Source organism: Pseudomonas putida, from assembly GCF_001976065.1.
In the GTDB taxonomy this organism is placed as follows: domain Bacteria; phylum Pseudomonadota; class Gammaproteobacteria; order Pseudomonadales; family Pseudomonadaceae; genus Aquipseudomonas; species Aquipseudomonas serbica.
This window is the reverse complement of the sequence record NZ_MNAH01000003.1, coordinates 285,350-340,986: the sequence shown is the minus strand read 5'-3', so window position 1 is coordinate 340,986 and position 55,637 is coordinate 285,350. Positions and strand designations below refer to the sequence as shown.

General features: G+C 60.0%; 58 protein-coding genes and 2 pseudogenes (2 of these 60 running past the window's edge). 42 read left to right on the top strand and 18 right to left on the bottom strand.

Annotation, left to right across the window (positions count from 1 at the left end):
* The 11 genes from BKX96_RS12710 to flhB form a co-directional block, all read left to right on the top strand.
* Positions 1 to 234: the end of an ATP-binding SpoIIE family protein phosphatase gene (locus BKX96_RS12710; protein ID WP_046816914.1), read on the top strand. The gene continues 1,473 nt to the left of window position 1, outside the view; only the last 234 of its 1,707 coding nucleotides appear in the window; the start codon falls outside the window, past its left edge; it ends in the stop codon at positions 232 to 234.
* Positions 235 to 264: 30 nt separating this feature from the next.
* Positions 265 to 615: an Hpt domain-containing protein gene (locus BKX96_RS12705; RefSeq protein ID WP_046816905.1), complete on the top strand. Its 351-nt coding sequence runs from the start codon at positions 265 to 267 to the stop codon at positions 613 to 615.
* A 100-nt stretch (positions 616 to 715) separates the two neighbouring features.
* Positions 716 to 2,020, top strand: coding sequence for a flagellar hook-length control protein FliK (locus BKX96_RS12700; protein WP_077184072.1), 1,305 nt, complete (start codon positions 716 to 718; stop codon positions 2,018 to 2,020).
* A gap of 130 nt (positions 2,021 to 2,150) precedes the next feature.
* Positions 2,151 to 2,651 (top strand): flagellar basal body-associated protein FliL, encoded by a 501-nt coding sequence (gene fliL, locus BKX96_RS12695; RefSeq protein WP_046816907.1) that lies wholly within the window; start codon positions 2,151 to 2,153, stop codon positions 2,649 to 2,651.
* 9 nt (positions 2,652 to 2,660) lie between these two features.
* Positions 2,661 to 3,629 carry a flagellar motor switch protein FliM gene (gene fliM / locus BKX96_RS12690; RefSeq protein ID WP_046816908.1) on the top strand — a complete coding sequence of 323 codons (969 nt, stop codon included), beginning with the start codon at positions 2,661 to 2,663 and terminating at the stop codon, positions 3,627 to 3,629.
* 64 nt (positions 3,630 to 3,693) lie between these two features.
* A complete protein-coding gene (gene fliN / locus BKX96_RS12685) occupies positions 3,694 to 4,152 on the top strand; it encodes a flagellar motor switch protein FliN (protein ID WP_046816915.1) in 459 nt (152 codons plus the stop codon).
* Positions 4,153 to 4,599: a flagellar biosynthetic protein FliO gene (gene fliO / locus BKX96_RS12680; protein WP_077184071.1), complete on the top strand. Its 447-nt coding sequence runs from the start codon at positions 4,153 to 4,155 to the stop codon at positions 4,597 to 4,599.
* On the top strand, positions 4,599 to 5,357 hold the full coding sequence (fliP, locus tag BKX96_RS12675; RefSeq protein WP_077184070.1) for a flagellar type III secretion system pore protein FliP: 759 nt from the start codon (positions 4,599 to 4,601) through the stop codon (positions 5,355 to 5,357). The genes fliO and fliP overlap by 1 nt, the downstream gene beginning before the upstream one ends.
* A complete protein-coding gene (fliQ, locus tag BKX96_RS12670; protein WP_046816911.1) occupies positions 5,354 to 5,623 on the top strand; it encodes a flagellar biosynthesis protein FliQ in 270 nt (89 codons plus the stop codon). Before fliP ends, fliQ begins: the two co-directional genes overlap by 4 nt.
* Before the next feature lie 3 nt (positions 5,624 to 5,626).
* Positions 5,627 to 6,412, top strand: a complete 786-nt coding sequence (gene fliR, locus BKX96_RS12665) for a flagellar biosynthetic protein FliR (RefSeq protein ID WP_046816912.1) — start codon at positions 5,627 to 5,629, stop codon at positions 6,410 to 6,412.
* A gap of 3 nt (positions 6,413 to 6,415) precedes the next feature.
* Positions 6,416 to 7,555 carry a flagellar biosynthesis protein FlhB gene (gene flhB, locus BKX96_RS12660; RefSeq protein WP_077184069.1) on the top strand — a complete coding sequence of 380 codons (1,140 nt, stop codon included), beginning with the start codon at positions 6,416 to 6,418 and terminating at the stop codon, positions 7,553 to 7,555.
* 51 nt (positions 7,556 to 7,606) lie between these two features.
* On the opposite strand, the gene BKX96_RS31875 is transcribed toward flhB, so the two are convergent.
* The gene (locus tag BKX96_RS31875; RefSeq protein ID WP_082240490.1) at positions 7,607 to 8,593 is read right to left on the bottom strand and encodes an RHS repeat-associated core domain-containing protein; all 987 of its coding nucleotides are present in this window, start codon (positions 8,591 to 8,593) and stop codon (positions 7,607 to 7,609) included.
* Between the two features lie 795 nt (positions 8,594 to 9,388).
* Positions 9,389 to 10,097 (bottom strand): annotated as a pseudogene (locus tag BKX96_RS12650) (transposase).
* A 183-nt stretch (positions 10,098 to 10,280) separates the two neighbouring features.
* Between BKX96_RS12650 and BKX96_RS12645 the strand changes: the two are divergent.
* Positions 10,281 to 11,405: a phosphatidylinositol-specific phospholipase C gene (locus BKX96_RS12645; protein WP_256721539.1), complete on the top strand. Its 1,125-nt coding sequence runs from the start codon at positions 10,281 to 10,283 to the stop codon at positions 11,403 to 11,405.
* 561 nt (positions 11,406 to 11,966) lie between these two features.
* On the opposite strand, the pseudogene BKX96_RS32275 reads toward BKX96_RS12645, so the two are convergent.
* From BKX96_RS32275 to BKX96_RS12630, 3 genes and pseudogenes are all read right to left on the bottom strand, one after another.
* A pseudogene (locus tag BKX96_RS32275) lies at positions 11,967 to 12,501 on the bottom strand (RHS repeat-associated core domain-containing protein); the annotation flags it as partial.
* A 277-nt stretch (positions 12,502 to 12,778) separates the two neighbouring features.
* The gene (locus BKX96_RS12635) at positions 12,779 to 13,483 is read right to left on the bottom strand and encodes a transposase (protein WP_077184068.1); all 705 of its coding nucleotides are present in this window, start codon (positions 13,481 to 13,483) and stop codon (positions 12,779 to 12,781) included.
* 262 nt (positions 13,484 to 13,745) lie between these two features.
* The gene (locus BKX96_RS12630) at positions 13,746 to 14,843 is read right to left on the bottom strand and encodes an RHS repeat-associated core domain-containing protein (RefSeq protein ID WP_046819333.1); all 1,098 of its coding nucleotides are present in this window, start codon (positions 14,841 to 14,843) and stop codon (positions 13,746 to 13,748) included.
* 339 nt (positions 14,844 to 15,182) lie between these two features.
* Between BKX96_RS12630 and flhA the strand changes: the two genes are divergently transcribed.
* From flhA to BKX96_RS32270, 15 genes are all read left to right on the top strand, one after another.
* On the top strand, positions 15,183 to 17,312 hold the full coding sequence (flhA, locus tag BKX96_RS12625) for a flagellar biosynthesis protein FlhA (protein WP_046819334.1): 2,130 nt from the start codon (positions 15,183 to 15,185) through the stop codon (positions 17,310 to 17,312).
* A gap of 11 nt (positions 17,313 to 17,323) precedes the next feature.
* Positions 17,324 to 18,649 carry a flagellar biosynthesis GTPase FlhF gene (gene flhF, locus BKX96_RS12620; protein ID WP_046819335.1) on the top strand — a complete coding sequence of 442 codons (1,326 nt, stop codon included), beginning with the start codon at positions 17,324 to 17,326 and terminating at the stop codon, positions 18,647 to 18,649.
* 115 nt (positions 18,650 to 18,764) lie between these two features.
* Entirely contained in the window at positions 18,765 to 19,595 is an 831-nt protein-coding gene (gene fleN, locus BKX96_RS12615; RefSeq protein WP_007975361.1) for a flagellar synthesis regulator FleN, read from the top strand.
* Positions 19,592 to 20,332 (top strand): RNA polymerase sigma factor FliA, encoded by a 741-nt coding sequence (fliA, locus tag BKX96_RS12610; protein WP_046819336.1) that lies wholly within the window; start codon positions 19,592 to 19,594, stop codon positions 20,330 to 20,332. Before fleN ends, fliA begins: the two co-directional genes overlap by 4 nt.
* 166 nt (positions 20,333 to 20,498) lie before the next feature.
* A complete protein-coding gene (locus BKX96_RS12605) occupies positions 20,499 to 20,870 on the top strand; it encodes a chemotaxis response regulator CheY (RefSeq protein ID WP_162488921.1) in 372 nt (123 codons plus the stop codon).
* A 19-nt stretch (positions 20,871 to 20,889) separates the two neighbouring features.
* Entirely contained in the window at positions 20,890 to 21,678 is a 789-nt protein-coding gene (locus BKX96_RS12600) for a protein phosphatase CheZ (RefSeq protein WP_046819338.1), read from the top strand.
* Positions 21,679 to 21,724: 46 nt separating this feature from the next.
* Positions 21,725 to 23,959 (top strand): chemotaxis protein CheA, encoded by a 2,235-nt coding sequence (locus tag BKX96_RS12595; protein ID WP_077184067.1) that lies wholly within the window; start codon positions 21,725 to 21,727, stop codon positions 23,957 to 23,959.
* 50 nt (positions 23,960 to 24,009) lie between these two features.
* Positions 24,010 to 25,140: a protein-glutamate methylesterase/protein-glutamine glutaminase gene (locus tag BKX96_RS12590; protein ID WP_077184066.1), complete on the top strand. Its 1,131-nt coding sequence runs from the start codon at positions 24,010 to 24,012 to the stop codon at positions 25,138 to 25,140.
* Positions 25,140 to 25,880: a flagellar motor protein gene (locus tag BKX96_RS12585; protein ID WP_046819341.1), complete on the top strand. Its 741-nt coding sequence runs from the start codon at positions 25,140 to 25,142 to the stop codon at positions 25,878 to 25,880. The genes BKX96_RS12590 and BKX96_RS12585 overlap by 1 nt, the downstream gene beginning before the upstream one ends.
* Before the next feature lie 12 nt (positions 25,881 to 25,892).
* The gene (motD, locus tag BKX96_RS12580) at positions 25,893 to 26,786 is read left to right on the top strand and encodes a flagellar motor protein MotD (RefSeq protein ID WP_410454533.1); all 894 of its coding nucleotides are present in this window, start codon (positions 25,893 to 25,895) and stop codon (positions 26,784 to 26,786) included.
* 42 nt (positions 26,787 to 26,828) lie between these two features.
* Positions 26,829 to 27,617 carry a ParA family protein gene (locus tag BKX96_RS12575; RefSeq protein ID WP_046819343.1) on the top strand — a complete coding sequence of 263 codons (789 nt, stop codon included), beginning with the start codon at positions 26,829 to 26,831 and terminating at the stop codon, positions 27,615 to 27,617.
* A 130-nt stretch (positions 27,618 to 27,747) separates the two neighbouring features.
* Positions 27,748 to 28,647: a CheW domain-containing protein gene (locus tag BKX96_RS12570; RefSeq protein WP_077184065.1), complete on the top strand. Its 900-nt coding sequence runs from the start codon at positions 27,748 to 27,750 to the stop codon at positions 28,645 to 28,647.
* Between the two features lie 42 nt (positions 28,648 to 28,689).
* Complete coding sequence (locus tag BKX96_RS12565) at positions 28,690 to 29,175, top strand: chemotaxis protein CheW (protein WP_007980742.1); 486 nt, start codon at positions 28,690 to 28,692, stop codon at positions 29,173 to 29,175.
* Entirely contained in the window at positions 29,176 to 29,568 is a 393-nt protein-coding gene (locus BKX96_RS12560) for a DUF2802 domain-containing protein (protein ID WP_046819345.1), read from the top strand.
* A gap of 395 nt (positions 29,569 to 29,963) precedes the next feature.
* The gene (locus tag BKX96_RS32270; protein ID WP_143512428.1) at positions 29,964 to 30,218 is read left to right on the top strand and encodes a hypothetical protein; all 255 of its coding nucleotides are present in this window, start codon (positions 29,964 to 29,966) and stop codon (positions 30,216 to 30,218) included.
* Positions 30,219 to 30,299: 81 nt separating this feature from the next.
* Here BKX96_RS32270 and BKX96_RS12550 read toward each other — a convergent pair whose 3' ends face one another.
* Together BKX96_RS12550 and fliK are read right to left on the bottom strand one after the other, a co-directional pair.
* Positions 30,300 to 30,629, bottom strand: coding sequence for an EscU/YscU/HrcU family type III secretion system export apparatus switch protein (locus tag BKX96_RS12550; RefSeq protein ID WP_077184064.1), 330 nt, complete (start codon positions 30,627 to 30,629; stop codon positions 30,300 to 30,302).
* Positions 30,626 to 32,194, bottom strand: coding sequence for a flagellar hook-length control protein FliK (gene fliK, locus BKX96_RS12545; RefSeq protein ID WP_077184062.1), 1,569 nt, complete (start codon positions 32,192 to 32,194; stop codon positions 30,626 to 30,628). Before fliK ends, BKX96_RS12550 begins: the two co-directional genes overlap by 4 nt.
* A gap of 198 nt (positions 32,195 to 32,392) precedes the next feature.
* Here fliK and ccmA point away from each other — a divergent pair, with 198 nt between their 5' ends.
* The 11 genes from ccmA to phnN all read left to right on the top strand — a co-directional run bounded on the left by ccmA (position 32,393) and on the right by phnN (position 40,581).
* Positions 32,393 to 33,028, top strand: a complete 636-nt coding sequence (ccmA, locus tag BKX96_RS12540; protein ID WP_046819348.1) for a cytochrome c biogenesis heme-transporting ATPase CcmA — start codon at positions 32,393 to 32,395, stop codon at positions 33,026 to 33,028.
* On the top strand, positions 33,025 to 33,693 hold the full coding sequence (gene ccmB, locus BKX96_RS12535; protein ID WP_007980754.1) for a heme exporter protein CcmB: 669 nt from the start codon (positions 33,025 to 33,027) through the stop codon (positions 33,691 to 33,693). Before ccmA ends, ccmB begins: the two co-directional genes overlap by 4 nt.
* A gap of 79 nt (positions 33,694 to 33,772) precedes the next feature.
* Positions 33,773 to 34,528, top strand: coding sequence for a heme ABC transporter permease (locus BKX96_RS12530; RefSeq protein ID WP_077184061.1), 756 nt, complete (start codon positions 33,773 to 33,775; stop codon positions 34,526 to 34,528).
* Positions 34,525 to 34,701: a heme exporter protein CcmD gene (gene ccmD / locus BKX96_RS12525; RefSeq protein ID WP_008055370.1), complete on the top strand. Its 177-nt coding sequence runs from the start codon at positions 34,525 to 34,527 to the stop codon at positions 34,699 to 34,701. Before BKX96_RS12530 ends, ccmD begins: the two co-directional genes overlap by 4 nt.
* On the top strand, positions 34,698 to 35,153 hold the full coding sequence (gene ccmE / locus BKX96_RS12520; protein ID WP_056852992.1) for a cytochrome c maturation protein CcmE: 456 nt from the start codon (positions 34,698 to 34,700) through the stop codon (positions 35,151 to 35,153). Before ccmD ends, ccmE begins: the two co-directional genes overlap by 4 nt.
* 3 nt (positions 35,154 to 35,156) lie before the next feature.
* On the top strand, positions 35,157 to 37,145 hold the full coding sequence (locus tag BKX96_RS12515; protein ID WP_077184060.1) for a heme lyase CcmF/NrfE family subunit: 1,989 nt from the start codon (positions 35,157 to 35,159) through the stop codon (positions 37,143 to 37,145).
* A complete protein-coding gene (locus tag BKX96_RS12510) occupies positions 37,142 to 37,678 on the top strand; it encodes a DsbE family thiol:disulfide interchange protein (RefSeq protein WP_046819351.1) in 537 nt (178 codons plus the stop codon). The genes BKX96_RS12515 and BKX96_RS12510 overlap by 4 nt, the downstream gene beginning before the upstream one ends.
* Positions 37,675 to 38,145, top strand: coding sequence for a cytochrome c-type biogenesis protein (locus BKX96_RS12505; RefSeq protein ID WP_046819352.1), 471 nt, complete (start codon positions 37,675 to 37,677; stop codon positions 38,143 to 38,145). The genes BKX96_RS12510 and BKX96_RS12505 overlap by 4 nt, the downstream gene beginning before the upstream one ends.
* Entirely contained in the window at positions 38,142 to 39,344 is a 1,203-nt protein-coding gene (gene ccmI / locus BKX96_RS12500; protein WP_077184058.1) for a c-type cytochrome biogenesis protein CcmI, read from the top strand. Before BKX96_RS12505 ends, ccmI begins: the two co-directional genes overlap by 4 nt.
* A 14-nt stretch (positions 39,345 to 39,358) precedes the next feature.
* Positions 39,359 to 39,766 (top strand): hypothetical protein, encoded by a 408-nt coding sequence (locus BKX96_RS12495; RefSeq protein ID WP_046819354.1) that lies wholly within the window; start codon positions 39,359 to 39,361, stop codon positions 39,764 to 39,766.
* A gap of 248 nt (positions 39,767 to 40,014) precedes the next feature.
* Positions 40,015 to 40,581 carry a phosphonate metabolism protein/1,5-bisphosphokinase (PRPP-forming) PhnN gene (gene phnN, locus BKX96_RS12490; RefSeq protein ID WP_046819355.1) on the top strand — a complete coding sequence of 189 codons (567 nt, stop codon included), beginning with the start codon at positions 40,015 to 40,017 and terminating at the stop codon, positions 40,579 to 40,581.
* A gap of 157 nt (positions 40,582 to 40,738) precedes the next feature.
* On the opposite strand, the gene BKX96_RS12485 is transcribed toward phnN, so the two are convergent.
* Positions 40,739 to 41,944: an MFS transporter gene (locus BKX96_RS12485; RefSeq protein WP_077184056.1), complete on the bottom strand. Its 1,206-nt coding sequence runs from the start codon at positions 41,942 to 41,944 to the stop codon at positions 40,739 to 40,741.
* A gap of 238 nt (positions 41,945 to 42,182) precedes the next feature.
* On the opposite strand from BKX96_RS12485, the gene BKX96_RS12480 reads away from it, so the two are divergent.
* Complete coding sequence (locus BKX96_RS12480) at positions 42,183 to 42,626, top strand: hypothetical protein (RefSeq protein WP_077184054.1); 444 nt, start codon at positions 42,183 to 42,185, stop codon at positions 42,624 to 42,626.
* A 68-nt stretch (positions 42,627 to 42,694) separates the two neighbouring features.
* On the opposite strand, the gene BKX96_RS12475 is transcribed toward BKX96_RS12480, so the two are convergent.
* The 8 genes from BKX96_RS12475 to gcl all read right to left on the bottom strand — a co-directional run bounded on the left by BKX96_RS12475 (position 42,695) and on the right by gcl (position 52,190).
* Entirely contained in the window at positions 42,695 to 43,690 is a 996-nt protein-coding gene (locus tag BKX96_RS12475) for a sulfate ABC transporter substrate-binding protein (protein WP_077184052.1), read from the bottom strand.
* Between the two features lie 103 nt (positions 43,691 to 43,793).
* Positions 43,794 to 44,618, bottom strand: coding sequence for an ion transporter (locus tag BKX96_RS12470; protein WP_046819359.1), 825 nt, complete (start codon positions 44,616 to 44,618; stop codon positions 43,794 to 43,796).
* 21 nt (positions 44,619 to 44,639) lie between these two features.
* The gene (locus BKX96_RS12465; protein WP_077184049.1) at positions 44,640 to 45,554 is read right to left on the bottom strand and encodes an urea transporter; all 915 of its coding nucleotides are present in this window, start codon (positions 45,552 to 45,554) and stop codon (positions 44,640 to 44,642) included.
* A gap of 137 nt (positions 45,555 to 45,691) precedes the next feature.
* On the bottom strand, positions 45,692 to 47,107 hold the full coding sequence (gene pyk, locus BKX96_RS12460; RefSeq protein ID WP_046819361.1) for a pyruvate kinase: 1,416 nt from the start codon (positions 47,105 to 47,107) through the stop codon (positions 45,692 to 45,694).
* Complete coding sequence (locus BKX96_RS12455) at positions 47,097 to 48,377, bottom strand: glycerate kinase type-2 family protein (RefSeq protein WP_077184047.1); 1,281 nt, start codon at positions 48,375 to 48,377, stop codon at positions 47,097 to 47,099. The genes pyk and BKX96_RS12455 overlap by 11 nt, the downstream gene beginning before the upstream one ends.
* 151 nt (positions 48,378 to 48,528) lie before the next feature.
* Positions 48,529 to 49,419 carry a 2-hydroxy-3-oxopropionate reductase gene (locus tag BKX96_RS12450; RefSeq protein WP_046819363.1) on the bottom strand — a complete coding sequence of 297 codons (891 nt, stop codon included), beginning with the start codon at positions 49,417 to 49,419 and terminating at the stop codon, positions 48,529 to 48,531.
* Between the two features lie 147 nt (positions 49,420 to 49,566).
* Positions 49,567 to 50,349 carry a hydroxypyruvate isomerase gene (gene hyi, locus BKX96_RS12445; protein WP_046819364.1) on the bottom strand — a complete coding sequence of 261 codons (783 nt, stop codon included), beginning with the start codon at positions 50,347 to 50,349 and terminating at the stop codon, positions 49,567 to 49,569.
* Positions 50,350 to 50,414: 65 nt separating this feature from the next.
* Positions 50,415 to 52,190, bottom strand: a complete 1,776-nt coding sequence (gene gcl / locus BKX96_RS12440; RefSeq protein ID WP_046819365.1) for a glyoxylate carboligase — start codon at positions 52,188 to 52,190, stop codon at positions 50,415 to 50,417.
* Between the two features lie 268 nt (positions 52,191 to 52,458).
* Between gcl and BKX96_RS12435 the strand changes: the two genes are divergently transcribed.
* Positions 52,459 to 52,899 carry a GlcG/HbpS family heme-binding protein gene (locus BKX96_RS12435; protein WP_077184045.1) on the top strand — a complete coding sequence of 147 codons (441 nt, stop codon included), beginning with the start codon at positions 52,459 to 52,461 and terminating at the stop codon, positions 52,897 to 52,899.
* A gap of 189 nt (positions 52,900 to 53,088) precedes the next feature.
* The gene (locus tag BKX96_RS12430; protein ID WP_077184044.1) at positions 53,089 to 53,547 is read left to right on the top strand and encodes an REP-associated tyrosine transposase; all 459 of its coding nucleotides are present in this window, start codon (positions 53,089 to 53,091) and stop codon (positions 53,545 to 53,547) included.
* Between the two features lie 96 nt (positions 53,548 to 53,643).
* On the opposite strand, the gene BKX96_RS12425 is transcribed toward BKX96_RS12430, so the two are convergent.
* Complete coding sequence (locus BKX96_RS12425; RefSeq protein ID WP_020797014.1) at positions 53,644 to 54,249, bottom strand: TetR/AcrR family transcriptional regulator; 606 nt, start codon at positions 54,247 to 54,249, stop codon at positions 53,644 to 53,646.
* A 134-nt stretch (positions 54,250 to 54,383) separates the two neighbouring features.
* Here BKX96_RS12425 and BKX96_RS12420 point away from each other — a divergent pair, with 134 nt between their 5' ends.
* Entirely contained in the window at positions 54,384 to 55,298 is a 915-nt protein-coding gene (locus tag BKX96_RS12420) for a DUF808 domain-containing protein (RefSeq protein WP_077184042.1), read from the top strand.
* Between the two features lie 128 nt (positions 55,299 to 55,426).
* On the opposite strand, the gene BKX96_RS12415 is transcribed toward BKX96_RS12420, so the two are convergent.
* Positions 55,427 to 55,637: the 3' end of an MlaA family lipoprotein gene (locus BKX96_RS12415; protein WP_046819369.1), read on the bottom strand. Its footprint extends 578 nt past the window's final position; the window shows 211 of its 789 coding nt (coding positions 579-789); the start codon falls outside the window, past its right edge; it ends in the stop codon at positions 55,427 to 55,429.

Sequence of the window (55,637 nt, the reverse complement as noted above, 5' to 3'; positions counted from 1 at the left end):
TATGTCCGGGTGCATTTACAGGTCACGCCAGAGGGCGAGGGCGGTTGCCTGGCGATTCGCGTCGAGGACAGCGGCAAGGGCTTTGATGTCGGGCAGGTGCTGCAGCGCCCCCCCGATCCTGTCCGCCTGTCCGGACGCGGCGTCAACCTGATCCGTCAGTTGGGTCAAAATGCGAGCTGGTCTGACGGCGGTCGAAGTGCCCGCGTGGAGTTTTACTGGAAGGCTCTGGCATAATCCGAAGATTCTTGATCAGGGAGCGAACAAGTGACTGAAGAACATCTTGACCTGGACGCGCTGAGCGCGTTGCGCGAAGTCATGGAGGACGCGTATCCGCAGTTGCTGGATACCTTTCTCGACGATTCCGAACAACGCCTGCAATCGCTGCGAGAGGCGGGGAAAGCTGCGCAGTTGATAGACGTGGCTCACAGCTTCAAAGGCAGCAGCAGCAATATGGGCGCCGTCAGACTCGTCGCGTTGTGTGGCGAACTTGAGAAGAATGCCGAAAAGCTTTCTTCCTCCCAAATCCAGGAGCTGATCGCTGCAATCGACGTAGAGTTCGCGATCGTGCGACCCCTTTACGAAGCAGAGCGGCAGCGGTCCCTGGCGGAAAACTGAGGCATAAGGCGCTTTTCGTTTTCACCGAGTGAAACTGGCTCGACCCTTGCAGTCAACTCTTCAACTGTACCTACGATCCCAGTGCAGCGGAGACCGTTAAATGCCCCTTACCCCCCAATCACTGCTCCAGGCTGCTGCTCAATCCAAGAGTCAGGCCAAGAGTCAATCCGTTTCAGCCCCTGCCACCGCAGTGATTGCCGAGCCCCGGGATAAGGCCTCCAGCTTCTCGCAGGTGTACGCCAGGCAAGCTCGGGACAAAGCCGTGTCGACCCCTGACACACCTTCGAAATCGGCACGAGACAAGGTTGCCGACAGCGTCGCCCGCAAGGATGTAGAAGATAAATCTGCCGCGCAGCAACCCGCCGTTGCCGATAGCGGCAATAACTTGCCCGCCGATAAACCGGCGCAAGCCGACGACAAGCCGGCCGATGCCGATTCGACGGACGCCGGACAGGCGCCGGTCGTCGATGCAGTGCCTGTTGATCCCGCCTCGGTGCCTGTGGTTGCGGCGCCTGCGTCGCCTGTGGTGGCGGATCCCGCCGAAGAGACGTTGGCGGCGCTCGTTGCGCCAGCCGTTCCCGCCACTGACGCCGGTTTCGATCCAGAAGCCGACCCACTCGACGCCTTGCCAGCCCTGCGCATGGCCATGGAGCAGAGCGGGCATGTCTCGGCTTCGAGCCAGGCACAACCCAAGGCGGCACCAGCCCAGGCCGACGGCGAGCTGACCGCGGCGCAGACCTTTGCCGCCGGCATGGCGAACATGCTCGATGTGCAAGCCGACAAGGACAGTACCGGCCAGGGGGGCGAAAAAGCCTTCGGGGGGCTGATCGATGCGGGCCTCAAGGACCTCACATCTGCCAGCAGCGATACCCGGGTCGATGATTTCGCCAACCGCCTGGCGGCATTGACCCAGGCGGCCACGCCGAAAACCGCCAACGCCGTGCCGGTCAACCAGCCTATCGCGATGCACCAGAGTGGCTGGACCGAAGAAGTGGTGAACCGGGTCATGTACCTGTCCAGCGCCAATCTCAAGGCGGCCGACATCCAGTTGCAGCCGGCCGAGCTGGGCCGCCTCGACATTCGGGTGAACATGGTGCCCGACCAGCAGACCCAGGTGACCTTCATGAGCGCTCATCCGGGGGTGCGTGAAGCGCTGGACAACCAGATGCACCGGTTGCGCGACATGTTCGCCCAACAGGGCATGGGCCAGGTTGACGTCAACGTCTCCGACCAGTCCCGCGGTTCGCAGGATCAGGGGCAACATCAGCAGGCGCAGAGCGGGCGGGCCAGTGCCAGCGGCGGTCGCCTTGACGCCATGGATGACGAGATCGCCCCGAGCGTGACGGAAGTGGCCGCAACGGCTACGCGGGTGATTGGCTCCAGCGCGGTTGACTATTACGCCTGACCCGGCGCTCAACCCGATCGTTCCCACGCAGAGCATTGGAGCGATCGGGCTTCCTGGATAGTTCTGGCATAACACTTGCTCCAGCCTTGCCGTGCGACTGTGAAAACCCGAATAGTGACGGATTATTGGCATGGCGAAGAGCGACGCAGCAGTAAAAGACCCCGCAACCAAAGGCAAACTCAAGCTGATCATCTTGATCGTGGTGGCGCTGCTGCTGGCGATCGGCTTGTCCGTTGGGGCGACCTGGTACTTCATGCACAGCGCCCAGAGCAAGCCTGCCGTCGTGGCTGAGACCGCCCCTGTGGGCAAGCAGCCAGCGGTTTTCGAGGCGATGGCCCCGGCGTTCGTGGCCAACTACAACCAGGGCGGCCGCCAGCGCTACATGCAAGTGAGCATTACCATGCTCGCGCGCAACCAGGCGGACCTGGACGCGCTCAAGGTGCACATGCCGGTAATCCGCAACAACCTGGTGATGCTGTTCTCCGGTCAGGACTTCGCGACCCTCGCCTCGCCGGTCGGCCAGGAAATGTTGCGCCAGAAGGCCACGGCCAGCGTCCAGGAAGTGGCGCAGAAAGAGCTCGGCAAAGTGGTGATCGAACAGTTGCTTTTCACTAATTTCGTACTGCAGTAGGAACACGACATGGCCGTGCAGGACCTGCTGTCCCAGGATGAGATCGACGCGCTGCTGCATGGCGTCGACGATGGTCTGGTACAGACCGATATCGCTGCCGAACCCGGCACCGTCAAGAGCTACGACCTGACCAGCCAGGATCGCATCGTCCGTGGACGCATGCCGACCCTGGAAATGATCAACGAGCGTTTTGCCCGCTACACGCGCATCAGCATGTTCAACCTGCTGCGCCGTTCGGCAGACGTGGCGGTCGGTGGCGTGCAGGTGATGAAGTTCGGCGAATACGTGCACTCGCTGTACGTGCCGACCAGCCTCAACCTGGTCAAGATCAAGCCGCTGCGCGGCACTGCGCTGTTCATCCTTGACGCCAAGCTGGTGTTCAAGCTGGTGGACAACTTCTTCGGCGGCGATGGCCGCCACGCCAAGATCGAAGGGCGTGAATTCACCCCCACCGAGCTGCGCGTGGTGCGCATGGTCCTGGAGCAGGCCTTCGTCGACTTGAAAGAGGCCTGGCAGGCGATCATGGAAGTGAACTTCGAGTACATCAACTCGGAAGTGAACCCGGCCATGGCCAACATCGTCGGCCCCAGCGAAGCCATCGTGGTGTCGACCTTCCACATCGAACTCGATGGCGGTGGCGGTGACCTGCACGTGACCATGCCGTACTCGATGATCGAACCGGTGCGCGAGATGCTCGACGCCGGCTTCCAGTCCGATCTCGACGACCAGGACGAGCGTTGGGTCAATGCCTTGCGCCAGGATGTGATGGACGTCGATGTTCCAATCAACGCCACCGTTGCCCGTCGCCAGTTGAAGTTGCGCGACATCCTGCACATGCAGCCGGGGGATGTGATTCCGGTGGACATGCAGGAAGAACTGGTCATGCGCGCCAACGGCGTGCCGGCCTTCAAGGTCAAGATGGGCTCGCACAAGGGCAACCTTGCGCTGCAAGTGATCGAGCCGATCGAGCGTCGTTGAGGCGGCGCCACTCCCCCTATTAATTGACTCTTCTGATTGAAGAGTTGTTCGCCGAGGACAAATGATGGCTGACCACATGAATACCCAGGACGACCAGGCGCTGGCTGATGAGTGGGCTGCGGCCCTGGAAGAAACCGGCGACGCCGGGCAGGCCGATATCGACGCCTTGCTGGCCGCCGATGCTGGCCGCTCTTCGTCCAACCGCCTGCCCATGGAAGAGTTCGGCAGCGTGCCGCGGAGCAACGAGCCGGTGAGCCTGGAAGGCCCGAACCTGGACGTGATCCTCGATATCCCGGTGTCGATCTCCATGGAAGTCGGCAGCACCGACATCAACATCCGTAACCTGTTGCAGCTCAACCAGGGTTCGGTCATCGAGCTCGATCGCCTGGCCGGTGAGCCGCTGGACGTGCTGGTCAACGGCACGCTTATCGCCCATGGCGAAGTGGTGGTGGTCAACGAGAAGTTCGGCATCCGCCTGACTGACGTGATCAGCCCAAGCGAACGCATCAAGAAGCTGCGCTGAGTGAAAAGGCTCTTGGGGTTTTTCTCGGCGCTGGCGCTTCCCTGCAGCGTGCTGGCCGCCGAGCCTGCGGCCCATGCCGCTGCTGCGCCGGTGGTCAACAGCGGCGTGGCCGGGCAGTTGACGCAGCTGGTGTTCGGCCTGCTGCTGGTGCTGGGGCTGATTTTCTTCCTCGCCTGGCTGTTGCGTCGGGTGCAACAGGCCGGGCCGGCCGGCAAGGGGCAGGTGATCGAGCTGATCGGCTCCCGCGCGCTGGGGCCCCGTGATCGCTTGATGCTGGTGCAGGTGGGCAACGAGCAGATCCTGCTCGGCCTGAGCCCGGGCACCATCACGGCGCTGCATGTGCTCAAAGAGCCGGTGCAGGTGCCGGGCACGACCGAGAAAGCCACCCCGGAGTTCGCCCAGCGCCTGATGGAGCTGATGGGCAAGGATCAGAAGGATAAGAAGTAATGGGTGCGCTGCGCATCGTCTTGACCCTGGCCATGATGCTGGCCGCGCCGCTGGCGCTGGCCGCCGATCCGTTGTCGATCCCGGCCATCACCCTGGGCACCAACGCCGAGGGCGCCCAGGAATACTCGGTCAGCCTGCAAATCCTGCTGATCATGACCGCGCTGAGTTTCATTCCGGCGTTCGTCATGCTGATGACCAGTTTTACCCGCATCATCATTGTCTTCTCGATCCTGCGCCAGGCCCTCGGCTTGCAGCAGACACCGTCGAACCAGATCCTCACCGGCATGGCGCTGTTCCTGACCCTGTTCATCATGGCGCCGGTGTTCGACCGGGTGAACCAGGATGCCTTGCAGCCCTACCTCGCGGAAAAAATGACCGCCCAGGAAGCCGTGGCGAAGGCCCAGGTGCCGATCAAGGACTTCATGCTGGCCCAGACGCGCACCAGTGACCTGGAGCTGTTCATGCGCCTGTCCAAGCGCACCGACATTGCCACGCCGGACCAGGCGCCGCTGACCATCCTGGTGCCGGCGTTCGTCACCTCTGAGCTCAAGACCGCGTTCCAGATCGGCTTCATGATCTTCATTCCGTTCCTGATCATCGACCTGGTCGTGGCCAGCGTGCTGATGGCCATGGGCATGATGATGCTCTCGCCGCTGATCATTTCCCTGCCGTTCAAGATCATGCTGTTCGTGCTGGTCGATGGCTGGGCCCTGATCATCGGCACCCTGGCCAGCAGCTTCGGCGGTGTCTCGCCATGACGCCAGAAGTCGCCGTCGACATCTTTCGCGAAGCGTTATGGCTGACCACCCTGATGGTCGCGGTGCTGGTGATTCCGAGCCTGCTCGTGGGGCTGTTGGTGGCGATGTTCCAGGCCGCCACCCAGATCAACGAACAGACCTTGAGTTTCCTCCCGCGCCTGCTGGTGATGCTGGTCACGCTGATCGTCGCCGGCCCCTGGCTGGTGCAGACCTTCATGGAATACATCCTGCAGTTGTACGGCAGCATTCCGCAGGTCATCGGCTAGACCATGTCGTCGCTGCTGCAGTTGACCGATACCCAGATCAGCACCTGGGTGGCGACGTTCATGTTGCCGCTGTTTCGCGTCGGCGCCTTGCTGATGGTGATGCCGGTGTTCGGCACCGCCCTGGTGCCCAAGCGCATCCGCCTGTATTTCGCTTTGGCCATCACTGTGGTCATCGCCCCGGGCCTGCCGCCGATGCCGCCGGTGAATGCGCTGGACCTGAGTGGGCTACTGCTGATTGCCGAACAGATCCTCGTCGGCGCGATCCTGGGCTTCTCCCTGCAACTGTTCTTCCAGGCCTTCGTGGTGGCGGGACAGATTGTCGCGATCCAGATGGGCATGGGCTTCGCCTCGATGGTCGACCCCACCAACGGTGTGTCGGTGGCGGTGATCGGGCAATTCTTCACCATGCTGGTGACGCTGCTGTTCCTCTCCATGAACGGCCACCTGGTGGTGTTCGAGGTACTCACCGAGAGCTTCACCACCTTGCCGGTCGGCAGCGGCCTGATGGTCAACCATTACTGGGAACTGGCCGGCAAGCTCGGCTGGGTGCTCGGCGCGGCGCTGCTGCTGGTGCTGCCGGCGATCACCGCGCTGCTGGTGGTCAACATCGCGTTTGGCGTGATGACCCGGGCCGCGCCGCAACTGAACATCTTCTCCATCGGCTTCCCGCTGACCCTGGTGCTCGGCATGTTCATCCTCTGGGTCGGGCTGGCGGACATTCTCAACCAGTATCAACCGCTGGCCTCCGAGGCCCTGCAGTTTTTACGCGAACTGGCACAGGCGCGCTGACTCATGGCTGAGAGCGAAAGCGGTCAGGACAAGACAGAAGACCCCACGGAGAAAAAGAAAAAGGATGCCCGGGAGAAGGGTGAGATCGCCCGGTCCAAGGAGCTCAACACCCTGGCGATCATGCTCGCCGGAGCGGGGGCGCTGCTGATCTTCGGTGGCGCCCTGGCCCAGGACATGATGGACCTGATGCGCCTGAATTTTTCCCTGTCCCGCGACGTGGTGCTGGACCAGCGCGCGATGGGCACTTACCTGCTGCACTCGGGGCAGATCGCCTTGCTGGCGATTCAGCCGGTCATGATCACCTTGCTGCTGGCGGCGATTATCGGCCCGATATCCCTCGGCGGCTGGCTGTTTTCCGCCGGCACCATGGCGCCCAAGTTCAGTCGCATGAACCCCGGCGCCGGCCTCAAGCGCATGTTTTCGGCCAAGGCCCTGACAGAACTGCTCAAGGCCCTGGCCAAATTCTTCATCGTCCTGTTCGTGGCCCTGGCGGTGTTGTCGGCGGACATCGACGACCTGCTGCGCATCGCCCACGAACCGCTGGATCGCGCCATCACCCACAGCCTGCAAGTGGTCGGCTGGAGCACCCTGTGGATGGCCTGCGGGCTGATCATCATCGCTGCCGTCGACGTGCCGATCCAGATCTGGGAAAGCATCAAGAAGCTGAAGATGACCAAGCAGGAAATCCGCGACGAGCACAAGGACCAGGAAGGGCGGCCGGAGGTCAAACAAAGGATTCGCCAGCTGCAACGCGAAATGTCCCAGCGCCGCATGATGGCGGCGGTGCCCGATGCCGACGTGGTCATCACCAACCCGACCCACTACGCCGTGGCCCTCAAGTACGACCCGGACAAGAGCGGCGCGCCAATGCTGATCGCCAAGGGCAGCGACTTCCTGGCGCTCAAGATTCGCGAAATCGCGGCGGCCAACGAGATCCTGCTACTGGAATCCCCGGCGCTGGCGCGGTCGATCTACTACTCCACGGAGCTTGAGCAAGAAATTCCGGGTGGGCTCTATCTGGCGGTTGCTCAGGTGTTGGCTTACGTTTACCAAATTCGACAGTATAGGGCGGGCAAGGGCAAACGGCCGGATCCGCTTAAAGATGATTTGCCGATTCCGCCGGATTTACGGCGGGATTCTTGATCAACTAACTGTTTGAGTCTTGAATTGCATTGAGTTTCTTACTATTGGTTGTCAAAAAGGGCGGAGCCCTGAATTTGAGTGTGGTTCAGTGGTTCGGAGTGAGTTTCGTATATCTTGAATATTGGCGTTGAGATCATTGGTCACGTCGGTGTTTGGATATAAAGAAACTGCTTCTATGATTTTCATTTTTGATTGACTTAGCTCTCGTATTATTGGAGGGGGTAATGCGAGGTTTTTTACTTCCTTTCGAGTATAGCGAAGCACAGCTTGTTTGCTAATATCCTGTAATGACTGCGGATTCATAGTTGTAGTGGGGAGGATGTCACGTGACAGGAGAGCTGTACTGGTGCGCCAAGTTTGACCAGCTGATAATTGTGCGGCTGGATTGGGTGGAAAAGGTAGGGGTATTGCTCCTGAACCTTGAAAAGACCGTGCGAATGAAGTGCTGATACGATCTTTTGCCCGGCTTGCCCAAGTCAAAAGACTCTTGATTATGATAGTTGAAAAGTGCCCTGTTTCATCTGTTCGATTTATTGGGTCGCCCAAGCAGTATGTGTAGAAATTCAACCCGCCCTCTCCAAACGGACTCAAGCTATCGGGACTGTTAAACCGCATCAACACTGGATTAAACGTCCGATACCCATTCCCCAGCAAATAACCCCCGGTCACCGGGTCCGGCCGTTCGCCGTTAAAGCCAAGCAGGCTGAGTAACCCGCTTTCAACAGGGCGGTGACCATAAAGCGAATAGGCGATGGGCTGCCGTGGATGATCGGCATTGAGCACCTGCAACACCGAACGCTGCTGATCGGTGGCCAACAGCGTGGAATCGGGTGCACCACTCTCACTCCGCTGTTGCGCCAACAGCTGATCACCATGCTGGACGATCGAATAGCGCATCGCCCCCTGTATCTCGGTGGCCAACCTGCTTTTGCAGTAAAAGCGCTGGCGCTCAGGGACATCTGGCAGTGCATGACCGATCAGTCGATCAAGGGGGTCGTAGTGGTATTGGCAGAGCAAGGTTTCACGCGACGATGTCATGGAGGGGGAGCTCCGAAGGTCCGAAGTGCGGAAGCTCAGTATTGGCGGTTTGGCAAGGGTTGGGTACTAGCAGAACTGATAGGTGTGCTGGGTTTGTGCGTTGGATTTGCTGAGCAGCAGCGCGCTTTCTGAGAGATTCGCTGGCAGTACCGGCCTCATCGCGGGCAAGCCCACACACAAGGTTCCGAGGAAAAGGGGACAGATTTAAAGAAAGCGGAAAGAAAGGACAAAGAACGGGAAAAGGGGACAGATTTATTTAATGCGGATTTATTTAATGCGCTGTCGATCATCGTTCTGCTGATGTGGGGAAAGGGGACGAATGGAAAAGCATGCCAAAATAAAGCTGTCTCCTTTTCGCAGCGCCGGCAAGGGCAAGCGCCCGGATCCGCTCAAGGATGACCTGCCGATCCCGCCGGATTTGCGTCGCGATTCCTGATTATTCCCGTCAGCTGCTCAATACACAGAAGCTGTGGGAGCGAGCCTGCTCGCGAAGAGGCCATACCTGTCAATTGGGACGGTGGCTGACACACCGCCGTCGCGAGCAGGCTCACCCCCATATGGCTTGAATCTCCCTCTTAATAGATGTTAAAACCGAAAGGATCGCGAAACCTCTGTTTCAACCGTTATCAAAAAACGGACAAATAAATTTATTCCCTTTCCTTTTCCCGTTAACTGGCGGATTTATAAGTTATTCGAGACGTGGTTCAGTGCCAGAAACCCATATGTCTCCGGTGTCTTTTGGAGAAAAGGGGACAGATTTATTTGCGAAATAAAAAGCGGACTTTCAAGGTCTCGTTAATTTTCGTCCTGCTTTTTTGCAGGCCTACCTTGCCCTCGACCTATTATTCGAAGCCCTGTGATGTTTTCTATTTCTTTCACAAAGCGGGAGGACYCTGTCAATTGCCCTCGTTGAAGGGCTTCTCTTATTAGCTCCAGCTCACCACTCGGGGCGACCTGCTCAACAAATTCTGTATAGCGATTACGGCGAGCAAGCTCAGTTTCGCCAAGCGCTTTAAAGCAGGGGTCGATATCCAGCCAGTTATTTGCTGCCGGTTCTACCACGCGAAGGTGGTAGCTGGACCAAGGATAACATTCTGCTCGGGAAACGAGATTGGCCCTCAYGGGATTCAGCTCAATGTATCGGCTGCACGCCAGAAGGTAGGTGTCAGATTGAACARCGCTGGATTTGTAACGGCTCTCCCATAGCGTGCCGGAACGTCCTTCCAGCTTATTTCGATAGCGAGTCATGCGAGCTGCGAGGGMTTTCATCAATTGTCCCAGGCTTGATGCAGCGTCACCAGGTGCAAGCAAAAGGTGAACATGATTGGTCATCAGGCAATAGGCATAAATGCGTACACCAAAAGCCTGCTTCAGTTCGCGCAGGTCCGAGAGGTAATACTCAAAATCAGCTGCGTCAGCGAAAACAAACAACCTGCCGATTGTGGCCTCGCTGTACGACATGGTGGGGGTAGTTGGGCAGTACAACGCGTCCTACTCTGGGCATGCTGTTTCCTACGTCCTTGCAGTGATACGGATAGCTTAGCGGGAGCGAAATACACCGTTCTTGTTTGTTGTTAATAAATTTGTCGATTTCATAGCTGAGAAAATATATCTGTCCCCTTTTTTGCATGCAGGTTCGCCGCAGAAAATATCTATATAGGGCACTCTCCAAGTCAATCCAGTTAGCATGAAAAAGCGTTCATTAGCAGCCAAGGAGGGCATGACTATGAAGCTTGGAATGGCTACAGGATTGTTTCTGGGACTACTCTATTGCGTGGCGTGGCCAGCTTACGGCCATCTTGACGGCGCGTACTCCCATGACCCGGATGATCCGTTCACCGATAGATCGCAGTGGATGAAAACCATCCGCGACGATGTCCAGCTCAGTGAAATGGCGTTGCCGGGTACTCATGATTCGGCGACTTTCCAGGTCACCTGGTATCCGGTTTACAAGGATGTCGTCGAAACTCAAACCCTCGGTTTCGACAAGCAGTTGGAGTACGGAATACGGGTATTGGATCTGAGGATTCGTCGTACAGGCGATGCTTTGGCGCTGCACCACGGTGCCGTGTTCCTGGACAGGATGTTGGGTTCGGCGCTGGAGGCGATCAAGCGGTTCCTGCGAGATAATCCCAGCGAAACGGTATTGGTTCGGGTGAGTGATGAGCATGAGGCAGACTCGAACGTCAGCCAGAGCCTGGAGTATGTCTTCGACCAATACATGCAGCTGTATTCGGGTATCTATCTGAAAACCCAGAACCCGAAGCTTACGCTGGGCGAGGCGCGCGGCAAGTTTGTGGTGCTATCGGCCGATGCCAGGCTTAATAAATTCGGGCTCAGTTACAAGGATGAGAGTGTGTTCAATATTCAGGACGACTACTCCATGGAGTCGAACTGGGGCCTGCATGACAAGTACATCAAAATCAAACAGCAGTTGCACAATGCCGCAGCGGGCAGCCGGGATACGTTTTATGTGAACTACCTTTCGGCCAGTCATCGTTCGTTTCCTTATTTTGTTGCCAGTGGCCATGTGTCCCCGGGAACGGACGCGGCAAGGTTGTGGACAGGGCTGATTGATTTTGGGCATAGCGACCTCTATCCAGGGTTTCCAAGGACGGGGTGTGCTGGGGGAATGTGTTTTATTTCTTTTGAAGGCACCAACACACTGACGCGGGACGATTTGAAGGCGTTGAATGATCAGTCTACGCAGGTGAGAACGGTAGGTGTTGTGATAGCGGATTTTCCGGGTGATTCGCTGATTGACAGTGTTGTTCGTAATAACTATCGGCGCGGGCATGATTTAGGAAAATAGTTGTATTTAGAATTGAAAGTACTGGTTGCGAATTCTTTCTTTTTCTTTTAGTAGTTTAGGGATCTTCTCGTGTGTTACCGAATCCATTCTTTGTGTATACGAGGATACAATTCTGGCATAGAAGTGTTCGGTAGTTGGAAAGAGACGAAGCTGAGTGGGAATGTCCATGTCTCGGTCGCGAGACAGGCTGTTGAGCAAGTTCATATATCTCTCTTGAGGAGAGTTTGGGGTTATAGGGTATCGGGAAGCATTTTCCGCAACCCAGGAAAAAAAGCTTGGGCTTGCGGGGCGAGCCCCTTCGAATTTTGTCGGCTCCAAGTCGATGGAGTTGTGTGGTATTTTATTTGAAACGCCCAAGGCGATTTTATCTTTGTCGAGCACGTTACGTCTCGCTTGTTCTGAAAGCTTGGGTACTTCACTTTCTATGGCCAAAATGCGCTTGTAGGCGCTTGTTGCTCGCGCGGGAGTAACGCCAATTTTTGACATGAAGCGTGTACCGAAAGTGGTTATGATTTTGGATTGTTGCTGAGCGTATTCCGCTGCCAAGGCTATCAGTATCGAGTGTCCGGTCGGGTCGCTTGAGTTGATCGGGTCTCCAACGCAATACGTATAAGCGTTCAATCCTCCCTTTCCGAAGGGGCTCAAACTGTCCGGACTATTAAATCTCATCAACACCGGATTAAACGCCCGATACCCATTCCCCAGTAAATAACCCCCCCGTCACCGGTTCCGGCCGTTCGCCGTTAAAACCGAGCAGGCTGAGTAACCCGCTTTCAACAGAGCGGTGGCCATAGGGCGAATAAGCGATGGGTTGCGGTGGATGATTGGCCTTGACTGCCTGCAGTACCGAACGCTGTTGATCGGTGGCCAACAGCGTGGCATCAGGCGCATCACCGTCGCTTCGTTGTTGCGCCAACAACTGTTCACCCTGCTGGACGATCGAGTAGCGCGTCGCACCCTGTACCTCGGTAACCAGCCTGCTTTTGCAGTAGAAGCGCCGGCGCCCGGGGGTATCTGCCAGGGCATGGCTGATCAGGCGATCGAGGGGGTCGTAGTGGTAATGGCAGAGCACGGTTTGGCGCGGTGATGATGTCATGGGTGGTTATCCCAACAGCCGAAGTGCGGGAGTTCAGTATTGGCGCCTTTGCAGAAGTTGGGTACAAGCAGAACTGATAGGTGTGCTGGGGTTGCGTCTTCGATTTGCGGATCGGTTGTGTGATTTTCGAGATACTTGGTGGCAGTGCCGGCCTCTTCGCGGGCAAGCCTCGCTCCTACAGTGATTGGGGGTAATCGCGAAATCAGCGCTCGACACAAATCGGGAGAAAAGGGGACAGATTTATTTGCGAAATAAAAAGCGGACTTTCAAGGTCTCGTTAATTTTCGTCCTGCTTTTTTGCAGGCCTACCTTGCCCTCGACCTATTATTCGAAGCCCTGTGATGTTTTCTATTTCTTTCACAAAGCGGGAGGACCCTGTCAATTGCCCTCGTTGAAGGGCTTCTCTTATTAGCTCCAGCTCACCACTCGGGGCGACCTGCTCAACAAATTCTGTATAGCGATTACGGCGAGCAAGCTCAGTTTCGCCAAGCGCTTTAAAGCAGGGGTCGATATCCAGCCAGTTATTTGCTGCCGGTTCTACCACGCGAAGGTGGTAGCTGGACCAAGGATAACATTCTGCTCGGGAAACGAGATTGGCCCTCACGGGATTCAGCTCAATGTATCGGCTGCACGCCAGAAGGTAGGTGTCAGATTGAACAACGCTGGATTTGTAACGGCTCTCCCATAGCGTGCCGGAACGTCCTTCCAGCTTATTTCGATAGCGAGTCATGCGAGCTGCGAGGGCTTTCATCAATTGTCCCAGGCTTGATGCAGTGTCACCAGGTGCAAGCAAAAGGTGAACATGATTGGTCATCAGGCAATAGGCATAAATGCGTACACCAAAAGCCTGCTTCAGCTCGCGAAGGTCCGAGAGGTAATACTCAAAATCAGCTGCGTCAGCGAAAACAACCTGCCGATTGTGGCCTCGCTGTACGACATGGTGGGGGTAGTTGGGCAGTACAACGCGTCCTACTCTGGGCATGCTGTTTCCTACGTCCTTGCAGTGATACGGATAGCTTAGCGGGAGCGAAATACACCGTTCTTGTTTGTTGTTAATAAATTTGTCGATTTCATAGCTGAGAAAATAAATCTGTCCCCTTTTTCGTTCGTCCCCTTTTTCGTTCAGATTGGACGACACTTGATTTTGTCACGGCTTTCCCATAAGTTCCCTTAACGGCCTTCCAACTTATTCCTAAAGCGATCTTCTTACTTGAAGCTAAAATAGAAGCTGCACTATTTGTGGTTTAAAATGGGGCTTCGAAAGCTCTTGGACGGGCTTTTTTTTGTGAGGCTGTAGAGCCCAGTTGTCTGATAACGACGGCTCTCGATATGTGGGGTTTGGCTATGAACTCCATTGTCATATGGTTCGGATTTTGATGGTCGAATGAGTAGTAATTAAATTCGTAGTCTCTGCCTGGAGTCTTTCCCTGCAGGTTCTGGATGTGGACCTCTACAATATTCGCTTTTCCCAGGTTCCACGTGTCATCTCCAGTGCTTTGAAATTGCGCCGAATTAGCGTATTCCTTAGCTATGCCCTTGTCCGGAGTGAGGTAGAAGCCAGGTCGCTCTTCAATTTTCGAGTAGTGCGGTTGTGCGCCTTCTCTGAGTAGTTTTTTTACATCGGATTTTGATGTGCCGTGATAGCCCAAAAAGTCAGGCTCTGTTAGTGACGGTATTGTGAGATCAGGCGCTGATAGCCGTCTGTTCTTTACAGGGTAAGGGCGTAGGTCGAAGCGGCTTGAGTATGATCTGCTGGCATAGTTGCCATCAAATTTAAATAAAGATTTCAATATTGTTGTTAACAAGGGACTGTGTCCCGAAGGGTCGGAGGAGTTAACGGGTTTTCCCATGCAATATGCGTACGGGTTCAACCCTCCCTCCCCAAACGGACTCCAACTGTCTGGGCTGTTAAACCGCATCAATACTGGATTGAACGCCCGATATCCATTCCCTAACAAATAGCACCCGGTCACCGGATCCTGCCGTTCCCCGTTGAACCCAAGCAGGCTGAGTAACCCGTTTTCAGCGGGGCGGTAGCCGTAGGGCGAATAAGCGATGGATTGTCGTGAGTGATTGCCCTTGAGGGCGTGCAACACCGAACGCTGCTGATCGGTGGCCAGGAGCGTGGTGTCGGGTGACTCGCTTACGCTCTGCTGTTGCGCCAGCAGTTGGTCCTCATGCTGGAACACCGAATACCGGTTCGCGCCCTGGATCTCGGTGGCCAGTCGGCTTTTGCAGTAAAAGCGCTGGTGCTCGGGCTCGTTTGGCCGTTCGTTGCTCGTCAGGCGGTCGAGGGCATCGTAGCGATAGTGGCAGAGCAGGATATCGCGTGGGTTGGTCATGTGTGAACGCCTCGAAAGGTCGAAGGACTTGCGCTGAGTATCAGCGGATTCGCCAGAGGCGGGTACTAGCAGAACTGATAGGTGCGCTGGCGGGTGCCACGTTCGACGGGCTGCTTCGCCGGGCGTGTATCCTTGGATTTGCGGCGTGATGGCAGACATCCGCGCAGGCAGTACGGGCCTCTTCGCGGGCAAGCCGCGCTCCTACAGGATGCGCGTCATGCTTGATTGGTAAATCCCGCTATTTCAAACCCCGCCTAAAGTTGGAAAGCTTCTTGCAGTACCCACCCCGCGCCCGCTTCTGGCGTCAAAAGTTTTGCTTCAAAGGAACGGGGAATACCGGTGGATCGCTCTCAGTTAATCAACAGTGCTCGCACGAACATGGCAGACCTCAGCCGAGGCAATCTGGGCGTGCCGCTGTTGCTGCTGGTCATGCTGGCGATGATGATGTTGCCGATGCCGCCGTTCCTGCTCGACGTGTTTTTCACGTTCAACATCGCCCTGTCGATCGTCGTTCTGCTGGTCTGCGTCTACGCCTTGCGGCCGCTGGATTTTGCTGTGTTTCCGACCATTTTGCTGGTGGCGACGTTGTTGCGCCTGGCGCTCAACGTGGCCTCGACGCGGGTGGTGATGCTCCACGGCCAGGACGGTCATGCCGCCGCCGGCAAGGTGATCCAGGCCTTTGGCGAGGTGGTGATCGGCGGTAACTACGTGGTCGGTATCGTGGTGTTCGCGATTTTGATGATCATCAACTTCGTCGTGGTAACCAAGGGTGCCGGGCGTATTTCCGAGGTGAGCGCGCGTTTCACCCTCGATGCGATGCCCGGCAAGCAGATGGCGATCGACGCCGACCTCAACGCTGGCCTGATCGACCAGAACCAGGCCAAGGCGCGGCGTTCGGAAGTGGCCCAGGAGGCCGAGTTCTACGGTTCCATGGACGGTGCCAGCAAGTTCGTGCGCGGTGACGCTATCGCCGGCCTGCTGATCCTGTTCATCAACCTGATCGGCGGCATGGCGGTCGGTATCTTCCAGCACAACATGTCCTTTGCCGACGCCGGCAAGGTGTACGCCCTGTTGACCATCGGTGACGGTTTGGTGGCGCAATTGCCATCACTGTTGTTATCCACAGCGGCGGCGATCATGGTCACCCGTGCTTCGGGCTCCGAAGACATGGGTAAGCAGATCAACCGGCAGATGTTCGCATCGCCCAAGGCGTTGGCGGTGTCGGCCGGCCTGATGGCGGTGATGGGGCTGGTGCCGGGCATGCCGCATTTTTCCTTCCTGTCCATGGCCGCCCTGGCCGCGGGTGGCGCGTACCTGTTCTGGAAAAAGCAGAACACCGCCAAGGTGCAGGCCCTGCAAGAGGTCAAGCGTCAGCAGGAACTGCTGCCGTCGCCGGCCCGCGCCCAGGAAACCAAGGAGCTGGGCTGGGATGACGTGACGCCGATCGACATGATCGGCCTGGAAGTGGGCTATCGCCTGATTCCACTGGTTGACCGCAACCAGGGTGGGCAATTGCTGGCGCGGATCAAGGGCGTGCGCAAGAAGCTGTCCCAGGACCTGGGCTTCCTCATGCCCACGGTGCACATTCGCGACAACCTCGACCTGGCGCCGAGCGCCTATCGCCTGACCCTGATGGGGGTAATCCTGGCCGAGGCGGAGATTTACCCGGATCGCGAGCTGGCGATCAATCCGGGGCAGGTCTACGGCACGCTCAACGGCATTACCGCCAAAGATCCGGCTTTCGGCCTGGAGGCGGTATGGATCGAAATCAGCCAGCGCGCCCAGGCGCAATCGCTTGGCTACACCGTGGTCGATGCCAGCACCGTCGTGGCCACCCACTTGAACCAGATCCTGTACAAGCACTCCAGCGAACTGATCGGTCACGAGGAAGTCCAGCAACTCATGCAATTGCTGGCGAAAAACTCGCCGAAACTGGCCGAAGAGCTGGTGCCGGGCGTGTTGTCGCTGTCGCAATTGCTCAAGGTCCTGCAAGCGCTGTTGGCCGAACAGGTGCCAGTACGCGACATCCGCAGCATTGCCGAAGCCATCGCGAACAACGCCAACAAGAGTCAAGATACCGCCGCGCTGGTGGCCGCGGTGCGTGTTGGCGTATCCCGCGCAATCGTGCAAAGCATTGTAGGCACTGACTCCGAGCTACCAGTGATCACGCTGGAACCAAGGTTGGAACAGATATTGCTCAATAGTCTGCAGAAGGCAGGACAAGGCTCTGAAGAGGGCGTTCTGCTGGAGCCAAGCATGGCTGAAAAGCTGCAGCGCTCGTTGATCGATGCGGCGCAGCGGCAGGAGATGCAAGGTCAGCCGGTGATTCTGCTGGTGGCCGGTCCGGTTCGCGCGATGCTCTCGCGATTTGGCCGGCTCGCAGTCCCGGGTTTGCATGTGTTGGCTTATCAGGAAATTCCTGACAACAAGCAAGTGACCATCGTTGCGACAGTAGGGCCCAACGGCTGAGGTAGTGGTTTATGCAAGTTAAGCGTTTTTTCGCCGCCGATATGCGTCAGGCCATGAAGCTGGTTCGTGATGAGCTGGGCGCCGATGCCGCCATCATTGGCAACCGCCGCATCGCCGGTGGTGTCGAGCTTATGGCTGCCCTGGACTACAAGCTGTCGGCGCTGGCTCCGCGCGTGCCGAACGTGGAACTCGAGGACGAGCTGCGCAAGACCCAGTCGCGGATCGTCACTGCCCAGGCCGAATTAAGCCTGCGCGGCGAGGGCGAGAGCGACAAGGGCACCAATCGCCAGTTATTTGCCGGCTTGCCGCTGACTGCTGCTGAACCGCTGATCGAACCGACCTTTGCCGAACCTGCGCGACCTGCCCCGGCACCTGCGCCGGCGGCCGGCCTGGATACGCGCGCCTTCGACTCGATGCGTTCGGAGCTCAACAGCCTGCGCGAACTCATGGAAGTACAACTCGGCTCCCTCGCCTGGAACCAGCTGCGGGGCAGTCGTCCTGACCAGGCAAACCTGTGGCGTCGCCTGCAGCGCATCGGCCTGTCCGGCCCGTTGTCGCGAGACTTGCTGGCGCTGGTCAGCGAAATCGAAGAACCCCGTCAGGCCTGGCGTATGTTGCTGGCGCACCTGGCGCGGATGATCGCCACGCCGGAAATGGAACCGCTGGAAGAGGGCGGTGTGATCGCCATGGTCGGCCCGGCCGGCATGGGCAAGACCACCACTTTGGCCAAGCTGGCGGCACGTTACGTGCTCAAGTACGGCGCGCAGAACATCGCGTTGGTGAGCATGGACAGCTTCCGTATCGGTGCCCAGGAGCAGCTCAAGACACTCGGGCGGATTCTCAATGTCTCGGTGACACACGTCGATCCGGGCCAGTCGCTGGTCCAGGCACTGGATCCGTTGTTGCGCAAGCGCGTGGTGCTGATCGATACCGCCGGCCTGCAAGCCAGCGACCCGGCCCTGCGCATGCAACTCGAAAGCCTGGCCAGTCGAGGCATCCGCTCAAAAAATTATCTGGTCCTGGCAACCACCAGCCAGAAACAGGTTCTAACCGCCGCTTATCACAGTTACAAGCGCTGCGGGCTCGCTGGCTGCATCCTGACTAAACTGGATGAAACGGCAAGCCTGGGCGAAGTGTTGAGTCTGGCCATCAGCCATGAATTGCCGGTGGCCTACCTGACCGATGGCCCGCGGATTCCAGATGATTTGCATCTGCCGCGTCGTCATCAACTGGTCAGTCGGGCCGTCAGCGTGCAAATGCAGGAAGAACCCAGCGAAGAAGCCATGGCTGACATGTTCGCTGATATCTATCACAGCCCGACCAAGCAGGTTGGCTGAGGTAATAATGAATAGTTTTTGTACCTACATCGATGGCCTGCCATGCATTGTTCCGGTTGTGAACGCGCAGCCAGTTATGTGGCCCCGTCTATGCAGAACAAGGTAAAGAAATAACATGGGCAGCATGCATCCTGTACAGGTGATCGCGGTGACCGGCGGCAAAGGTGGCGTCGGCAAAACTAACGTGTCAGTGAACTTGTCCCTGGCTTTGGCTGAGCTTGGCCGGCGCGTCATGCTGCTTGACGCCGACCTGGGCCTGGCGAATGTCGACGTTCTGTTGGGGCTGACACCCAAACGTACCCTGGCCGACGTCATCGAAGGCCGCTGCGAGCTGCGCGACGTGCTGTTGCAGGGCCCCGGCGGCATCCGCATCGTTCCGGCGGCGTCCGGCACCCAGAGCATGGTTCATTTGAGCCCGGCCCAGCACGCCGGCCTGATCCAGGCCTTCAGCGACATCGGCGACAATCTCGACGTGCTGGTGATCGACACTGCGGCGGGCATTGGTGAGTCGGTGGTCAGTTTCGTGCGCGCGGCCCAGGAAGTGTTGCTGGTGGTCTGCGACGAGCCGACTTCGATCACTGATGCCTACGCACTGATCAAATTGCTCAATCGCGATTACGGCATGAACCGTTTCCGCGTGCTGGCGAACATGGCGCAGAGCCCGCAGGAAGGGCGCAACCTGTTCGCCAAGTTGACCAAGGTCACCGACCGCTTCCTCGACGTCGCCCTGCAATACGTCGGCGCCGTGCCTTACGACGAAAGCGTGCGCAAGGCCGTGCAGAAGCAGCGCGCCGTGTACGAGGCCTTTCCACGCTCCAAGTGCTCGTTGGCATTCAAGGCGATCGCGCAGAAGGTCGACACCTGGCCGCTACCCGCCAACCCGCGTGGGCACCTGGAATTTTTCGTCGAGCGCCTCGTGCAACAAACGGCAGGACCCGTGCTATGACCGCGAGCGGTTACAACCTCTACAAGGCATCGGCGCGTGACGCGCAGTACGAGCTGATCGAGCGTTACGCGCCGCTGGTAAAACGCATTGCCTATCACTTGCTGGCGCGTCTGCCGGCCAGTGTCCAGGTCGAAGACCTGATCCAGGCCGGGATGATCGGCCTGTTGGAAGTATCGACCAAATACGACGCCAGCAAAGGCGCGAGTTTCGAGACCTATGCAGGTATCCGTATCCGCGGTGCGATGCTCGATGAAGTCCGCAAGGGGGACTGGGCGCCGCGTTCGGTCCACCGCAATACGCGGATGGTCAGCGACGCCATTCGCTCGATTGAAGCGAAAACCGGACGTGACGCTAAAGATCACGAGGTTGCGGCCGAACTCCAATTGAGTCTTGACGATTATTACGGGATTTTGAACGACACCCTGGGCAGCCGCCTGTTCAGTTTCGACGACCTGTTGCAGGACGGCGAACACGAAGGGCTGCACGAGGACGGCGCGAGTGCGCATATGGAACCGTCGCGCGATCTGGAAGATGAACGCTTCCAGGCGGCGCTGGCCGATGCGATCGCCAATTTGCCGGAGCGTGAGCGCCTGGTGTTGGCGCTGTACTACGACGAAGAGTTGAATCTCAAGGAAATCGGCGAGGTCCTGGGGGTCAGTGAATCCCGGGTCAGCCAGTTACACAGCCAGTGCGCGGCCCGTTTGCGGGGGCGTCTGGGAGAGTGGCGAGCGCGCTGAAGGCAGTGTGGGGGCACTGCGACGCGGCTGGTGGGGTGATGAACCGTGCCGGTCTCGATCCGTTGTACTCCAGACAGTCATCGAGTGTTTCGCCAGTTTGATTGAAATGGCGCGTCCAGGTGCTGGGCGCGTTTTAGTCTGCTTGGAGGTCGAATTGGACAAGAACATGAAAATCCTCATCGTTGATGACTTCTCAACGATGCGGCGGATCATAAAAAACCTGTTGCGTGACCTTGGGTTCACCAACACGGTCGAGGCCGACGATGGCACTAGCGCCATTCCGGTACTCAACAGCGGGAGCATCGACTTTCTGGTGACGGACTGGAACATGCCTGGCATGACCGGTATCGATCTGCTGCGCCACGTGCGCGCCGATGAAAGGCTCAAGCACCTGCCAGTGCTGATGGTGACTGCCGAAGCCAAGCGCGAGCAAATCATTGAAGCAGCCCAGGCCGGCGTAAACGGCTATGTGGTCAAACCCTTCACGGCCCAGGCGTTGAAAGAAAAAATCGAGAAGATTTTCGAACGCATCGGTTGAACTGCGCCACGGGGGAGCTATGGGGCATAACGAATCATCCCAGGGCGATTTTGAATCGACCCTGAAAAAACACGCCGTCGAATTGGTCGAGAGCCTTGAAAAGGGTAGGTTCGGCGATGCTGTGCAATTGATCCATGAGCTCAACCAGACCCGTGACCGCGGCCTGTACCAGGAAGTGGGCAAGCTCACCCGCGAGTTGCATAGCGCGATCGTCAATTTCCAGATTGACCCGCACATGCCGCAAGCCGAGGAAGTGTCACAGATCACCGACGCCACCGAGCGCCTGGGGTATGTGGTCAAGCTGACTGAAGCTGCCGCCAACCGCACCATGGACCTGGTGGAAAACGCCACGCCGCTGGTCAACAGCCTGGCGGACGAAGCCCAGGGGCTGAGCACCGATTGGGGACGGTTCATGCGACGCGAAGTCGGCGCTGAAGAGTTCCGTGAGCTGGCCCGGCGTGTCGACGGCTTCTTGGCGCGCAGCAGCACGGACAACCGCGCCGTGTCGAGCAACCTCAACGACATCCTGCTCGCCCAGGATTACCAGGATCTCACGGGCCAGGTGATCAAGCGCGTGACCCAACTGGTCACCGAAGTGGAAAGCAACCTGCTCAAGCTCGTGCTGATGGCCAGTCAGGTGGACCGCTTTGCGGGCATCGAACATGACCGCGCGGCAATGCTTGCAGAAAAAGATCCACAAAAACATCTCTCCAAGGGTGAAGGTCCGCAGATTCATGCCGATAAAAGAGAAGACGTTATGTCCGGTCAGGACGATGTGGACGATTTGCTATCCAGCCTAGGATTCTAACATTTTAGGTTTTTGGGTTTTTAGACCTTTAGGAGCACCCCCTTAAATGAGCTTCGGCGCCGATGAAGAGATCCTTCAGGATTTCCTGGTTGAGGCCGGCGAGATTCTAGAGCAACTGTCCGAGCAACTGGTCGAGCTGGAAAGCCGTCCGGATGACGCGGACTTGCTCAATGCAATTTTTCGCGGTTTTCACACTGTAAAAGGGGGCGCCGGCTTCCTCCAGCTCAACGAGCTGGTGGAGTGCTGCCACATCGCCGAGAACGTGTTCGACATCCTGCGCAAGGGCGAGCGTCGCGTTGACTCGGAATTGATGGACGTGGTCCTCGAGGCGCTGGACGCCGTGAACAGCATGTTCGGCGAAGTGCGCGAGCGCAGCCCGGTGACGGCGGCAACGCCTGAGTTGCTGGCGGCACTGGCGCGTCTGGCCGAGCCGCAATCGGCTGACGAGGTGGTGGTTACCGCAGTGGTCGAAGCACCTGTGGTTGAAGCCGATCCAGGCGATATTACCGATAACGAATTCGAACAACTGCTGGACTCGCTGAATGCCGTCAAGGCCCAGGCCGAGGCGCCAGCGGTTGCTCCAGCACCCGCCAGCGACGAAATCACCGACGCCGAGTTCGAGTCGTTGCTCGATCAGTTGCACGGCAAGGGCAAGTTCGCCGTCGATGCCGTGGCCCCGGCGCCCGTTGCGCCGCCAGAGCCGAAAGCCGCTGGCGATAGCTCGGACATCACCGACGAAGAATTCGAAGCGTTGCTCGACCAGCTGCACGGCAAGGGCAACTTTGCGGTCGAGGCGCTGGAGTCGGCGATCGCATCGGTGCCTGCACCGGCAGCGCCTACCGCTGCGGCGGCCGGCAGCGATCTGATCAGCGACCATGAATTCGAAGCACTGCTCGACGAATTGCACGGCAAAGGCAAGTTCAGCGACGTCGGCACGGCGACAGCGGCCAGCGGCGCGAACGCCTCGGTAGCGGTGCCGGCTGCCAAGGCGGTTGCGCCCAAGCCCGTGGCCAAGGCGCCCGAATCCAAAGCCCAAGCGCCGACGCCCGCCGCTGCACCGGCTGCGGCCCGTGCCCCGGCCGCGCCGCCTGCGGAAAAACCCGCCAGCGAAGCCGAGACCACCGTGCGGGTCGATACCGCGCGGCTCGACGAGATCATGAACATGGTCGGCGAGTTGGTGCTGGTGCGTAACCGCCTGGTGCGCCTGGGTGCCAACAGCGCCGACGAAGCCATGTCCAAGGCCGTGTCGAACCTCGACGTGGTCACGGCCGATCTGCAGACCGCGGTCATGAAGACCCGGATGCAACCGATCAAGAAGGTCTTCGGACGTTTCCCGCGCCTGGTTCGCGACCTCGCGCGCCAGCTCAAGAAAGAGATCAACCTGGAGTTGGTCGGCGAAGACACCGACCTCGACAAGAACCTGGTCGAAGCGCTGGCCGACCCGCTGGTCCACCTGGTGCGCAACGCGGTCGACCACGGCATCGAATCGCCGGAAGAACGCGAGGCCTCGGGCAAGGCCCGTGGCGGCAAGGTGATCCTGGCGGCCGAGCAGGAAGGCGATCACATCCTGTTGTCGATCTCCGACGACGGCAAGGGCATGGACCCGAATGTCCTGCGTGCCATCGCGGTAAAACGCGGTGTGATGGACAAGGATGCGGCCGACCGCCTGAGCGATACCGAGTGCTACAACCTGATCTTCGCCCCGGGTTTCTCGACCAAGACCGAGATCTCCGACGTGTCGGGTCGCGGCGTGGGCATGGACGTGGTGAAAACCAAGATCTCCCAGCTCAACGGTTCGATCAACATCTATTCGGCCAAGGGCCAGGGCTCGAAGATCGTCATCAAGGTACCGCTGACCCTGGCGATCATGCCGACCCTGATGGTCATGCTCGGCAACCAGGCGTTCGCCTTCCCCCTGGTGAACGTCAACGAGATCTTCCACCTCGACCTGTCGCGCACCAACGTGGTGGACGGCCAGGAAGTGGTGATCGTGCGGGACAAGGCACTGCCGTTGTTCTACCTCAAGCGCTGGCTGGTCAGCTCCGCCGCTCACGAAGAGCAGCGCGAAGGCCATGTGGTGATCCTTTCGGTGGGCACCCAGCGGATCGGCTTTGTCGTCGACCAGCTGGTGGGCCAGGAAGAAGTGGTGATCAAGCCATTGGGCAAAATGCTCCAGGGAACCCCGGGCATGTCGGGCGCCACCATCACCGGTGACGGCCGCATCGCGCTGATTCTCGATGTTCCGAGCATGCTCAAGCGTTACGCCACACGGCGTATTTGATTCTGGCGTGGCGGGGCGACTGATGCCCCGCTGCGTCTAATGGAGTGTTTATGGCAGTCAAGGTCCTGGTGGTGGACGATTCGGGGTTTTTCCGCCGCCGCGTCTCGGAAATTCTTTCAGCGGATGTGAATATCCAGGTCGTCGGCACGGCGACCAACGGCAAAGAGGCGATCGATCAGGCGCTGGCCCTCAAGCCGGACGTGATCACCATGGACTACGAGATGCCGATGATGGACGGCATCACCGCGGTACGGCACATCATGCAGCGCTGCCCGACCCCGGTGTTGATGTTTTCCTCGCTGACCCACGAAGGCGCCCGGGTCACCCTGGATGCGCTGGACGCCGGCGCGGTGGACTTCCTGCCGAAGAACTTCGAAGACATTTCGCGCAACCCCGAGAAGGTCAAGCAACTGCTGTGCGAGAAGATTCTCAGCATCTCGCGCAGTAATCGTCGTGTCAGCAGCTACAGCGCGCCAGCGCCCGTGGCTGCGCCGGCTCCGACACCAACGCCTGCGAGCACTATCGGTTATGGCAGCAGTGCGCCTGTGCGTCCGGCACCGGCTCCGCTCCCGACCCGTGCCCCCGTGCATGCACCGGCATCGCCCGCGCCAAAACGCAAGGCCTACAAGCTGGTGGCCATCGGTACGTCCACCGGCGGACCGGTTGCCCTGCAGCGGGTACTGACCCAGCTGCCAGCCAACTTCCCAGCCCCCATCGTGTTGGTCCAGCACATGCCGGCAGCCTTCACCAAGGCATTCGCCGAGCGCCTGGACAAGCTCTGCCGGATCAGCGTCAAGGAAGCCGAGGACGGCGACATCCTGCGTCCGGGGCTGGCGTTGTTGGCGCCCGGTGGCAAGCAGATGATGGTCGATGGCCGCGGCGCGGTGAAAATCCTCCCGGGCGACGAGCGCTTGAACTACAAGCCGTGCGTGGACATCACCTTCGGTTCGGCGGCCAAGTCCTACGGTGACAAAGTTCTGGCGGTGGTACTGACCGGCATGGGCGCCGACGGCCGCGAAGGCGCGCGCCTGCTCAAGCAGAGCGGCAGTTCGATCTGGGCCCAGGATGAAGCCAGCTGCGTGATCTATGGCATGCCCATGGCCATCGTCAAGGCCGAGCTGGCCGACGCGGTGTATGGGCTGGACGACATCGGCCGGCACATCGTCGAGGCCTGCCTCTGATGGACGTGTTAAGTCTCATCGGCATCATCATGGCGTTCGTCGCCATCATCGGCGGCAACTACCTCGAAGGTGGACATATCGGTGCGCTGGCCAACGGTCCGGCCGCGTTGATCGTACTGGGCGGGACCATTGGCGCGGCGTTGCTGCAATCGCCCATGAGCGCTTTCAAGCGTGCCATGCAGATCCTGGCGTGGATCCTGTTTCCGCCGCGGGTCGACCTGGCCGGTGGCATCGATCGCGTCGTCAACTGGAGCCTGACCGCCCGCAAGGAAGGCCTGCTCGGGCTGGAAGGGGTGGCCGATGCCGAGCCCGACAGCTATTCGCGCAAAGGCCTGCAATTGCTCGTCGATGGCGTCGAGCCGGAAGCGATCCGCAGCATTCTCGAGGTGGATTTCTACACCCAGGAAAGCCGCGACATCGAAGCCGCCAAGGTCTTCGAAAGCATGGGCGGTTATGCGCCGACCATCGGCATCATCGGTGCGGTCATGGGCCTGATTCATGTCATGGGCAACCTGGGCGATCCGTCGCAGCTGGGCAATGGCATCGCCGTGGCCTTCGTCGCCACCATCTATGGCGTCGCCAGTGCCAACCTGGTGTTGCTGCCGATTGCCGCCAAGCTCAAGTCCATCGCATTACGCCAGTCGCGTTATCGCGAAATGTTGTTGGAAGGGATCCTGTCGATCGCCGAAGGTGAAAACCCACGCTCGATTGAGTTGAAGCTCCAGGGCTTCATGGATTGATGGGGGACATGGATCATGGCACGTCGTCGCCAGCCTGAAGAACACGTCAATCACGAACGCTGGCTGGTGTCCTACGCCGACTTCATCACCTTGCTGTTCGCCTTCTTCGTGGTGATGTACTCGATCTCCTCGATCAACGAAGGCAAGTACAAGGTCATTTCCGAGGCGTTGGTCGGGGTCTTTAACGATACCGATCGCGCGCTCAAGCCGATCCCCATCGGTGACGAGCGGCCGAAGACCGTGACCCCGGCCAAGCCGCTGGTCAAGGACAGTGACCAGGTCGATGCCGGTGTCTCGGGTGCCAGCGATCCGCTCAAAAGCATCGCCGATGACATCAGCGCGGCGTTTGGCGACCTCATTAGTTCCAACCAGATGACGGTGCGCGGCAACGAGTTGTGGGTCGAGATCGAACTCAATTCCAGCTTGCTGTTCGGCAGCGGCGATGCCATGCCCAGCGACATCGCCTTCAACATCATCGACAAGGTCGCGAAGATCCTGAAACCGTTCGACAACCCGATCCACGTCGAGGGTTTCACTGACGATCAACCGATCCGCACCTCGCAGTACCCCACCAATTGGGAGCTGTCTTCGGCGCGCTCGGCCAGCATCGTGCGCATGCTGGCGATGCAGGGGGTCAACCCCGGTCGCCTGGCGTCGGTGGGGTATGGCGAATTCCAGCCGGTGGCCAATAACGCCACGGCCGAGGGCCGGGCACGCAACCGTCGGGTGGTGCTGGTGGTCTCGCGCAACCTGGATGTGCGTCGCAGCCTCACTGCCACCGGTGCGGCCAATGCGCAACCGGATGCCGCATTGAAGCGTGCTGGCACACAAACTGCACCGACCAAGGTCAAGTCGCCGGTAGGGGAGAACGCCGTCAATTCTCCGTCACCCGCATTAACACGCTGAGCTAATTCTCGGCCGACCCGTTCGGCCGGGAGGAACAATCGAATGAGAGTCTGGGCAGTCGCCAATCAAAAGGGTGGTGTTGGTAAAACCACTTCCTCCATCGCTTTAGCCGGGTTGCTGGCCGAGGCAGGCAAGCGCGTGGTCGTGGTCGATCTGGACCCCCACGGCTCCATGACCAGCTATTTCGGTTACGACCCCGACAGCCTTGAGCACAGCAACTACGACCTGTTCCTGCATAAAGGCAGCGTGCCCCAGGGCTTGCCCGGGCAGTTGTTGCTGCCTACCAGCCACGAAAGCATTTCGCTGTTGCCATCGAGCACTGCGCTGGCCACCCTTGAGCGTCAGTCGCCGGGCCAGAGTGGCCTGGGCCTGGTGATTGCCAAGAGCTTGGCGCAATTGTGGCAGGACTTCGATTACGCGGTGATCGACAGCCCGCCGTTGCTCGGGGTGCTGATGGTCAATGCCTTGGCGGCGAGCCAGCAACTGGTGATCCCGGTGCAGACCGAGCACCTGGCGGTCAAAGGCCTGGAGCGTATGGTCAACACCCTGGCGATGATCAATCGTTCGCGCAAGCAGGCCTTGCCGTTCACCATCGTGCCGACGCTGTTCGACCGCCGCACGCAAGCCTCCCTCGGTACGCTGCGAGTGCTGCGCGACAAGTTTCCGGAAGAGATCTGGCAGGGCTACATCCCGGTCGACACGCGCTTGCGCGATGCCAGCCGGGCGGGGCTGACGCCTTCGCAATTCGACGGCAAGAGCCGTGGCGTCGTCGCCTACCGCGCGTTGCTCAAGCATCTGCTGGCGGCGCAACTTGTTGCGCAGGTGGCTTGAGAATGAGCGCGATCCCTGTAGGAGCAAGCTTGCTCGCGATGGTCGTCAACGATAACGCTGGAAACCTGGCAGCCCGCGGCGCTCTCAGCTTCTTCGCGAGCAAGCTCGCTCCTGCCGTTGGGGTGAGTCAGTGAATCGTCCGGTCAAGATCACCTCGCGCCCGCAATTGGCACTGCAGTCGTATCTGGACAGCTTGCTGCAAGACATCACCGAGGAACTCTCGGCGGACATCGAAGCACCGTTGGAAGTCGTCGAGGCCGAGTCTGCGCTGGACGAGTTCCAGGCCGCGGTGCTCGAGGAGCAGGCTCGGGATGCACAGAAGGGCGTCGTCCCGGATGTTGCGCCTGTGGTACCTGTGGCGAAGCTCAAGGTGGCCGTGATCGAAGCGCCGGCCCCCGTGCTGACGCCGGTATCAACCATCGCGCCATTGCTGCACGCCCTGGTACCGCCGCCGGTCGAAGTGCATCAAGCCTTGGTGCCTCCGGTCGTCGAAGTGCATTTGCCACCTGCCAACACGCCGCCACCGGTGGAAACCGACGATCGTCCGGCCTGGGCGGCCGAACCCTTCGAATGCCTGTTGTTCGATGTCGCCGGCCTGACCCTGGCGGTGCCGCTGGTGTGCCTGGGTTCGATTTATCCACTGGCCGGTCATGAGCTGACCTCGCTGTTCGGCCAGCCGGACTGGTTCCTGGGCATCCTGCCGAGCCAGGCTGGCAACCTCAAGGTTCTGGACACGGCCCGTTGGGTCATGCCCGATCGCTACCGCGAGGACTTCAAGCAGGGCTTGCAGTACGTGATTTCCGTCCAGGGTTACGAATGGGGGCTGGCGGTGCATCAGGTCAGCCGCTCGTTGCGCCTGGACCCGAACGAAATCAAATGGCGCAGCCACCGCGGCCAACGGCCATGGCTGGCGGGCACGGTGATAGAACACATGTGTGCCTTGCTCGATGTATCCGAACTGGCCGAATTGATCGCCAGCGGTGGGGCCAGGCACATGGGCGGCAACAAGCCGACCCACACAACTACATAACAGAACAACACCGCCAGGGCGGTTTCTTGAGGGGATCAGGGTATGAATGACAAGGCAACGGCGGCAAAGGGTTCCGAAGATCCGATCCTGCAATGGGTCACCTTCAAGCTGGACAACGAGACCTATGGCATCAACGTGATGCGCGTCCAGGAAGTCCTGCGCTACACCGAAATCGCCCCGGTACCGGGTGCACCGAGCTACGTGCTGGGCATCATTAACCTGCGCGGCAACGTGGTCACCGTGATCGACACCCGCCAGCGCTTCGGCCTGATGAATGCCGAAATCAGCGACAACACCCGTATCGTCATCATCGAAGCCGACAAGCAGGTGGTCGGGATCATGGTCGACAGCGTGGCCGAAGTGGTTTACCTGCGTCAGTCGGAAATCGAGACGGCGCCGAACGTCGGTAACGAAGAATCCGCCAAGTTCATCCAAGGCGTGTGCAACAAGAACAACGAACTGCTGATCCTGGTCGAACTGGACAAGATGATGAGCGAAGAAGAATGGTCGGAACTGGAGAGTATCTGATTGATCCTTGAGGTAGCGGTCATTGTCCTGTTCCTGTTGTGGGCAGGCACGCTGGCAATGTTTCTGTCTTACGTGCGCGGTCAAAAGCTGATCGCTGCGCAACAGGCCCAGGGCGATGCGCAGCGTGACCAACGCATCAAGGACCTGAGCCGGCGCGTCGACAATTACCAGAACGGCAATGTGCGCATGGGTGAAGACCTGCATGAACTGCGGACGATCGTCGAGCCCTTGCCGGACAGACTGGCCCGCATCGAACAGCGCGACCCCGCGAGCCTGTCGTTTGAACAGGCGGCGAAACTGGTCGGGATGGGCGCCAGCGTCGACGAACTGACCCAGTCCTGCGGCCTGACTCAGGCTGAGGCGGAGTTGATGAGCAAGTTGCACAAGAACTAAACATCGCTCGGATCGTTCCCATGCTCTGCGTGGGAATGCTTCTAGGGACGCTCCGCGTTCCGCTTCCGGGAGGTGACGCGGAGCGTCACGGGCTGCATTCCCACGCAGAGCGTGGGAACGATCAACCTCGTTGTTAGGTGGTACCCGTTCCTCTGTAGGAGCTGGCTTGCCAGCGAAGACAATCGAAAGATCACCGCCATTTATAGTTTTGTTTGAAGGGCGAATTTTTCGCACTTCAATAGCGATCTCAATTCGTGCATTTCGACTTCAGTTGTATGAGCCCTGTTACTTTGGATAGTTGAGTCGTTTTGGCGAAAGCCTTAGTTTGAATTCGAACCTGCTTTGCAGGCTCGACACACTAATGTGTGAAGTTCAAACTTCAAGGAGTGATTTGCATGGAACAGCAGCGAAATCGTCATACCGGAATCATTGCGTCTTTTCAATTGGAATATCCAGGTTGGCCAGTCATAACACCAGCGGCAAAAGGAACAGTTCGATCCACACTTGATAATAATCTATACGATCTTCGTGGGCGTGACTTCATGGGCATGGAGCGTCTGTTGCCCCTTGTAGGCGTGCGTATTTCTTTTGTGCTTGTCCGGTGGAACGACGGTAAAGTGACCGCGGGTGATATTCGACTGGAAGCATAGATCGCGATGCCTGATTAAGGTATCGCTATCAGTTATGTGTTGGCTGCCTCTCTCAATGAGGGCAGTCAGCACGTTGTCATTTCAATAATTGTCGCCCTGGTCGGTGATATCGCGTTCCACTATCACCGCATCCGGATTCTGCCCCACCGGAAACTTCCCCTTCAAATTCCACGCAAACGCAATGATCTCGGCAATCGTCAAATAAAGCTCTTGCGGAATACTCTCTCCCAACTCCATCCGCGCCAACAGGCTTACCAGTTCGGCGTTTTCGTAGATCGGCACTTCGCAGTCGCGAGCGATGCGCAGGATTTCTTCGGCCAGTTCTTCGTCGCCCTTGGCGGTGAGGGTCGGGGCGTGGGTGCCGCCGTATTTGAGGGCGATGGCCTGGCGTGGGGCGTTGGGGTTTTTCATGCGTTTTCGTCGACCCAGCGTTGTTCGAGGCGGGTTTGTGGACCTTGGGGCGGTTTGCCGAGGTGGCAGTCGAGGTCGCCGACGTTCAGCCCGGCGGCCAGCATTCTTTGGCGCAATGCCGCCAGGTTGCTTTCGATCAGGCTGGCGGTGTAGGCGCGTTCGGCCCACAGCTGGCTGCTGAGGCTGCCCTGGATCAACTGTGCCTGAACCTGCAGCGGGCCTAGCGGTTCCATGTCGAACGCCAGTTCGATGCGCCAGAGTTGTTGCTTGGGTGCGCGTTCTTCCGGGCGTTCCTTGGGTTGTTCTCGTTCGGGGGCGTCCTCGCGCTGGAACTTGATCTGCAGCGGCACGATGTCCTGCAGGTTGCGCATCGGGATCTCCAGTTGCCAGGTACTCATCAGCCGTCCGTCCGCGGTGACGCCGGTTTGCTCCAGGCTGGACAGCTGGTGACTTTGCAGGCGGGAAACCGCCGCGGCGGCCAGGCGCAGCAGATGTTCCAGATCGTCTTCGCCGTCGGCGCTTTGCAACAAACGCTCAGGCAGCGGAAACCCGGTGGGCGATGGCTTGGCGCTGACCTGGCCGAGCATGCCCAGGGCATTGCGCACGAAACTCGGCATGGCCTGGGCCAGGGTGTTTCCGGCGATGATCGCGCCGAGATGGGTGCTGGCCGGCAGCCCGGAGGACAACTGCCCGATCAGTTTGAGCAGGTCGGCCTTCATGTCGGACGCCAGGTTCTGACCGCCCAACAGTTTCGACTCGAGGAATGCGCCGCTATTGGCCAGTGCCTGGGCCAGGCCTTTGGTGCTGCTCAATTGCTGGAGGTCCGGCAGGCCTGCAAGCAATCGGTCCACGGCCGCGCGCAGGTCGCTGGAGGTCTGGTTCGAGGCCGGCAGGTTCTGCAGCACTTTGAGCAACCCGTCCAACGAACCCTGGCGACTTTGCTGGCTGAGCAGTTGCTGGGTCACGGCCAATTGTTCCTGACGGCTGCTCAAGGGTACGAACTTCAGAGTGTGAGCGTCCTGCACCTGGGCGCTGAGCAAGGTGCCGATGCGCAGCGGCTGCGAGCTGTCGATGCTCAGCGTGCTGCCGCTCAGCGCGGTGTTGAGCAAGCTGACCATCGAGCGAAACACCGTGGGTTGCCCCGGCACGGTCGGCAACATTTGCGAGGTCAGCACTTTACCCTGCAGCAGGGTGCCGACCGGCATCTGTGCAGTGTCGATGCGGGTGAGGGTGGCGACGCTGGCGGCGATGGCTTGCTGCACGGTGACCGCCAGGTTGCCCGCCGAGGGCTGGGTGACCGCGATGCTGGTGCCCTGGGACAGGGGTTGGTTGCTCAGGGCCTGGAGCGTGGTCTGCCGGCCACTTTCGAGGGTGAGCTTGAGCAGCAATTGAAATGCCTGATCCGCCTGCTTGAGCGACAGCACTTCAGCCTTGGCGGTCTGGCCGGCGCTGATCAGGCCCTCCATCGGCGTCAGCAGCTTGAGCAACTCGCCGTTCACCGCCTGCGGGCGCGTGGTCGCCGGGGTGGCTTGCGGTAGCGGGAGGATGTTCATTTCGCCTGTCATACGCGGTCACAACCTTGGGAAATTGCACGCTTGAGAGTAGGAAATGGCATGTATAATGCCGCCCCGTTGTATACAGAGTGCGGTAAATTTCGCAGTTATTTGACGTAGCTCTCTCGTTCGGGCCGCCAATACATTTATTCTGCATCTCTTTAACGGCCGCACCAGCGCCGACTTGAACCGTATAAGGCCCGTGAACCCTTGACCAGTCCAGTCCTGCAAACCGTTGCCCTTGCCTGCGAGCGAGACCTTCGGCTGCTTTTCGAAAATCTCGATCTGAGAATGGCCAGTGGCGAAATGGTACAGATCAGTGGCCCCAATGGCAGTGGCAAGACCAGTCTATTGCGCCTGTTATCCGGCCTGATGCACCCAACCGCCGGTCAAGTGCTGCTCAACGGTCAACCGCTGAGCGAGCAACGCACGGAGCTTGCTCGCAACTTGCTGTGGATCGGCCATGCCGCCGGCATCAAGGATTTGCTCACCCCGCAAGAGAACCTGAGCTGGCTGTGCGCCCTGCATCAACCGGCTTCCCATGAGGCGATCTGGCAGGCCCTGGCGGCTGTCGGATTGCGCGGTTTCGAGGATGTCCCTTGTCATACGCTGTCCGCCGGTCAACAGCGCCGCGTGGCACTGGCACGGCTTTATCTGGACAGCCCGCCGCTGTGGATCCTCGATGAGCCGTTCACCGCCCTCGACAAGCAAGGCGTGGCGCAACTTGAAGAACACCTGGCCGGCCACTGCGAACGTGGCGGCATGGTGGTCTTGACCACCCACCACACGCTGAGCCGCATGCCGGCGAGCTATCGCGACATTGATCTGGGGAACTGGGCCGTATGAGTGTTTTCGGCCTGTTGGTCGCCCGCGAGGCTCGTCTGCTGTTCCGCCGTCCGGCCGAACTGGCCAATCCGTTGGTGTTCTTTGCCATCGTCGTTTCGCTGTTCCCGCTGGCGGTCGGTCCCGAGTCTCAATTGTTGCAAACCTTGTCGCCGGGACTGGTCTGGGTGGCGGCCCTTTTATCGGTCCTGCTCTCGCTGGACGGGCTCTTTCGCAGTGATTTCGAGGATGGATCGCTGGAACAGTGGGTCCTTTCGCCGCACCCCCTGGCTCTTCTGGTATTGGCCAAGGTGCTGGCACACTGGGCGTTTTCCGGCCTGGCATTGGTTTTGCTCGCGCCTTTGCTGGCGTTGATGCTCGGTTTGCCTGCCGCCTGTCTGCCGGTGTTGCTGCTTTCTCTATTGCTGGGTACACCGGTGCTGAGCCTGCTCGGTGCGGTGGGCGCGGCCTTGACGGTCGGCTTGAAGCGCGGTGGCCTGTTGCTGGCATTGCTGATCCTGCCGTTGTACATCCCGGTGTTGATCCTTGGCAGTGGTGCCTTGCAGGCCGCTTTGCAAGGCATGCCGGCGACCGGTTATCTGCTGTGGCTTGGGAGCCTGACCGCCCTGGCGATAACCCTGACACCTTTTGCAATAGCTGCTGGCCTGAAGATCAGCGTCGGCGAATAATGAGGTCTGGTTAAAAAATAACCAGTAAAGACCCTTTGGCTGCGTCGTGAAAACGAACAGCAACCGTGATGGAAACAGTATGAACTGGACGTGGTTTCACAAGCTCGGCTCGCCCAAATGGTTTTACGGCATCAGCGGCAGAATGCTGCCATGGCTGAGCGTCGCGGCGTTGCTGCTGATCGGCGTTGGCGTGGTCTGGGGCTTGGCCTTTGCACCACCGGATTACCAGCAGGGCAACAGCTTCCGCATCATCTACATCCACGTTCCGGCTGCCATGCTGGCCCAGTCCATCTACGTGATGCTGGCGGTGTGCGGCATCGTCGGGCTGGTGTGGAAAATGAAACTGGCCGATGTCGCCCTGCAATGCGCAGCCCCCATCGGTGCCTGGATGACCGCCGTGGCGCTGGTCACCGGGGCGATCTGGGGCAAGCCGACCTGGGGCTCGTGGTGGGTCTGGGATGCACGTCTTACGTCCATGCTGATCCTGCTTTTCCTGTACTTCGGTCTTATTGCGCTGGGCAACGCCATCAGCAATCGTGACAGCGCGGCCAAGGCTTGTGCGGTGCTGGCGATTGTCGGCGTGATCAATATCCCGATCATCAAGTACTCGGTGGAGTGGTGGAACACCCTGCACCAGGGCGCGACGTTCACGCTCACGGAAAAACCGGCGATGCCCGCCGAGATGTGGCTGCCGTTGCTGCTGACGGCGCTGGGTTTCTACTGTTTCTTCGGCGCGGTGCTGTTGCTGCGCATGCGCCTCGAAGTGCTCAAGCGCGAAGCCCGGGCCAGTTGGGTCAAGGCCGAAGTCGAACACAGCCTGGAGGTCGCTCGATGAGTTTTGCTTCATTCGGCGATTTCCTCGCCATGGGCCATCATGGCCTGTATGTCTGGTCGGCCTATGGCATCTGCCTGGCGGTGCTGGCCCTCAACGTGGCGGCGCCGATCCTGGCCCGCAAGCGGTATCTGCAACAAGAGGCGCGTCGTTTGCGCCGGGAGAACGGCAAGTGAATCCGCTGCGTAAAAAGCGTCTCATCATCATTCTGGCGATCCTGGTCGGGGTCGGCGCCGCCGTGGGCCTGGCCCTGAGCGCCCTGCAGCAGAACATCAACCTGTTTTACACGCCGACCCAGATCGCCAATGGCGAAGCCCCTCAGGACACACGCATCCGCGCGGGCGGCATGGTCGAGGCCGGTTCCCTGCAGCGTTCCGGCGACTCGCTGGACGTGAAGTTCGTCGTCACCGACTTCAACAAATCCGTGACCATCGCTTATCGGGGCATCCTCCCCGACCTGTTCCGCGAAGGGCAGGGCATCGTCGCCCTCGGTAAGTTGAACGCTGATGGCGTGGTGGTGGCCGATGAAGTGCTGGCCAAGCACGATGAAAAGTACATGCCGCCGGAAGTGACCAAGGCCCTGAAAGACAGCGGCCAGTCGGCACCCACTCCCGCGAAAGAGGGCTAACTGATGACATCTGGAATTTTTATCCCGGAGTTGGGCCACCTGGCCATGATCCTGGCCCTGTGTTTCGCCCTGGTTCAGGCCGTGGTGCCGTTAGTGGGCGCCTGGCGCGGTGACCGCTTGTGGATGAGCCTGGCCCAACCCGCCGCCTGGGGCCAGTTCGCGTTCCTGTTGTTCGCCTTCGGTTGCCTGACCTACGCATTCATGGCCGATGATTTCTCCGTCGCCTATGTCGCCAGCAACTCCAACAGCGCACTGCCCTGGTACTACAAGTTCAGCGCCGTCTGGGGGGCACACGAAGGTTCGTTGCTGCTCTGGGCGTTGATCCTCGGCGGCTGGACGTTCGCCGTGTCGGTGTTTTCCCGGCAGTTGCCGCAGGTGATGCTGGCGCGAGTGCTGGCGGTGATGGGCATGATCAGCACCGGTTTCCTGCTGTTCCTGATCCTCACCTCCAACCCGTTCAAGCGCATCCTGCCGCAAATACCCAGCGATGGCGCCGACCTCAATCCGTTGTTGCAGGATATCGGCCTGATCGTTCACCCACCGATGCTGTACATGGGTTACGTCGGTTTCTCGGTGGCGTTCGCCTTTGCTATCGCGGCGTTGATGGGCGGTCGTCTTGATGCTGCGTGGGCGCGTTGGTCGCGTCCGTGGACCATCGTCGCCTGGGCCTTCCTCGGCATCGGCATCACCTTGGGCTCCTGGTGGGCCTACTACGAACTTGGCTGGGGCGGCTGGTGGTTCTGGGACCCTGTGGAAAACGCCTCGTTCATGCCGTGGCTGGTGGGCACGGCGCTGATTCACTCGTTGGCGGTCACGGAAAAACGTGGCGTGTTCAAGAGCTGGACCGTGTTGCTGGCCATCGCGGCCTTTTCCTTGAGCTTGCTGGGTACCTTCCTCGTGCGTTCCGGCGTGCTGACCTCGGTGCACGCCTTTGCTTCGGACCCCGAACGCGGCGTGTTCATCCTGATCTTCCTGCTGTTCGTGGTCGGTGGTTCGCTGACTCTGTTCGCCCTGCGCGCACCGGTGGTCAAGAGCCAGGTCGGCTTCAACCTGTGGTCGCGGGAAACCCTGTTGCTGGGCAACAACCTGGTGCTGGTGGTAGCGGCTTCGATGATCCTGCTGGGTACCTTGTATCCGCTGATCCTGGATGCCATGACCGGCGCCAAGCTGTCGGTCGGCCCGCCGTACTTCAACGCGCTGTTCATCCCGTTGATGGCCTTGTTGATGCTGGTGATGGCGGTCGGGGTGATCGTGCGCTGGAAAGACACCCCGGTGAAATGGCTGTTGGGCATGCTCACCCCGGTACTGCTCGGCAGCGCCGCGCTGGCGGTGGTGGCTGGCGTGGCCTACGGCGATTTCAACTGGGCGGTGCTGGCGACCTTCATGCTCGCGGCCTGGGTGTTGCTGGCCGGTGTGCGTGACATTGTCGACAAGACCCGCCACAAAGGCCTGATCAAAGGTTTGCCGACCCTGACCCGCAGCTACTGGGGCATGCAGGTTGCCCACCTGGGCATCGCCGTCTGCGCCCTTGGCGTGGTGTTGTCGAGCCAGAACAGTGCCGAGCGCGACTTGCGCCTGGCGCCGGGGGAATCCATGGCCCTGGGCGGTTATCAGTTCATCTTCGAAGGCGCCAAGCACTTCGAAGGCCCGAATTTCACCTCCGACAAGGGCACCGTACGGGTGATCAGGGATGGCAAGGAAGTCAGCGTGCTGCACCCGGAAAAACGCCTGTACACGGTGCAGAACTCGGTGATGACCGAAGCCGGGATCGACGCCGGTTTCACCCGTGACCTCTATGTCGCCCTGGGCGAACCCTTGGGGGATGGCGCCTGGGCGGTGCGTGTGCACGTGAAACCGTTCGTGCGCTGGATCTGGTTCGGTGGCTTGCTCACCGGTCTGGGCGGGTTGCTGGCGGCGCTGGATCGGCGTTATCGAGTCAAAGTGAAAGCCCGTGTGCGTGAAGCGCTGGGCCTGTCGGGAGCCACTGCATGAAGCGTTGGTTGATGGTGTTGCCACTGGCGATTTTTCTGGTGGTCGCTGTATTCCTTTACCGTGGGTTGTACCTGGATCCAGCCGAGCTGCCTTCGGCCATGATCAACAAGCCGTTCCCGGAGTTTTCCCTGCCGGCGGTGCAGGGCGACAAGACCCTGACCCGTGCCGACATCCTCGGCAAGCCGGCACTGGTCAACGTCTGGGGCACCTGGTGCATCTCCTGCCGGGTCGAGCACCCGGTGTTGAACAAGCTGGCCGAGAAGGGCGTGGTGATCTACGGCATCAACTACAAGGACGTCAACGCCGACGCCTTGAAGTGGCTGGATGAATTCCACAACCCGTATCAACTGGACATCCGTGACGATGCCGGCACCCTGGGCCTGAACCTCGGTGTATACGGCGCCCCGGAAACTTTCTTCATCGACGCCAAGGGCATCATCCGCGACAAGTTCGTCGGCGTGATCGACGAGCAGGTCTGGCGGGAGAAACTGGCGGCCAAGTACCAGGCGCTGGTTGATGAGGCCAAGCCATGAAGCGCTGGCTAGCCGCTGTCGTTCTGGGCTTGAGCATGGCCGGCGTGGCCCACGCCGCCATCGACACCTATGAGTTCGCCAAGGAAGGTGATCGCGAGCGTTTTCGTGAATTGACCAAGGAACTGCGTTGCCCCAAGTGCCAGAACCAGGACATCGCCGACTCCAATGCGCCGATCGCTGCCGACCTGCGCAAAGAGATTTTCCGCATGCTCGGCGAGGGCAAGGACAACCAGCAGATCATCGACTTCATGGTCGATCGCTATGGTGATTTCGTCCGCTACAAACCCGCCCTGAACGCCAAGACCGCACTGCTCTGGTTCGGTCCCGCCGGCTTGCTGCTCGGTGGTTTGGTGATCATCGCGGTGATCGTCCGTCGTCGTCGCGCACAACGCGCCGAGGCGCCGGGATCGCTTTCTGCCGAGGAGCGCGAGCGCCTCGACCAACTGTTGGATAAAAACCAAGAATGATTGATTTCTGGCTCGCTGCAGGTCTGCTGCTCCTGGTGGCCCTAAGTTTTCTATTGATCCCCGTTCTGCGTAGTCGTCGCGCCCAGCTCGAAGAGGATCGTACTGCCCTGAACGTGGCGCTGTATCAGGAGCGCGTGGCCGAGCTGCAGGTTCAGCAGGCGGAGGGCGTGCTCGATACCGCGCAGATGGACGCCGGGCGCGCCGAAGCCGCCCGTGAATTGCTCGCCGACACCGAGGGCGTTGCCGCGCCACGGGTGTCGCGCCTGGGCAAGCCGGCCCCCTTGCTGGCTGCGATCCTGGTCCCGGTGCTGGGCCTGGGCCTGTACCTGCATTTTGGTGCCAGCGACAAGGTCGAGCTGACCCGGGAATTCTCCCAGGCGCCGCAGTCGATGGAAGAGATGACCCAGCGTCTGGAGCGCGCAGTCGCGGCGCAGCCGGATTCCGCCGAAGCGCTGTACTTCCTCGGTCGCACCTACATGACCCAGGATCGTCCTGCCGACGCGGCGAAGGCCTTCGAGCGCACCGTCAATCTCGCCGGGCGTCAGCCTGAATTGCTTGGGCAGTGGGCGCAGGCCCAGTACTTCGCCGATGGCAAGAAATGGTCGGACAAGGTCCAGGCCCTGACCGACGAAGCGCTCAAAGCCGATCCGAAGGAAGTCACCAGCCTTGGCCTTTTGGGCATCGCCGCGTTCGAAGGCCAGCGTTATCAGGAAGCGATCGATTACTGGAATCGTCTGCTGGAGCAACTGGCGCCGGAGGATAAATCCCGTGTCGCGCTGCAGGGCGGCATTGCCCGGGCCAGCGAGAAACTGGTGGCCAGCGGGGGCAAAGTGGCCGAGGCGCCAGCGGCCAAACCGGCAGCGCTGCTCAAGGTCCGGGTGGACCTGGCGGCCGACCTGAAAGCCAAGGTCCAGCCGGGCGACAGCGTATTCATCTTCGCCCGCGCCACCTCGGGCCCACCGGCGCCGTTGGCGGCCAAGCGCCTGACCGTGGCGGATCTGCCGGCAACGGTGGAACTGGGCGATGGCGATGCAATGATGCCGCAGTTGAAACTGTCGAACTTCCCTGAAGTCCAACTGGTTGCGCGCATCTCCCGTGCCGGCCAACCGACGGCAGGCGAGTGGATCGGTCGTAGCCAGCCCCTGGCCAGCAGCACCACCGCGCCGCAACAACTGACCATCGACAGCCCGGATAAATAACAGGAAACGCCACCATGACCGCCATTGCTCGTATTACCCTGCTCAGCGTTGTTTTGGGGCTGAGCGCTTGTGCGGTCCAGCGGCCACCCGAGCAGACGACTCCGCCACCGATCCCGCCGTCGCAGCCGAGTACCAAACCGGCGCCCTCGACGGTACCGAGCAAACCGACTACCCCGGCCAAGCCGGCCAAGCCATTGCCGCGCACCTCGGCGAGCTTTGCGCCGCCACCGGGGGGCAACAGTCACTGGGACCCGAAACTGGGTGTGTACGTGCTCGACGATCAACCGAACACCTTCTACCGCCAGCGCACCTATTACCGCTGGGATAACGGCTGGAGCCGCTCGATCAGCCCGAAAGGGCCGTGGGAAGAGACGGATATCCAAGGGGTGCCGGGCGGTTTGGGACGGCAGTTCGGGCAGTAGTGCAAAAGGCGACCTTTGGGGTCGCCTTTTTTGTGGGGGCTGAATCTGTTCTTGAAAGCAGCGTCAAAAGATTCTGATCTTATAAAATTTTGCCGATCCCGCTGGTGATGGACCACTCGCCGGGTCAGCGCCAGATCGCGCAGGAATCCAAGTACCGTGAACATTTCATGGCCACCGGGCTCTCTGATCGCGGCAAGAAAATTTACCGGTAGCCAGCAAGCAGGGCGACAAGCGAAGAGGGTGTTTTGATGGCAGGCAGGTTGATCTATCTCATCGGGCCTTCGGGTTCAGGCAAGGACAGCCTGCTCGATGCCGCGCGGGAGCGGTTGGCCGAGCGCGGCTGCCGCATCGTGCGGCGGGTCATCACGCGTTCGGCGGAAGCGGTGGGCGAGGCGGCGCTGGGCGTCAGTGCGCAGCAGTTCGCCGGAATGGAGGCCCAGGGCGCGTTTGCCCTGAGCTGGCACGCCAATGGCCTGTCCTATGGCATCCCGCGGGAAATCGATGACTGGCTGGCCGCCGGGCAGGACGTGCTGGTCAACGGTTCGCGGGGGCACCTGCACAATACTCGCGAACGTTATCCAGACATGTTGGCAGTGTTGCTGACCGTTAACCCGGCTGTGCTACGCCAGCGCCTGCTGGCGCGTGGGCGTGAGTCCGTGGCTGAAATCGACCAGCGCCTGGCGCGCAATGCCCGTTTCAATGAGCAACTGCTGGCCGAAGATCCGAACGTGCATGTGCTCGACAACTCCGGGCCGCTGGAGCACACCGTCGAGCGATTACTGGCCTGCCTCGACGAGCCCGGTGCATGCGCCTGACTGGACACACACTCCGCAATATAACCAAACGGCATGCCTTTCGAATGGGGCTTTGATAACACCGCCATCAGTGTCCAGGTCCCCGATATTCCAAGTGCGCTAACCGCCGGGGACGTTGTCTTGGCGGGCGCTTCGACTTGCCCGCCAGGCGCCTGGATTACGCGGTCGCCAGCGAAGCCTTCTGCGAAGCACTGAGAAAGCGCAGCAACGCCAACAGTGGAAACGCACTGCCGACCACCACGATCCACAACCATCCGCCGTGCTCATACACCGCGCTGGCCACGGACGAACCAAATGCGCCGCCGATGAAGATGCTGGTCATGTACAAGGCATTCAGGCGGCTGCGGCTCTTGGCGTCCAGGGCATAGACCGCGCGTTGGCCAAGGACCATGTTCATTTGCACGCAGAAGTCCAGGACCACGCCGGTCACTGCCAGGCCGATCACGCTGTAGGCCGGATGGATGAACGCGGGCAGGAAGCTCAGGCTGGCGAACAACAGGGCCAGCAATGAAGCAATGCGGGTGTGACCGGCGTCGGCCAGGCGTCCGGCGATAGGCGCGGCAATGGCGCCGATTGCGCCGACCAGAGCGAAAATTGCGATCTGGCTTTGCGACAACCCATGATTGCGCGCCAGTTCCAGCGGCACGGCGGTCCAGAACAGGCTGAACGTGGCGAACATGCACCCTTGGTAAAACGCTCGCTGGCGCAGCACCGGCTGTTGGCGCAGGAGCGTCCAGAGCGAACCCAGCAATTGGCCGTAGGATGCGCTGTGGTCAGGCTGGCGCTTGGGAATGGTCACCGCCAGCACGATGCTGATTGCAGCCATCAACAGTGCAGCAATGACGAACATTGCCCGCCAACCGAAATGATCGGCCACCACGCTGGACACCGGTCGCGCCAGCAGGATCCCCAGCAACAAACCGCCCATGATTCCGCCGACCACGCGACCGCGGGATTCTTCCGGCGCCAGGTGCGCGGCCAGCGGAATCAGGATCTGCACCGACACCGAGCTGAAGCCCACCAGCAGCGAAATCAGCAAGAACACGTTCGGCTGATCGGTGAACGCGGCGCCCAGCAGACTGGCAATCGCCACCAAGGTGGTGATGATCATCAGCCGGCGGTTTTCCAACAGGTCACCCAAGGGCACGAGGAAGAACAGGCCCAGGGCGTAGCCGATCTGGGTCAGCGACACGATCAGGCTGGCCATGGTGCTGGTCAGGCCGATGTCCGGTGCGATCAGGCCGATGATCGGCTGCGCATAGTAGATGTTGGCGACGATCGCACCACAGCAGAAGGCAAACAGCAGCACCATGCCTCGGGTCATTGTCGCGGTGCCGTGGGGCACTTGGGTCGCTGGGTTCATAAGGTGTCTCGTTGAACTGGAGGGAAAGCGCGCAGGCTAAAGGCTTGACCGCAACGGCGGAAGAGAGTTTGGAGTGATAGTAGTCATGCCATGGCGTAATGATTGACGACCGCGCGTGCCGCTCGCCGATGTGGTGCAAGCGCAGACCGGCCATCCGAAGAACCGCCCGCTTTGCCGTGACAGCTAGAATTTACAGGGGGATCACTTCAACGTGTCCTTACATAGCGGGAGTATCACGATGAAAATCGTATCTTCGCTGGCGTTGGTGGTAGCGGTTGGGTCGATCTTCGGGTGCTCGACAGTACCTGACCGTCAGGTCACCAACGTTCCCTTGAACGCTACTTCCATCAATGCCGGGAACATCGCCCGGCCCATCATGATGTCCGACGGTAACACAACGGTGTTCTGGTTCGCGGTCAGTGGCGAAAGCATGGGAAGTGCTTTGCCGGGCCGCTTGCAGGCCTATATCTATCCGGGAAGTTGTGCGAGCCTGGGTGCGAAACCGGCCTATGACATGAACGACGGTCCGAATGCGCGGTTCTATTCCCAGGCGTCGCACCAGTATTTCTGGAAGAGCGCTCCGATCGCCATGGAAACGCTGCGAGCGGGCGGATATGCCCTGGTCGTGCGTGAAAGCCCGGCCGATGGTAATCAGGATATCTTCTGCGGCAACCTGAGCTAGCGGCGCACCCCTGCAGGAGCTGGCGCAGGCTGCGGCAACTCCTACAGGCAATCGTGTCTGCTTAACGGTTACTGCGCATAAATCTGGTCGAAGACCCCGCCATCATTGAAGTGGGTCTTCTGCACGGTGCGCCAGTCACCGAAGGTCTTCTCGACCGACAGGAAGTCCACTTTCGGGAAGCGGTCGGTGTACTTGGCCAGCACGACCGGGTCACGCGGACGCAGGTAGTTGGCGGCAGCGATTTCCTGGCCTTCTGGCGACCACAGGTACTTCAGGTATTCCTCCGCGGCGGCGCGGGTGCCTTTCTTGTCGACGGTCTTGTCGACCACCGACACCGGTGGCTCGGCTTCGGCGGAGACGCTTGGGTAGATCACTTCGAACTGATCGCGGCCAAACTCGCGGGCGATCATTTCCGCTTCGTTTTCGAAGGTCACCAGCACGTCGCCGATCTGGTTGGTCATGAAGGTCGTCGTCGCGGCGCGGCCACCGGTATCCAGCACAGGCGCCTGCTTGAACAGCTTGCCGACGAAGTCTTTGGCCTTGTTCTCGTCGCCGCCGTTTTTCAGCACGTAGCCCCAGGCCGACAGGTAGGTGTAGCGGCCGTTGCCCGAGGTTTTCGGGTTGGGCACGATGACTTGCACGCCGTCCTTGAGCAGGTCGGGCCAGTCTTTGAGGGCTTTCGGGTTGCCTTTGCGGACGATGAACACGGTGGCCGAGGTGAACGGCGCGCTGTTGTTCGGCAGGCGGGTGACCCAGTTGTCCGGGATCAGTTTGCCGTTGTCGGCCAGGGCGTTGATGTCGGTGGCCATGTTCATGGTGATCACGTCAGCGGGCAGGCCATCGATGACCGAACGTGCCTGTTTGCTCGAGCCACCAAAGGACATCTGCAGGGTGATGTTTTCGTTGTGTTCGGCTTGCCAGTGTTTCTGGAACGCAGTGTTGTAGTCCTTGTAGAAATCGCGCATCACGTCGTAGGAAACGTTGAGCAGGGTCGGTGCGGCCTGGGCCATGCTGGACAGAGCCAGGCCCGCGGCCAGGAGTGAGGCGCCAAAGAGTTTTTTCACTGCGAATTCCTTGTTCGAGACGATGTTTTTTAGAATACGAGGCAATTTGCCAGCGACTATAGCCGGGCTCGCATAGTCGTTTAAAGATTAAAAAGCTCTTTGCTTATTCCCGTTTCTTGAATAATGCGTTGCCGCAGCGAGAGCAGAACGCGGCGCCGTGTTCATGGCTGTTTTTCTTGCACACCGGGCAGTCATGTTGCAGCTGTTCGCCACGCATGGCGTTGGCCAGTTCGGCGGTAAAAATACCGGTCGGTACGGCGATGATCGAGTAACCGGTGATCATCACCAGCGAGGAAATCACCTGGCCCAATGGCGTCTTCGGTACGATGTCGCCGAAGCCCACGGTGGTCAGCGTCACGATAGCCCAGTAGATGCCCTTGGGAATGCTGGTGAAACCGTGCTCCGGGCCTTCGATCACGTACATCAGCGTGCCGAACACCGTCACCAGCGTGCAGACGCTCACCAGGAACACCACGATTTTCTGCTTGCTGCCGCGCAGCGCGGACATCAGGTAGTTGGCTTGTTTGAGGTAAGGGCTCAGCTTGAGCACGCGGAAAATCCGCAGCATCCGGATGATCCGGATAATCAGCAGGTACTGCGCATCGGCGTAATAGAGCGCAAGGATGCCGGGCACGATCGCGAGCAGATCCACCAGTCCATAAAAGCTGAAGGCATAGCGCAGGGGCTTGGGCGAACAGTACAGGCGCAGGCCATACTCGATGGCGAAGATGACCGTGAAGCCCCATTCGATATACGCCAACACGTCGGCGTAGTTGCGGTGAACGGTGTCGATGCTGTCGAGCATCACGATCACCAGGCTGGCGAGGATGATCAACAGCAGTATGCCGTCGAAGCGCCGACCCGCCGTGGTGTCGCTCTGGAAAATCATGACGTAAAGGTCTTCACGCCAGTTTTTGTTGCTGTCCATGGATAACGCCTGACTCGATGATCAGCGCAGCCTAGGTTGATTCTCCCCAGGAGCGCAAGGCGCACTGGCGCCCGTCGCTTTGCCGATCAGTTGAGCCACCGTGCGGATCAGCCAGCAGGCGAGGATAAACGGTGCGGTCAGCGTGGGCAGGCCGATAGCGGCAAACATCGGCGTCAGTAGCAGCGCTGAGGCAATCGCCACCAGTGGCAGCCAGGGCTGCTGGCGCTGCGCGCTGAAGGCGAGGGCGGCGAGCACGGCGTTGTAGCCAGCCAGGCCCAGCAGTGCAGTGTAGAAGTCGTGATTCAGCAGGCTCCAACCCATGCCCGCAATCGACGCCAACAACGCCCAGCAGAAGGCGCGACGATCGGCGATCAGCAACCCGGCGGCAATCATGGCACCGGCCAGCGGATGACCGAGGAACATCACCTGGCCGAGGCCCTTGAAGGGGGCGGCGAGCATGTTCAGTGTGCTGACCTCGATCAGGTGCGCCTCGGTCGAGGGTGTGGCGAAGCACAGCAGTAACCAGCTCAGTACGACGAAGGGCGCGGTGTAGGCGGGCAGGTATTGGCTGAACCGGACGCGTTTGAGCCATTGTTGAGTGATCATCGCACTCAGGCCGCCGGCGGCCAGGATTAGCGGTGGCATCATCGCCGACCAGGGGAAGTACAAGCTCAGCAGCAGGCCGAGCAATACGCCGTTGTAGCTGAACAGCCCGGCCTGACGATCAGCCTTGGCATAGTTGCGACGTTGCGCGGTGAGCAATCCGGCGACACCGCCAAGCAATGCGCCACCGAGCAGGGCAGGAGCGGTGAACAGGATGGCCGAAAGAATCAGCAAGCCGCACAGCGGATTGCGCTGCAGGAATATCTGACTGAAACCGTTGAGCAAGGCTTCGGCCCAGTCGGGGCAGTGGGTGTTGAAGTGGTTGGCAGGCATGGTAAGGGTCGTTTCAGTACTGATCGTTCCCACGCTCCGCGTGGGAATGCCTAAATGGACGCTCTGCGTCTGCTCTTGGGACGCGGAGCGTCCCGGGCTGCATTCCCACGCAGAGCGTGGGAACGATCATGTGGAAGTTAAATCAATGTTTCGATACGCAAAGAGTTAGTCGACCCCGGCTGCCCAAACGGCACACCCGCCGTAATCAATAACGTATCGCCACGCTGTGCCATGCCCTGGGCCTGGGCAATCTCCAGGGCCGTGGAGCAAACCTCGTCCACCTGGCGCAGGCGATCGTTGACCACCGAGTGCACGCCCCACGCCACGGTCAGGCGACGAGCGGTTTGCAGGTTCGGCGTCAGGTTGAGGATCGGTACCGTCGGCCGTTCACGTGCAGCGCGCAGGCTCGAGGTGCCTGATTCGCTGTAGTTGACCAGCACCGCCACCGGCAACACATTGCTGATACGGCGGATCGCGCAACTGATCGCATCATTAACCGTCGCTTCGGCTTTTGGTCGGCTGACGTCCAGTTGGTTCTGATAGTCCGGGCCGTTCTCCACCTGGCGGATGATCTTGCTCATCATCTGCACGGCTTCCAGCGGGTATTCACCGGACGCGGTTTCCGCCGACAACATCACCGCGTCGGCCCCTTCGGCCACCGCGTTGGCGACATCGGTGACTTCGGCGCGGGTGGGCGCCGGGGAGAAACGCATGGATTCGAGCATCTGCGTCGCCACCACCACCGGCTTGCCCAGCTCGCGGCAGGTGCTGATGATGTTCTTCTGGATCTGCGGCACGCTTTCGGCCGGCACTTCCACGCCCAGGTCACCGCGGGCGACCATGATCGCGTCGCTCAATTCGGCGATTTCGCGCAATTGCGTGACCGCTGACGGCTTTTCGATCTTGGCCATCAGGAACGCCTTGTCGCCGATCAGCGCCCGGGCTTCGATGATGTCTTCCGGACGTTGTACGAACGACAGCGCCACCCAGTCCACCCCCAGTTCGAGGCCGAAGCTCAGGTCACGGCGATCCTTGGCGGTCAGTGGGCTCAGGTCGAGCACCGCTTGGGGCACGTTCACGCCTTTTCGATCGGACAGTTCGCCGCCATTGAGCACGGTGGTGTCGATGGCGTCGGCATACTTGGTGACCACCCGCAGGCGCAGCTTGCCGTCGTCCAGCAGCAGGTCCATGCCCGGCTCGAGCGCAGCGATGATCTCCGGGTGCGGCAGGTTGACCCGGCGCTCGTCACCTGGCGTGGCATCGAGGTCCAGGCGCAAGGCCTGACCGCGATACAGCTGGACTTTGCCCTGGGCAAATTTGCCGACCCGTAATTTAGGGCCTTGCAGGTCCATCAGGATGCCCAGCGGATAATTCAGCTGGCGCTCGACTTCACGGATCCACTGGTAGCGTTTGGCGTGGTCGGCGTGATCGCCGTGGCTGAAGTTCAGGCGAAAGATATTGACCCCGGCCTGCACCAGTTCACGAATGTCATCGATTCCGTCGGTGGCGGGACCGAGGGTGGCGAGGATCTTGACCTTTTTATCAGGCGTCATGTTTTGGGCTCTCAAGGATCAGAATGGCGCGGAAGTCGTTCACGTTGGTGCGGGTCGGCTCGGTGACGATCAATGCGTCCAGCGCCTCGAAATAGCCGTAGCCATTGTTATTGTCCAACTCGTCGCTGGCGCTCAAGCCGAGGGCGGCGGCGCGGGCGTAGCTGTCCGGGGTCATGATTGCCCCGGCGTTGTCTTCGGAACCGTCGATGCCGTCGGTGTCGCCGGCCAGGGCATAGACGCCGGGCAAGCCCTTGAGGCTGTCGGTCAGGCTCAGCAGGAACTCGGCGTTGCGCCCGCCACGGCCATTGCCGCGAACGGTGACTGTGGTTTCGCCGCCCGAAAGAATCACGCAGGGCGCGGCCAGCGGTTGACCGTGCTGGACGATCTGTCGGGCGATGCCGGCGTGGACTTTCGCCACTTCCCGGGATTCACCTTCCAGGTCACCCAGGATCAATGGGCTGTAACCGGCCTGGCGGCACTTCACCGCCGCGGCTTCCAGGGATTGCTGTGGACGGGCGATCAACTGGAAGTGGCTGCGGGCCAGGCTTGGATCACCGGGTTTTACCGTTTCCGATTCCGGGCTTTGCAGCCAGCTACGCACGGAGGCCGGCACGTCGATGGCATAGCGCTTGAGGATCGCCAGCGCTTCGGCCGAGGTGCTCGGGTCGGCCACGGTGGGGCCGGAGGCGATGACCGTGGCGAGATCGCCCGGCACATCGGAAATCGCATAGGTGTACACAGTGGCTGGCCAGCAAGCCTTGCCGAGCCGGCCGCCCTTGATCGCCGAGAGGTGTTTGCGTACGCAGTTCATCTCGCCAATGGTGGCGCCGGATTTGAGCAGGGCTTTGTTGATCGATTGCTTGTCGGCCAGGGTGATGCCGGCAGCGGGCAGGGCGAGCAACGCCGAACCACCGCCCGACAGCAGGAAGATGACGCGGTCGGCTTCGGTCAGGTTGCTGACCAGTTCGAATACACGCTTGGCCACCGCCTGGCCGGCTGCGTCCGGAACCGGATGCGCGGCTTCGACCACTTCGATTTTTTCGCAGGGGGCGCCGTGACCATAACGCGTCACCACCAGACCGGACACTTCACCCTGCCAGCAGCGCTCGACCACCTGGGCCATGGCCGCCGCGGCTTTGCCGGCACCGATGACGATCACCCGACCGCTACGGTCGGCAGGCAGATGGGCTTCGAGGACTTGTTGCGGATGGGCCGCGTCGATGGCTGTGGCGAACAGCTCGCGCAGGAATTGTTGCGGATCGACCGACATGGCGGGCTCCCGGAATTCTTGTTATGGGTTGACGTTGCCGCGGTGATACCTCTGTAGGAGCTGGCTTGCCAGCGATCCAGACGCCTCGGTATGTCAGGCAGACCGTGTCGAGGCAATCGCTGGCAAGCCAGCTCCAACAGGGGGAGTGGCGTTATTTATCGCGAATCGAGAAATTCGCCATGTGTTCCAGGCCCTTGATCAGCGCCGAGTGGTCCCAGTTGCTGCCACCGATGGCGGCGCAGGTGCTGAACACTTGCTGGGCGTTGGCGGTGTTCGGCAGGTTGATGTTCAGCTCCTTGGCGCCTTGCAGGGCCAGGTTCAGGTCCTTCTGGTGCAGGCTGATGCGGAAGCCCGGATCGAAGGTGCCCTTGATCATGCGCTCGCCATGCACTTCGAGGATCTTCGACGAAGCGAAGCCGCCCATCAGCGCTTCACGCACCTTGGCTGGATCGGCACCGTTCTTGGCCGCGAACAGCAGGGCTTCGGCCACCGCCTGGATGTTCAGCGCAACGATGATCTGGTTCGCCACCTTGGCGGTTTGACCGTCACCATTGCCGCCGACCAGGGTGATGTTCTTGCCCATGGCCTGGAACAGCGGCAGTGCGCGTTCGAAGGCATCGGCATCGCCGCCGACCATGATGCTCAGGGTCGCAGCCTTGGCGCCGACTTCACCGCCGGACACTGGCGCGTCGAGGTACTGGGCGCCCTTTTCATTGATTTTGGCGGCGAAGGCCTTGGTGGCGGTCGGCGAGATCGAGCTCATGTCGATCACTACCTTGCCTTTGCCCAGGCCTGCAGCCACGCCGTCGGCGCGGAACAGCACGTCATCGACCTGCGGGGTGTCCGGAACCATGACGATGATGAATTCGGCTTCCTGGGCGACTTCCTTCGGGTTCGCCAGGGCAACGGCACCGGCGGCGACCAGGTCGGCGGGGGCGGCGTCGTGGTGCGCCGACAGGAACAGGCTGTGACCGGCTTTTTGCAGGTTCGCCGCCATTGGGTGGCCCATGATGCCGGTGCCGATAAATCCGATTTTAGCCATGAGAAAATCCTCTTGTTTTTGTTGCTGCTTCAAACAAATTGGGAACTGCTTTTGTAGGAGCCGGCTTGCCGGCCAAGGCTGCTGGATGACCAGCGCAAGGCTCAAGGGCGCCTTCGCTGGCAAGCCAGCTCCTACAAGGGAGCTGTGTCAGATTGCGTTATGGGTTTTCAACCAGCCCAGGCCTGCTTCCGTGGTGGTCAGCGGCTTGTATTCGCAACCGACCCAACCCTGGTAACCGATGCGGTCCAGGTGTTCGAACAGGAAGCGGTAGTTGATTTCACCGGTGCCTGGTTCGTTGCGCCCCGGGTTATCCGCGAGCTGCACATGGTTGATCTCGCCCAGGTGCGATTGCAGGGTGCGGGCCAGGTCGCCTTCCATGATTTGCATGTGGTAGATGTCGTATTGCAGGAACAGGTTGGTGCTGCCGACCTGCTCGCGAATCGACAGGGCTTGTGCCGTGTTGTTCAGGTAGAAACCCGGGATGTCGCGGGTGTTGATCGCTTCCATCACCAACTTGATGCCGGCCGCTTGCAACTTGTCGGCGGCGTACTTGAGGTTGGCGACGAAGGTTTTTTCCACGGTGGCATCGTCAACGCCTTGTGGGCGGATACCGGCCAGGCAGTTGATCTGGGTGTTGCCCAGTACTTGTGCGTAGGCAATCGCCAGGTCGACACCGGCGCGGAACTCTTCAACCCGGTCCGGCAAGCAGGCGATACCGCGCTCGCCCTTGGCCCAGTCGCCTGCTGGCAGGTTGAACAGCACTTGGGTCAGGCCGTTGGCGTCGAGCCGGGCCTTGATTTCGGCCGAGCTGAAGTCGTAGGGGAACAGATACTCGACACCACTGAAACCGGCCTTGGCGGCCGCTTCGAAACGGGCGAGAAAGTCTTGTTCGGTGAACAGCATGGACAGGTTGGCTGCGAAACGCGGCATGGTGGTCTCCCGTATTAGGTTCTCGTTCCCACGCAGTGCGTGGTAACGATCAAGCGATCAAGCTGTTAATCGAGCAACGAAATCGCCGTCGGTGCGTCGTTGCCGACCAGCGCCAGGTCTTCGAATTCGTTGACGGCGTTGATCTCGGTGCCCATGGAAATGTTGGTCACGCGTTCCAGGATGATCTCGACGATGACCGGTACCTTGAACTCTTCGATCAGCTCCTGTGCCTTGCGCAGGGCAGGCTGGATCTGCGCCGGTTCGAACACACGCAGCGCCTTGCAGCCGAGGCCTTCGGCCACCGCGACGTGGTCGACACCGTAGCCGTTGAGTTCCGGCGCGTTCAGGTTGTCGAACGACAGCTGCACGCAGTAATCCATGTCGAAACCGCGCTGCGCCTGGCGGATCAGACCCAGGTATGAATTGTTCACCACAACGTGGATGTACGGCAGCTTGAACTGCGCGCCCACTGCCAGTTCTTCGATCATGAACTGGAAGTCATAGTCCCCCGACAGGGCCACAACCTTGCGGTTCGGATCAGCCTTGACCACGCCCAGTGCCGCTGGAATGGTCCAGCCCAGAGGGCCTGCCTGACCGCAGTTGATCCAGTGACGCGGCTTGTAGACGTGCAGGAACTGCGCGCCGGCAATCTGCGACAGACCGATGGTGCTGACGTAGCAAGTGTCCTTGCCGAACACCTGGTTCATCTCTTCGTAAACGCGCTGCGGCTTGACCGGCACGTTGTCGAAGTGAGTCTTGCGCTGCAGGCTGGCCTTGCGCTGCTGGCAGTCTTGCAGCCAGGCGCTGCGGTTTTTCAGCTTGCCGGCGGCTTGCCATTCGCGAGCAACTTCGATGAACACGGTCAGTGCGGCGGCGGCGTCGGACACGATGCCCAGGTCCGGGGTGAACACGCGGCCGATCTGAGTGCCTTCGATGTCGACGTGAATGAACTTGCGGCCTTCGGTGTACACATCGACCGAACCGGTGTGACGGTTGGCCCAACGGTTACCGATGCCCAGCACCACGTCCGACTTCAGCATGGTGGCGTTGCCGTAACGGTGCGAGGTCTGCAAGCCAACCATGCCGACCATCAGCGGGTGATCGTCCGGGATGGTGCCCCAGCCCATCAGGGTCGGGATGACCGGGATACCGGTCAGCTCGGCGAACTCCACCAGCAGGTCGCTGGCGTCGGCGTTGATGATGCCACCACCGGCCACCAGCAACGGGCGTTCGGCCTGGTCCAGCAAGGCCAGAGCCTTCTCGACCTGGACGCGAGTAGCGGTCGGCTTGGCCAGCGGCAATGGCTGGTAAGCGTCGATGTCGAATTCGATTTCAGCCATCTGAACGTCGAACGGCAGGTCAATCAGCACCGGGCCTGGACGGCCGGAGCGCATCTCAAAGAAAGCTTTCTGGAACGCGTAAGGCACCTGGCCCGGTTCGAGAACGGTGGTCGCCCACTTGGTGACTGGCTTGACGATGCTGGTGATGTCGACAGCCTGGAAGTCTTCCTTGTGCATACGGGCGCGGGGTGCCTGGCCGGTAATGCAGAGGATTGGAATCGAGTCGGCCGAGGCGCTGTAGAGCCCGGTGACCATGTCGGTACCGGCAGGGCCGGAAGTGCCGATGCATACGCCGATGTTCCCGGCCTTGGTGCGGGTGTAGCCCTCGGCCATGTGCGAGGCGCCTTCAACGTGGCGAGCGAGTACGTGATCGATGCCGCCGACCTTTTGCAGGGCGGAGTACAGCGGGTTGATGGCGGCACCGGGGATGCCAAAAGCGGTATCAACCCCTTCACGGCGCATCACCAGAACGGCGGCTTCGATTGCTCTCATTTTGCTCATGGTTTTGTGCCTCTTTACGTTTTGTAATTGTATACAAGTGGCTTTGCGCAGAGTGTATTCACGGCGGACGGCGCAGGTCAATCCATTTTCTCAAGCGCTTGTTTCATTCGTCGGAAGCCCGGTCTACTGTGGCTTTTCGTCGCATGTGGCGCTTTTCGATAATTATTGTATACAAAAAAATAACTCATTGTGTTCTATTTGTTGCATCGGGCTGCGGCACATCGAAGCAGTCCACCGCCTTTCCGAAAAACAAAATGAGGACGGCACCATGAGCGCTTTAACCTTGAAAGTCGCAGTCAACCTGGTCAACGAAGCCATCAGCGCAGGGCGGGCCATTTCCGCAGCGCCACTGACCATCGCGGTACTGGATGCCGGCGGGCACCTGATCACCCTGCAGCGCGAAGACGGCGCCAGCCTGCTGCGCCCGCACGTCGCCATTGGCAAAGCCTGGGGCGCCATTGCGCTGGGCAAGGGCTCACGCCTGCTGGCACTGGACGCGCAACAGCGCCCGGCGTTCATCGCAGCATTGAATAGCCTGGGGCAGGGCAGCGTCGTGCCGGCACCGGGCGGTGTGCTGGTGCGGGATCAGGACGGGAACGTGCTGGGGGCGGTGGGGATCAGCGGGGATTTGTCCGACGTTGATGAGCAGTGTGCGATCAATGCGATCGAGGCGCTGGGGTTGAGGGCGGATGCTGGGGTGGTTGCTTGATCCTTGCTTGACTGATCTATCGCTTTCGCGAGCAAGCCCGCACAAATTGTGCAGTCACCACACATCCACTGTGGGAGCGAGCCTGCTCGCGAAGGCGTTCTACCAGACACATCAAGCTAAAAGTCTGCATGACTGCCTGGCAGTTCCATGGCTAACCTTTCATGACTCCTGCATGAAAGAGGCAAAGGAATGCCTGATCCAGCAGCTTCCCATCGATTGAGATCGGGCCGGTATGCCGAACCCAACCGAATCTATTTGCTCACCACCAATACACTTGATAGGGAACCCATTTTTGCGGACTACTCTTCGGGCAGGCTGGTTGTGCATCAATTTCGCCAAGCACACATCTCAGGGCTGGTGAACTCTCTGGCATGGGTAGTCATGCCTGATCACTTTCACTGGCTGATTGACTTGCAGCGGGGGTCTTTGAGTGGGCTGATGCAACGAACCAAGTCGTTAAGTACCAAGGCGCTCAACCGGTCCACTGGGCGTCAGGTCAGTGTCTGGCAGCAAGGCTTTCATGATCGAGCACTGCGCCGTGATGAGGATCTGGTAAAGATGGCTCGATATATTGTGGCCAACCCGCTGAGGGCAGGACTGGTCGAGCGGCTAGGCGACTATCCGTTGTGGGATGCAATTTGGGTTTGAGCTGGAACCGAGTTGCCTTCTTCGCGAGCAGGCTCGCTCCCACAATGGATTTTCAGTGTTCTTGTGGGAGCCAGTCTGTTCGCAAATGGCGGTCTATCAATCCGGCTCACACCCCTTGAGCACCAACCGAATAATCGTCTGCGCCGCCGCTTCGTAATCTTCTTCATCCAGCTTGGCCTTGCCGGTGATGGCGGTGATTTGCCAGTCGAAGTCGGCGTAGGTCTGGGTTGCGGCCCAGATGCTGAACATCAGGTGGTTGGGGTCGATGGGCGCTATCTGGCCACGGTCGATCCAGGTCTGGATGCAATCGATGTTGTGCTTGGCCTGGCCGTTGAGCTGTTCGACCAGGTCGGCGCTCAGGTGCGGGGCGCCGTGCATGATTTCGCTGGCGAACACCTTGGAGGCGAAGGGCAGGTCGCGTGAAATGCGGATTTTCGAGCGGATGTAGCCGCTTAGAACTTCACTGGGCACACCGTCGGGGTTGAACGGTGTCGAGGCCTGCAGAATCGGCTCGATGATGCTTTCGAGGACCTCGCGATAGAGGTTTTCCTTGGATTTGAAGTAGTAGTAGACGTTAGGCTTGGGCAGTCCCGCCTTGGCTGCTATATCGCTGGTTTTGGTCGCAGCGAAGCCCTTGTCGGCAAATTCTTCACTGGCGGCACGCAGGATCAGTTGTTTGTTGCGCTCGCGGATGGTGCTCATAAACCAGGGGGTTCCTTGCCTGTACTGGCGGTGGCGCATGGTAGCACCGGCCTTCGGCGACGCTCAAGAATGCGCCGTGCGGTGCTCGGCCGCGCTATGCTGCACGGCATTCACTCAAGAAGGAAAGCCGATTCATGGCAGGAAGCAGTTTGCTCGTGCTGATCGACGACATCGCCGCGGTGCTGGACGATGTGGCGTTGATGACCAAAATGGCCGCCAAGAAGACCGCCGGGGTGCTGGGCGATGACCTGGCGCTCAATGCCCAACAGGTCAGCGGTGTGCGTGCCGAGCGGGAAATCCCGGTGGTCTGGGCGGTCGCCAAGGGCTCGTTCGTCAACAAGCTGATCCTGGTGCCGTCGGCATTGGCCATCAGCGCATTCATCCCGTGGCTGGTCACGCCGTTGTTGATGGTCGGTGGCGCCTACCTGTGTTTCGAAGGGTTTGAAAAGCTCGCCCATAAGTTTCTGCACAGCAAGGCTGAAGACCAGGCCGAACATGCCGAGCTGGTCGAGGCGGTGGCGGATCCGGCGGTCGACCTGGTGGCGTTCGAAAAGGACAAGATCAAGGGGGCGATCCGCACCGACTTCATTCTGTCGGCGGAAATCATCGCCATCACCCTTGGCGTCGTGGCCGATTCGGCGCTGACCCAACAGGTCGTCGTGCTCTCGGGTATCGCCATCGTCATGACGATTGGCGTGTACGGGCTGGTGGCGGGCATCGTCAAGCTCGATGACCTGGGCCTGTGGCTGACCCAGAAGCCGGGGCAGATGGCCAGAAGCATCGGCGGCGGCATTCTGCGCGCGGCGCCATACATGATGAAAAGCCTGTCGGTGATCGGTACCGCGGCGATGTTCCTGGTCGGTGGCGGGATTCTGACCCACGGCGTGCCGGTGGTGCATCACTGGATCGAAAGTGTCAGTGCAGGGGCGGGTGGTGCCGGATTTATCGTGCCGACTTTGCTCAATGCGGTGGCGGGGATTGTGGCGGGGGCGCTGGTGTTGGTTGGAGTTTCTATTGTTGGAAAAGTCTGGAAGACGCTGAAGGGCTAAGATCAACCCTTAACAAATGTGGGAGCGAGCCTGCTCGCGATAGCGGTGTAACAGTCAACCTATGTATTGAATGTTATGACCACATCGCGAGCAGGCTCGCTCCCACAGTTTTTTTGTGGCGGTCGAAATTACTCGGCAATCTGCAATTTGCGCGACTCGGTGTACACGTAACGCACCTTCTCGTACTCGAACGGCGAGTTCAGCTGGCCGTAGCGGAAGCTGGTCTGATAGCGCCTGTCGATGCCGCGCAGGATCCAGACTTCCGGATGGTTGGAACTGACTTCGGCTACGTTGAGGAAGTTGATCGCGCTTTCGGCGCTGAAATCCACCACCAGGCCA

Excerpts from the sequence above, each read along its gene's own strand:
- BKX96_RS12700 (WP_077184072.1), top strand. The coding sequence starts at position 716 with ATGCCCCTTACCCCCCAATCACTGCTCCAGGCTGCTGCTCAATCCAAG.
- fliL (WP_046816907.1), top strand. The coding sequence starts at position 2,151 with ATGGCGAAGAGCGACGCAGCAGTAAAAGACCCCGCAACCAAAGGCAAA.
- fliM (WP_046816908.1), top strand. The coding sequence starts at position 2,661 with ATGGCCGTGCAGGACCTGCTGTCCCAGGATGAGATCGACGCGCTGCTG.
- fliN (WP_046816915.1), top strand. The coding sequence starts at position 3,694 with ATGGCTGACCACATGAATACCCAGGACGACCAGGCGCTGGCTGATGAG.
- fliP (WP_077184070.1), top strand. The coding sequence starts at position 4,599 with ATGGGTGCGCTGCGCATCGTCTTGACCCTGGCCATGATGCTGGCCGCG.
- fliQ (WP_046816911.1), top strand. The coding sequence starts at position 5,354 with ATGACGCCAGAAGTCGCCGTCGACATCTTTCGCGAAGCGTTATGGCTG.
- fliR (WP_046816912.1), top strand. The coding sequence starts at position 5,627 with ATGTCGTCGCTGCTGCAGTTGACCGATACCCAGATCAGCACCTGGGTG.
- flhB (WP_077184069.1), top strand. The coding sequence starts at position 6,416 with ATGGCTGAGAGCGAAAGCGGTCAGGACAAGACAGAAGACCCCACGGAG.
- BKX96_RS31875 (WP_082240490.1), bottom strand. The coding sequence starts at position 8,593 with ATGACATCGTCGCGTGAAACCTTGCTCTGCCAATACCACTACGACCCC.
- BKX96_RS12645 (WP_256721539.1), top strand. The coding sequence starts at position 10,281 with ATGAAAAAGCGTTCATTAGCAGCCAAGGAGGGCATGACTATGAAGCTT.
- BKX96_RS12635 (WP_077184068.1), bottom strand. The coding sequence starts at position 13,483 with ATGCCCAGAGTAGGACGCGTTGTACTGCCCAACTACCCCCACCATGTC.
- BKX96_RS12630 (WP_046819333.1), bottom strand. The coding sequence starts at position 14,843 with ATGACCAACCCACGCGATATCCTGCTCTGCCACTATCGCTACGATGCC.
- flhF (WP_046819335.1), top strand. The coding sequence starts at position 17,324 with ATGCAAGTTAAGCGTTTTTTCGCCGCCGATATGCGTCAGGCCATGAAG.
- fleN (WP_007975361.1), top strand. The coding sequence starts at position 18,765 with ATGGGCAGCATGCATCCTGTACAGGTGATCGCGGTGACCGGCGGCAAA.
- fliA (WP_046819336.1), top strand. The coding sequence starts at position 19,592 with ATGACCGCGAGCGGTTACAACCTCTACAAGGCATCGGCGCGTGACGCG.
- BKX96_RS12605 (WP_162488921.1), top strand. The coding sequence starts at position 20,499 with ATGAAAATCCTCATCGTTGATGACTTCTCAACGATGCGGCGGATCATA.
- BKX96_RS12600 (WP_046819338.1), top strand. The coding sequence starts at position 20,890 with ATGGGGCATAACGAATCATCCCAGGGCGATTTTGAATCGACCCTGAAA.
- BKX96_RS12595 (WP_077184067.1), top strand. The coding sequence starts at position 21,725 with ATGAGCTTCGGCGCCGATGAAGAGATCCTTCAGGATTTCCTGGTTGAG.
- BKX96_RS12590 (WP_077184066.1), top strand. The coding sequence starts at position 24,010 with ATGGCAGTCAAGGTCCTGGTGGTGGACGATTCGGGGTTTTTCCGCCGC.
- BKX96_RS12585 (WP_046819341.1), top strand. The coding sequence starts at position 25,140 with ATGGACGTGTTAAGTCTCATCGGCATCATCATGGCGTTCGTCGCCATC.
- BKX96_RS12575 (WP_046819343.1), top strand. The coding sequence starts at position 26,829 with ATGAGAGTCTGGGCAGTCGCCAATCAAAAGGGTGGTGTTGGTAAAACC.
- BKX96_RS12565 (WP_007980742.1), top strand. The coding sequence starts at position 28,690 with ATGAATGACAAGGCAACGGCGGCAAAGGGTTCCGAAGATCCGATCCTG.
- BKX96_RS32270 (WP_143512428.1), top strand. The coding sequence starts at position 29,964 with ATGGAACAGCAGCGAAATCGTCATACCGGAATCATTGCGTCTTTTCAA.
- BKX96_RS12550 (WP_077184064.1), bottom strand. The coding sequence starts at position 30,629 with ATGAAAAACCCCAACGCCCCACGCCAGGCCATCGCCCTCAAATACGGC.
- fliK (WP_077184062.1), bottom strand. The coding sequence starts at position 32,194 with ATGACAGGCGAAATGAACATCCTCCCGCTACCGCAAGCCACCCCGGCG.
- ccmB (WP_007980754.1), top strand. The coding sequence starts at position 33,025 with ATGAGTGTTTTCGGCCTGTTGGTCGCCCGCGAGGCTCGTCTGCTGTTC.
- BKX96_RS12530 (WP_077184061.1), top strand. The coding sequence starts at position 33,773 with ATGAACTGGACGTGGTTTCACAAGCTCGGCTCGCCCAAATGGTTTTAC.
- ccmD (WP_008055370.1), top strand. The coding sequence starts at position 34,525 with ATGAGTTTTGCTTCATTCGGCGATTTCCTCGCCATGGGCCATCATGGC.
- BKX96_RS12515 (WP_077184060.1), top strand. The coding sequence starts at position 35,157 with ATGACATCTGGAATTTTTATCCCGGAGTTGGGCCACCTGGCCATGATC.
- BKX96_RS12510 (WP_046819351.1), top strand. The coding sequence starts at position 37,142 with ATGAAGCGTTGGTTGATGGTGTTGCCACTGGCGATTTTTCTGGTGGTC.
- BKX96_RS12505 (WP_046819352.1), top strand. The coding sequence starts at position 37,675 with ATGAAGCGCTGGCTAGCCGCTGTCGTTCTGGGCTTGAGCATGGCCGGC.
- ccmI (WP_077184058.1), top strand. The coding sequence starts at position 38,142 with ATGATTGATTTCTGGCTCGCTGCAGGTCTGCTGCTCCTGGTGGCCCTA.
- BKX96_RS12495 (WP_046819354.1), top strand. The coding sequence starts at position 39,359 with ATGACCGCCATTGCTCGTATTACCCTGCTCAGCGTTGTTTTGGGGCTG.
- phnN (WP_046819355.1), top strand. The coding sequence starts at position 40,015 with ATGGCAGGCAGGTTGATCTATCTCATCGGGCCTTCGGGTTCAGGCAAG.
- BKX96_RS12485 (WP_077184056.1), bottom strand. The coding sequence starts at position 41,944 with ATGAACCCAGCGACCCAAGTGCCCCACGGCACCGCGACAATGACCCGA.
- BKX96_RS12480 (WP_077184054.1), top strand. The coding sequence starts at position 42,183 with ATGAAAATCGTATCTTCGCTGGCGTTGGTGGTAGCGGTTGGGTCGATC.
- BKX96_RS12470 (WP_046819359.1), bottom strand. The coding sequence starts at position 44,618 with ATGGACAGCAACAAAAACTGGCGTGAAGACCTTTACGTCATGATTTTC.
- BKX96_RS12465 (WP_077184049.1), bottom strand. The coding sequence starts at position 45,554 with ATGCCTGCCAACCACTTCAACACCCACTGCCCCGACTGGGCCGAAGCC.
- pyk (WP_046819361.1), bottom strand. The coding sequence starts at position 47,107 with ATGACGCCTGATAAAAAGGTCAAGATCCTCGCCACCCTCGGTCCCGCC.
- BKX96_RS12455 (WP_077184047.1), bottom strand. The coding sequence starts at position 48,377 with ATGTCGGTCGATCCGCAACAATTCCTGCGCGAGCTGTTCGCCACAGCC.
- BKX96_RS12450 (WP_046819363.1), bottom strand. The coding sequence starts at position 49,419 with ATGGCTAAAATCGGATTTATCGGCACCGGCATCATGGGCCACCCAATG.
- hyi (WP_046819364.1), bottom strand. The coding sequence starts at position 50,349 with ATGCCGCGTTTCGCAGCCAACCTGTCCATGCTGTTCACCGAACAAGAC.
- gcl (WP_046819365.1), bottom strand. The coding sequence starts at position 52,190 with ATGAGCAAAATGAGAGCAATCGAAGCCGCCGTTCTGGTGATGCGCCGT.
- BKX96_RS12435 (WP_077184045.1), top strand. The coding sequence starts at position 52,459 with ATGAGCGCTTTAACCTTGAAAGTCGCAGTCAACCTGGTCAACGAAGCC.
- BKX96_RS12430 (WP_077184044.1), top strand. The coding sequence starts at position 53,089 with ATGCCTGATCCAGCAGCTTCCCATCGATTGAGATCGGGCCGGTATGCC.
- BKX96_RS12425 (WP_020797014.1), bottom strand. The coding sequence starts at position 54,249 with ATGAGCACCATCCGCGAGCGCAACAAACAACTGATCCTGCGTGCCGCC.
- BKX96_RS12420 (WP_077184042.1), top strand. The coding sequence starts at position 54,384 with ATGGCAGGAAGCAGTTTGCTCGTGCTGATCGACGACATCGCCGCGGTG.